The organism is Ruegeria sp. ABV3_008, assembly GCF_056161185.1.
In genome coordinates, this window is record NZ_JBSWYP010000021.1 from 1 (window position 1) to 45,582 (window position 45,582).

At 59.2% G+C, this 45,582-nt stretch carries 42 protein-coding genes and 1 tRNA gene; 28 read left to right on the top strand and 15 right to left on the bottom strand.

All coding sequences use genetic code 11. The features are described 5' to 3' along the window. Positions 1–165: 165 nt before the first annotated feature. Positions 166–1,566 carry a helix-turn-helix domain-containing protein gene (locus tag ACXAH8_RS22175; RefSeq protein WP_170378023.1) on the bottom strand — a complete coding sequence of 467 codons (1,401 nt, stop codon included), beginning with the start codon at positions 1,564–1,566 and terminating at the stop codon, positions 166–168. Between the two features lie 66 nt (positions 1,567–1,632). After that, positions 1,633–2,838: a multidrug effflux MFS transporter gene (locus ACXAH8_RS22180; RefSeq protein ID WP_475220687.1), complete on the bottom strand. Its 1,206-nt coding sequence runs from the start codon at positions 2,836–2,838 to the stop codon at positions 1,633–1,635. A 181-nt stretch (positions 2,839–3,019) separates the two neighbouring features. Here ACXAH8_RS22180 and ACXAH8_RS22185 point away from each other — a divergent pair, with 181 nt between their 5' ends. The 3 genes from ACXAH8_RS22185 to ACXAH8_RS22195 all read left to right on the top strand — a co-directional run bounded on the left by ACXAH8_RS22185 (position 3,020) and on the right by ACXAH8_RS22195 (position 5,624). Then, positions 3,020–4,552 carry an acyl-CoA carboxylase subunit beta gene (locus tag ACXAH8_RS22185; RefSeq protein WP_475220688.1) on the top strand — a complete coding sequence of 511 codons (1,533 nt, stop codon included), beginning with the start codon at positions 3,020–3,022 and terminating at the stop codon, positions 4,550–4,552. Between the two features lie 105 nt (positions 4,553–4,657). Beyond that, a complete protein-coding gene (locus tag ACXAH8_RS22190) occupies positions 4,658–5,143 on the top strand; it encodes a DUF6497 family protein (RefSeq protein WP_475220689.1) in 486 nt (161 codons plus the stop codon). Between the two features lie 130 nt (positions 5,144–5,273). Beyond that, positions 5,274–5,624 carry a hypothetical protein gene (locus ACXAH8_RS22195; protein ID WP_170471789.1) on the top strand — a complete coding sequence of 117 codons (351 nt, stop codon included), beginning with the start codon at positions 5,274–5,276 and terminating at the stop codon, positions 5,622–5,624. An 81-nt stretch (positions 5,625–5,705) separates the two neighbouring features. Here ACXAH8_RS22195 and ACXAH8_RS22200 read toward each other — a convergent pair whose 3' ends face one another. Next, the gene (locus ACXAH8_RS22200) at positions 5,706–6,878 is read right to left on the bottom strand and encodes a DcaP family trimeric outer membrane transporter (protein ID WP_475220691.1); all 1,173 of its coding nucleotides are present in this window, start codon (positions 6,876–6,878) and stop codon (positions 5,706–5,708) included. Positions 6,879–7,528: 650 nt separating this feature from the next. Between ACXAH8_RS22200 and ACXAH8_RS22205 the strand changes: the two genes are divergently transcribed. Both ACXAH8_RS22205 and ACXAH8_RS22210 read left to right on the top strand, forming a co-directional pair. Beyond that, the gene (locus tag ACXAH8_RS22205; RefSeq protein ID WP_170462027.1) at positions 7,529–7,732 is read left to right on the top strand and encodes a hypothetical protein; all 204 of its coding nucleotides are present in this window, start codon (positions 7,529–7,531) and stop codon (positions 7,730–7,732) included. A gap of 116 nt (positions 7,733–7,848) precedes the next feature. Beyond that, entirely contained in the window at positions 7,849–9,894 is a 2,046-nt protein-coding gene (locus ACXAH8_RS22210) for an acetyl-CoA carboxylase biotin carboxylase subunit (RefSeq protein ID WP_475220692.1), read from the top strand. 76 nt (positions 9,895–9,970) lie between these two features. On the opposite strand, the gene ACXAH8_RS22215 is transcribed toward ACXAH8_RS22210, so the two are convergent. After that, a complete protein-coding gene (locus ACXAH8_RS22215) occupies positions 9,971–10,417 on the bottom strand; it encodes a DUF4174 domain-containing protein (protein ID WP_170665563.1) in 447 nt (148 codons plus the stop codon). 165 nt (positions 10,418–10,582) lie between these two features. On the opposite strand from ACXAH8_RS22215, the gene scpA reads away from it, so the two are divergent. The 6 genes from scpA (at position 10,583) to ACXAH8_RS22245 (ending at position 16,068) form a co-directional block, all read left to right on the top strand. After that, positions 10,583–12,709: a methylmalonyl-CoA mutase gene (gene scpA, locus ACXAH8_RS22220; RefSeq protein WP_475220693.1), complete on the top strand. Its 2,127-nt coding sequence runs from the start codon at positions 10,583–10,585 to the stop codon at positions 12,707–12,709. A 137-nt stretch (positions 12,710–12,846) separates the two neighbouring features. Then, positions 12,847–13,449 (top strand): VOC family protein, encoded by a 603-nt coding sequence (locus ACXAH8_RS22225; RefSeq protein ID WP_170719308.1) that lies wholly within the window; start codon positions 12,847–12,849, stop codon positions 13,447–13,449. Continuing rightward, a complete protein-coding gene (locus tag ACXAH8_RS22230; RefSeq protein WP_475220694.1) occupies positions 13,446–13,934 on the top strand; it encodes an N-acetyltransferase family protein in 489 nt (162 codons plus the stop codon). The genes ACXAH8_RS22225 and ACXAH8_RS22230 overlap by 4 nt, the downstream gene beginning before the upstream one ends. Positions 13,935–13,979: 45 nt before the next feature. Continuing rightward, on the top strand, positions 13,980–14,660 hold the full coding sequence (locus ACXAH8_RS22235) for a TerB family tellurite resistance protein (protein WP_475220695.1): 681 nt from the start codon (positions 13,980–13,982) through the stop codon (positions 14,658–14,660). 3 nt (positions 14,661–14,663) lie between these two features. After that, the gene (locus tag ACXAH8_RS22240) at positions 14,664–15,656 is read left to right on the top strand and encodes an endonuclease/exonuclease/phosphatase family protein (RefSeq protein WP_475220696.1); all 993 of its coding nucleotides are present in this window, start codon (positions 14,664–14,666) and stop codon (positions 15,654–15,656) included. Between the two features lie 37 nt (positions 15,657–15,693). Beyond that, positions 15,694–16,068 carry a hypothetical protein gene (locus ACXAH8_RS22245; protein ID WP_475220697.1) on the top strand — a complete coding sequence of 125 codons (375 nt, stop codon included), beginning with the start codon at positions 15,694–15,696 and terminating at the stop codon, positions 16,066–16,068. Between the two features lie 7 nt (positions 16,069–16,075). Here ACXAH8_RS22245 and ACXAH8_RS22250 read toward each other — a convergent pair whose 3' ends face one another. The 5 genes from ACXAH8_RS22250 to ACXAH8_RS22270 all read right to left on the bottom strand — a co-directional run bounded on the left by ACXAH8_RS22250 (position 16,076) and on the right by ACXAH8_RS22270 (position 21,861). Next, complete coding sequence (locus ACXAH8_RS22250; protein ID WP_475220698.1) at positions 16,076–17,620, bottom strand: Ppx/GppA family phosphatase; 1,545 nt, start codon at positions 17,618–17,620, stop codon at positions 16,076–16,078. Positions 17,621–17,669: 49 nt separating this feature from the next. Beyond that, positions 17,670–18,359, bottom strand: coding sequence for a P-loop NTPase family protein (locus tag ACXAH8_RS22255; RefSeq protein WP_425083791.1), 690 nt, complete (start codon positions 18,357–18,359; stop codon positions 17,670–17,672). Beyond that, a complete protein-coding gene (locus ACXAH8_RS22260; protein ID WP_170378059.1) occupies positions 18,360–19,433 on the bottom strand; it encodes an AI-2E family transporter in 1,074 nt (357 codons plus the stop codon). It abuts the gene before it with no gap. 89 nt (positions 19,434–19,522) lie between these two features. Beyond that, positions 19,523–20,497 carry an isopenicillin N synthase family dioxygenase gene (locus ACXAH8_RS22265; protein ID WP_425083790.1) on the bottom strand — a complete coding sequence of 325 codons (975 nt, stop codon included), beginning with the start codon at positions 20,495–20,497 and terminating at the stop codon, positions 19,523–19,525. Beyond that, positions 20,497–21,861 (bottom strand): FAD-dependent oxidoreductase, encoded by a 1,365-nt coding sequence (locus ACXAH8_RS22270; RefSeq protein ID WP_475220699.1) that lies wholly within the window; start codon positions 21,859–21,861, stop codon positions 20,497–20,499. Before ACXAH8_RS22270 ends, ACXAH8_RS22265 begins: the two co-directional genes overlap by 1 nt. Positions 21,862–22,029: 168 nt before the next feature. Between ACXAH8_RS22270 and proS the strand changes: the two genes are divergently transcribed. Further along, positions 22,030–23,370: a proline--tRNA ligase gene (gene proS, locus ACXAH8_RS22275; protein WP_475220700.1), complete on the top strand. Its 1,341-nt coding sequence runs from the start codon at positions 22,030–22,032 to the stop codon at positions 23,368–23,370. Beyond that, positions 23,354–24,235, top strand: a complete 882-nt coding sequence (locus tag ACXAH8_RS22280; protein ID WP_475220701.1) for a glycosyltransferase family 2 protein — start codon at positions 23,354–23,356, stop codon at positions 24,233–24,235. The genes proS and ACXAH8_RS22280 overlap by 17 nt, the downstream gene beginning before the upstream one ends. Here the strand turns inward: ACXAH8_RS22280 and ACXAH8_RS22285 are convergent. Further along, complete coding sequence (locus ACXAH8_RS22285; RefSeq protein ID WP_475220702.1) at positions 24,232–24,588, bottom strand: hypothetical protein; 357 nt, start codon at positions 24,586–24,588, stop codon at positions 24,232–24,234. The genes ACXAH8_RS22280 and ACXAH8_RS22285 overlap by 4 nt on opposite strands. 331 nt (positions 24,589–24,919) lie before the next feature. Here ACXAH8_RS22285 and ACXAH8_RS22290 point away from each other — a divergent pair, with 331 nt between their 5' ends. The 3 genes from ACXAH8_RS22290 (at position 24,920) to ACXAH8_RS22300 (ending at position 27,960) form a co-directional block, all read left to right on the top strand. Then, entirely contained in the window at positions 24,920–25,906 is a 987-nt protein-coding gene (locus ACXAH8_RS22290; RefSeq protein ID WP_475220723.1) for a DUF6492 family protein, read from the top strand. A gap of 79 nt (positions 25,907–25,985) precedes the next feature. Next, on the top strand, positions 25,986–27,281 hold the full coding sequence (locus ACXAH8_RS22295; protein WP_475220703.1) for a lipoprotein-releasing ABC transporter permease subunit: 1,296 nt from the start codon (positions 25,986–25,988) through the stop codon (positions 27,279–27,281). After that, entirely contained in the window at positions 27,274–27,960 is a 687-nt protein-coding gene (locus ACXAH8_RS22300; RefSeq protein WP_475220704.1) for an ABC transporter ATP-binding protein, read from the top strand. Before ACXAH8_RS22295 ends, ACXAH8_RS22300 begins: the two co-directional genes overlap by 8 nt. Here ACXAH8_RS22300 and ACXAH8_RS22305 read toward each other — a convergent pair. Beyond that, entirely contained in the window at positions 27,944–28,381 is a 438-nt protein-coding gene (locus tag ACXAH8_RS22305; RefSeq protein WP_475220705.1) for a DMT family transporter, read from the bottom strand. The genes ACXAH8_RS22300 and ACXAH8_RS22305 overlap by 17 nt on opposite strands. Positions 28,382–28,479: 98 nt before the next feature. Here ACXAH8_RS22305 and ACXAH8_RS22310 point away from each other — a divergent pair, with 98 nt between their 5' ends. After that, on the top strand, positions 28,480–28,884 hold the full coding sequence (locus tag ACXAH8_RS22310; RefSeq protein WP_475220706.1) for a c-type cytochrome: 405 nt from the start codon (positions 28,480–28,482) through the stop codon (positions 28,882–28,884). A gap of 3 nt (positions 28,885–28,887) precedes the next feature. Here ACXAH8_RS22310 and ACXAH8_RS22315 read toward each other — a convergent pair whose 3' ends face one another. Beyond that, positions 28,888–29,553, bottom strand: coding sequence for a hypothetical protein (locus ACXAH8_RS22315; protein WP_475220707.1), 666 nt, complete (start codon positions 29,551–29,553; stop codon positions 28,888–28,890). A gap of 162 nt (positions 29,554–29,715) precedes the next feature. Between ACXAH8_RS22315 and ACXAH8_RS22320 the strand changes: the two genes are divergently transcribed. The 5 genes from ACXAH8_RS22320 (at position 29,716) to ACXAH8_RS22340 (ending at position 33,630) form a co-directional block, all read left to right on the top strand. Further along, the gene (locus ACXAH8_RS22320) at positions 29,716–30,381 is read left to right on the top strand and encodes an NnrU family protein (RefSeq protein WP_475220708.1); all 666 of its coding nucleotides are present in this window, start codon (positions 29,716–29,718) and stop codon (positions 30,379–30,381) included. A gap of 70 nt (positions 30,382–30,451) precedes the next feature. Beyond that, entirely contained in the window at positions 30,452–30,973 is a 522-nt protein-coding gene (locus ACXAH8_RS22325) for a DUF2478 domain-containing protein (protein WP_475220709.1), read from the top strand. 88 nt (positions 30,974–31,061) lie between these two features. Then, positions 31,062–32,309, top strand: a complete 1,248-nt coding sequence (locus ACXAH8_RS22330) for a D-arabinono-1,4-lactone oxidase (protein ID WP_475220710.1) — start codon at positions 31,062–31,064, stop codon at positions 32,307–32,309. Beyond that, entirely contained in the window at positions 32,306–33,424 is a 1,119-nt protein-coding gene (locus tag ACXAH8_RS22335; protein ID WP_475220712.1) for an alanine racemase, read from the top strand. The genes ACXAH8_RS22330 and ACXAH8_RS22335 overlap by 4 nt, the downstream gene beginning before the upstream one ends. A gap of 120 nt (positions 33,425–33,544) precedes the next feature. Continuing rightward, positions 33,545–33,630, top strand: a tRNA-Leu gene (locus ACXAH8_RS22340). A gap of 11 nt (positions 33,631–33,641) precedes the next feature. On the opposite strand, the gene ACXAH8_RS22345 is transcribed toward ACXAH8_RS22340, so the two are convergent. Together ACXAH8_RS22345 and ACXAH8_RS22350 are read right to left on the bottom strand one after the other, a co-directional pair. Next, on the bottom strand, positions 33,642–34,142 hold the full coding sequence (locus ACXAH8_RS22345) for a hypothetical protein (protein ID WP_475220714.1): 501 nt from the start codon (positions 34,140–34,142) through the stop codon (positions 33,642–33,644). After that, positions 34,132–34,749 carry a helix-turn-helix domain-containing protein gene (locus tag ACXAH8_RS22350; RefSeq protein WP_475220715.1) on the bottom strand — a complete coding sequence of 206 codons (618 nt, stop codon included), beginning with the start codon at positions 34,747–34,749 and terminating at the stop codon, positions 34,132–34,134. Before ACXAH8_RS22350 ends, ACXAH8_RS22345 begins: the two co-directional genes overlap by 11 nt. Positions 34,750–35,482: 733 nt before the next feature. On the opposite strand from ACXAH8_RS22350, the gene ACXAH8_RS22355 reads away from it, so the two are divergent. From ACXAH8_RS22355 to ACXAH8_RS22375, 5 genes are all read left to right on the top strand, one after another. Next, entirely contained in the window at positions 35,483–38,065 is a 2,583-nt protein-coding gene (locus ACXAH8_RS22355) for a beta strand repeat-containing protein (protein ID WP_475220716.1), read from the top strand. 207 nt (positions 38,066–38,272) lie between these two features. Further along, positions 38,273–40,129, top strand: a complete 1,857-nt coding sequence (locus ACXAH8_RS22360) for a type I secretion protein (protein ID WP_475220717.1) — start codon at positions 38,273–38,275, stop codon at positions 40,127–40,129. Between the two features lie 38 nt (positions 40,130–40,167). After that, positions 40,168–42,384, top strand: a complete 2,217-nt coding sequence (locus tag ACXAH8_RS22365) for a type I secretion system permease/ATPase (protein ID WP_475220718.1) — start codon at positions 40,168–40,170, stop codon at positions 42,382–42,384. A gap of 2 nt (positions 42,385–42,386) precedes the next feature. Further along, the gene (locus ACXAH8_RS22370) at positions 42,387–43,739 is read left to right on the top strand and encodes an HlyD family type I secretion periplasmic adaptor subunit (RefSeq protein ID WP_475220719.1); all 1,353 of its coding nucleotides are present in this window, start codon (positions 42,387–42,389) and stop codon (positions 43,737–43,739) included. A 72-nt stretch (positions 43,740–43,811) separates the two neighbouring features. Further along, positions 43,812–44,189, top strand: a complete 378-nt coding sequence (locus tag ACXAH8_RS22375) for a rhodanese-like domain-containing protein (RefSeq protein ID WP_475220720.1) — start codon at positions 43,812–43,814, stop codon at positions 44,187–44,189. 9 nt (positions 44,190–44,198) lie between these two features. On the opposite strand, the gene ACXAH8_RS22380 is transcribed toward ACXAH8_RS22375, so the two are convergent. After that, the gene (locus tag ACXAH8_RS22380) at positions 44,199–44,999 is read right to left on the bottom strand and encodes an alpha/beta fold hydrolase (protein WP_475220721.1); all 801 of its coding nucleotides are present in this window, start codon (positions 44,997–44,999) and stop codon (positions 44,199–44,201) included. Positions 45,000–45,046: 47 nt separating this feature from the next. Between ACXAH8_RS22380 and ACXAH8_RS22385 the strand changes: the two genes are divergently transcribed. Beyond that, positions 45,047–45,421: a hypothetical protein gene (locus ACXAH8_RS22385; RefSeq protein ID WP_475220722.1), complete on the top strand. Its 375-nt coding sequence runs from the start codon at positions 45,047–45,049 to the stop codon at positions 45,419–45,421. The last annotated feature ends 161 nt before the right edge of the window (positions 45,422–45,582 follow it).

The following is a 45,582-nucleotide window of genomic DNA, read 5'->3' on the forward strand; positions in this document are numbered from 1 at the left end:
GGGGGGGGGGGGGGGGGGGGGGGGGGGGGGGGGGGGGGGGGGGGGGGGGGGGGGGGGGGGGGGGGGGGGGGGGGGGGGGGGGGGGGGGGGGGTTGTGCAAGGGTCGAAACACAAATGTTGTTTCCCCCCCCCCCCCACCCCCGGGATATTTTGGCCAGATGAAGATCAAGTGACCTCATAGGGCAGTGTGCCTCGGGTATGAGTGTCGATGGCCAAGCGCCGTTCCAGTGGCGGAACCGAGCGTTGGTGGCAATTTGCGCGCTCACAGATGCGGCAGGAAATACCGATCGGTTCGTAGGCGCTGGCGTTGTTGATATCCAGATTGTCTGCATAGACCAAGGCTTCGGCGTGGCGGGTTTCACAGCCTAGCGCGATGGCATAGCGGCGCACCGGCGCACCGAATGAGCCACCGGGTTTTGAGACATCCCTTGCCAGCGAGATATAGCGGACACCATCGGGTGTTTCCGCCAGTTGCCGCAGGAAATGCCCCGGTGTTTCAAAGGCGCGGTGGACGTTCCACAACGGGCAGGCGCCGCCAAAGCGAGCAAATTGCAGCCGAGTGGCCGAGTGGCGCTTGGTAATCGTTCCGGCCTGATCCACGCGGACGAAGAAGAACGGAATGCCTTTTGCGCCTGGGCGCTGCAACGTGGACAAGCGGTGCGCGACCTGCTCGATTGAAGCGCCAAACCGGTTGCTCAGCATCTCCAGATCATGACGATCCTCTTGCGCGGCGGCCAGAAACGCGCTGTAGGGCATCAGGGACGCGCCGGCGAAGTAGTTGGCAAGGCCGATTTTGGCGATTGCGCGGGCCTCTTCACTCTGGAATTTGGCGAAATCGAGCGTGGCCTCTAACAGCTTGTCCTGACTGATGAGGGCAACCTGAAGCAGTAGCTGAAAGACCTGCGTTTGCGGTGCGGCGCGCGAGGACAGGCGCAGGGTTCTGCTTTCCTTGTCGTAGCTGCGCAACGGGTTGATGTCTGAGAAGATCACTTGAATGCCGCGCTCTTCCAAACTTTGCAAAGCGGCTTGACGGATACCGCCGGGGCCATCGGCGCGCTTGGCGAACAGCTCGGCTGCACGGTCAACCGCGTCGATATAGTTGTCGCAATAGTGGAAGAAGTCGCGAACTTCCTCCCACGGGCTGGCTTGGGTGCGGGAGTCTTCGCGGCCTAATGCTTCGTCTAGTGAGGCGAGGCGTTCGTGGGTTTGGCGATAGCTTCGGTGCAACTCTATAAAGGCACGGGCAAGAGCTGGGGCGTTTGAGGCGGTTAGGCGCAGATCAGCTAGTGGGGGGATATCGTCGGCAAAGACCGGATCGGCCAGCGCCTCACGCATATCCGAGACCAGTCGCTCGCTATCGCCCGTACTTAGCTCGGTCACGTCCATGCCGAACTCCTGCGCCAACGCCAGAACAACGGTGGTCGAGATCGGCCGGTTGTTATTTTCCATCTGGTTCAGGTAGGGCAGGGAAACACCCAGTTTTGTGGCAAATTCCTTTTGGGTTAGAGTCAGGCGCGTGCGCATTTCGCGCAATTTAGCGCCGGCATAGAGTTTCTGGGTGGCCATGGGCGTGCCTTTGCAAATTTTCTATTTTGGCACGTTAACTTTGCAAACCTCCGGGGGCAAGGCGGCTTAGAGGCCCAATTGTCGTTCGCGCCAAATAACTGAAGCAATGGCGGCGATAGCAAGGATCGCCGTGACCAACATAAGCCAGAGCAGGGGCATTGCGCCTGTTTCAACGGTTAGCAGGGCTCCTGCCAGTGCGCTCAGGCCTGCCCCTCCACCCAGCATGATTGCCCCGCTGAGTCCTGAGGCGGTGGCGGCCAGATGTGGCCGCACGGACAAAGCGCCAGATGTTGCATTTGGAATCGTCATGCCATTGCCCAGTCCGACGAACGTCATGAAACCGAAAAAGCTGAGCGCTGTTCCGAAGCCCGTCAGGAACAAAGCGGCAGACAGGGCGACGCCGGCGGCGTTCAGCCAGGTTCCCCAAAGTACCATGCGGTTGATGCCGAACCTGACCGAATACCGCCCGCTGAAGAAGTTGCCCAGAAAATAGCCCAATGCAGGCGCGCCAAAATAGATCCCGACTTCGGCGGCGCTCATCCCGAAGACTTCGGTTCCGATGAAGGGCGCTCCGCCCAGATAGGCAAAGAACGCGCCCGACGAGCAGGCCGAGGACAGCGAATAGCCCCAGAACCGGGGGGACATTAGCAGCTCGGGGTATTCGCGAAATTGCTGCAATAGGGTTTTGCCACTTTTGGCTGAGGTTTCTCCGAAGTCGACATAGGTCAGGGCTAGGGTTAAGGCGCCCAAGGCGAAGGGCAGCCAGAAGTTGGCTTTCCAGCCAAAGCTCTCTTCCAGCAACCCGCCTATGGCTGGGCCGATCATTGGTACAACGGCCATCCCCATGGTGACATAGCCGATCATTGAAGCCGCCTGATCCTGATCATACATGTCTCGAACCGCGGCCCGGCTCAGCACCATCCCGACCACAACGACCGCCTGACACATGCGAAAAAGTAGGAACACCTCGGCCGTCGGTGCGTAGATGCAGCCAAGTGTCGCCAGCAGAAAGAGTGCGAGTCCCCAAAGCAAAACCGGGCGTCGTCCCGCCTTGTCTGCAATTGGTCCGATGATGATCTGCAGGACCGCGTTTACCAGCAGGTAAAGGGCGATCGACAGTTGCATGACCTTGTAATGCGTGTCGAAATGCAGGGCCATGTTCGGCAGGCTTGGCAGGAATAGATTCATGCTCAGCGCCGATAGTCCCGAGAGAAGAACCAAAGTGCCGATTGTGGGTGGTGTGCGATAAGCCGACGACGTTCTGAACTGCATGGTTCGCTTGTATAGCTGTTGAGTAGGCAAAGGCCAGACGCTTGATGCTGTTGGTAAAAATTCGCAAATTTACAGTTTGAGCAAACGAGATTTTCAAAACTTTGCAAATTTGCCGAAAATATCTTTGGCTGAAGGGTTGCTCACTGTAGGGTCCGGTCAGATTTCACAGGGGACTATCGCCATGAAAGACATCCTTTCCGAGCTTGAAGAACGCCGCAACGCGGCCCGTCTGGGTGGTGGGCAAAAACGGATCGACGCGCAGCATGGGCGGGGTAAGCTGACCGCGCGCGAGCGAATCGAGCTGCTGCTGGACGAAGGCAGTTTTGAAGAATTCGACATGTTCGTCAGCCATCGTTGCACCGAATTCGGGATGGAAAAACAAAAGCCTGCCGGGGATGGTGTGGTCACCGGCTGGGGCACGATCAATGGCCGTATGGTCTATGTATTTAGCCAGGATTTCACTGTGTTTGGTGGCTCTCTGTCCGAGACCCATGCGCAGAAGATCTGCAAGATCATGGATATGGCCGTTCAGAACGGCGCGCCGATCATTGGGATCAACGACTCGGGTGGTGCGCGAATCCAGGAAGGCGTTGCCTCGCTTGCCGGATATGCCGAAGTGTTCCAGCGCAACATTACCGCGTCCGGCGTGGTACCTCAGATCAGCGTGATCATGGGCCCCTGTGCGGGTGGCGCGGTATACAGCCCGGCGATGACGGACTTTATCTTCATGGTGAAGGACTCATCCTACATGTTCGTTACTGGCCCTGACGTGGTGAAGACCGTGACGAATGAGGTCGTCACAGCTGAGGAACTGGGTGGAGCTTCTACGCATACCAAGAAGTCTTCGGTCGCGGATGGCGCTTTTGAAAACGATGTCGAAGCTTTGGCCGAGGTGCGCCGGCTGGTCGACTTCCTGCCGCTCAACAACCAGGAAAAACCTCCGGTTCGGCCTTTCTTTGACGATCCCAACCGTGTCGAAACCTCATTGGATACTCTGGTTCCGGACAATCCGAACACACCGTATGACATGAAGGAACTGATCACGAAAATCGCGGACGAAGGCGATTTTTACGAGATTCAGGAAGACTTCGCCAAGAACATCGTCACTGGCTTCATCCGCCTGGAAGGGCAAACCGTCGGTGTCGTGGCCAACCAGCCCATGGTCCTGGCCGGATGTCTGGATATCGACAGCTCACGCAAGGCGGCGCGTTTCGTGCGCTTCTGTGACTGTTTCGAGATTCCGATTCTGACGCTGGTGGATGTGCCCGGCTTCTTGCCCGGAACTCAGCAAGAATATAGCGGTGTGATCAAGCATGGTGCCAAGCTGCTTTATGCATACGGTGAGGCGACCGTGCCGAAAGTGACCGTGATTACCCGTAAGGCTTATGGTGGTGCTTATGTTGTGATGGCCTCGAAACATCTGCGTGGCGATTTCAACTATGCGTGGCCCACGGCCGAGATCGCGGTGATGGGTGCGAAAGGCGCGACCGAGATCATTCACCGCGCTGACCTCGCCGACGCTGAGAAGACCGCGCAGCATGTTGCCGACTATGAAGACCGTTTCGCCAACCCATTTGTGGCGGCTGAACGCGGATTTGTGGATGAGGTGATCATGCCGCAATCAACGCGCCGTCGTGTCTCGCGGGCTTTTGCCAGCCTGCGTGGCAAGCAGTTGAAAAACCCGTGGAAAAAGCACGACAACATCCCTCTCTGAGAGCGCGGGCTGGGGCGACCCACCCCAATCCGCTGAAAATTGCGGTACTCCGCCGCAGTTTGCCCGAATTCAAGGCAGAATTGACAACGAGCGAAAAATCGTCGAATGATCCGATCCATCAGACATAGAACCGCGCGGGCACATAGCACTGCGCGCGCGATCCCGGAAGGAGGAGCCTGCCATCGGCGGGTCCGGGGTCGCGCCTTGGGTCTGATGTTCAGCATCCTGTCTCTGCCAAGCATCTCAGTGGCCGAAACCTCTCTGCCCGTGCCTTCAGGCCAACCCGTGCATTTGAGCGACGTTCTGTTGGACAACAACCCGGGAGAACTGTGGGTGCGGTTCCGGTTCATCGCCCCAAAGATCGGCGCGACGGTGGGGCGGATCGGGTACGACGTAGCCTCAAACGACATGGAGCATCTGTGCCAGACGCTGGCGGTTGCCTATGTCGCCCAGCATGATTTGGACCCGGCCCTGGTGGTAATTTCACTGTCCGACCGCCCGATCCAATTCGGCGATGCCGCCCCCGATGCAACTCAGTTTTTCGAAGCCTACCGGCTGGAGCAGTCCCGGTGTATCTGGGAGGGGCTCTGACCATGATCTGTCGTCATGAAAGCAGAGCATCTCAGACAACGGATGCGGCTTTGGAGGTGCGCGCTATGACTTTTTCCCCTTTCGGGTACGAATTCTTATTCCCGATGACAGCGGTCAACGAGGTGCTAGGATGTTGAAGCATCGGGGTTTTCCGGGCCGTCTGCCGGGGACGGATTTTCAATTCACTATCCGCCGTGCCAACCCTAAGGGCGTGACGCCGATCACCCGGCGTGAGCGGTTCCGCGACCGCAAACCTGCGGACCGTCGCGCAGATGCCGCCTTTATGGAGGCGCTTTGGCAGAACTTCGGGGATCAGCCCTTTGAACGCGGCAATCTGGATGCAGGGCGGCTGAGCTGGCTGTTTGAGCGTGAGGTCGTGCCAGCCGAAGATCCCTTCGACCCGGCTAGCTATGATGCGTTGTTGGTCATTGATCTGGACGCGGCACGTGCGTCTTTTCCCGAAGTTTTCGGAGTGGGCTGAGCGGTGATCCACCCTGTGCCTCATATCCTTGCCCGCATGGGTAAAACCCTGCCCGAAGACGGGCAGGGCGGGTATGTGGCGTCAGAAGTTCAGCTGCGCGGCGACCTGAACCCGGCTGCCGTCGAAGGTGTCACCGGTTGTTGCGTCGTTGCGCTCACCATAGATGTACTCGGCGCTCAGCGTCAGGCTGTCGGTCGCCTGATAGAAGGCGTTGACGTGGATTGTCTCCAACTCGGTGAAGTTGAGGGATCCGCTGCCGTCCGAGAAGCTGTTGGTCGCCAGATCATAGTCTTCCCGACCATAGGCGATGCCGACATTCCATTTCGCACCCAGATCCTGACGGAGCTCAATCGTGTAGCCGTCGACGTCGTTGGCCTGGCCGTTGACGATGGCGTTGCCAAGGCCGATCAGGTAGGGGCCGATCGCTTGACCAGTCACGTAGTTGACCTGGAACAGACCGCCCTCCCATGGGCGAATCGATCCCGACAGGGTCACACCCCACTGGTCCACTTCGGTGGCACCATCGCTGGTTTCGGCTTTACCGTAGAGGCCCGAGATACGCGCGACGTAAGTACCGTCATTGTATTCAGCCGCCGCGGTCAAAACCGGGTCGTTCGAGTTCGAGCCGCTGACGTTTTCCTCGAGCGAAACGCTGAAATCAGTGTTCGTGCCGAAGCTGTTGGTATAGCGGATTTGCGGCTGACGGGCGAAGGCGATGCCAACCGGGCCGTTGAATTCAACCGACGTAGGGTAGGTGTCCAGCGGCTGGAAGTTTGTCCAGTACTGACCGATCAGCCAATTGTCACCAATGGTGATGTTGGCATGACGCAGACGCAGTTCGGCCGTGCCGTTGGAGGCAAACAGGTCCAGCTCCAACTGACCGCCGATGTCACCCAGGGCACTGGGCGTGCTGGTGCGCAGGCCGATGCGCGACTGGCGTACGGTGCTGCCGAAGGTTCCGCTGGTTGCGGTCGAAGGCTCGCCGATGACGTTCACGAACGCGGTGTCGCCCTGGTCGAAGTCGAAATCATAAAAGAAGTCGGCTTTGATGTAGCCGTAAAGGTCCAGGCTGGTGTTCCCAAGGCGGAAATCGCCATTCGCCGGACCGGCGCTGGAAGCCTCGAGCGCTTCGACCCGAGCCCGCAGAGCATCAAGCTCGGCCTGGGTTTGAGCGTCCTGAGCAAAGGCAAGCGTGCTGGTCACACTAAACGCAGTGGCAGCGAGCAGGATTGCCTTTTTTCTCTTTGTAAACATGTGGGTGTTTCCTTGTTTGCGAGTGTGCGTGGCCAAAGTTCCACGCGCCCAGCGATCAGGGAAATCACGAAAGAGGGACTGAAAACGCGTTTTTGCTCAAGTATTTGTGCTGAAAATAAGGTCGTGATTCACGGCAGGGTGAACAGATTGGTTAACCCACAGCATATTCGCAAAAATAATCTGCGAACGGGAGTGATCGCCCGTGATATTGCGGGTGCAGAAATCAGGCCAGCGGCAGTGGAATGTAACGAAACTGTGACGGTTTGGGCGGCTTCAGCACAGGAAAACCGCATAGCTCATGTCGGCATGAATTTGCGCGGAGTTTCGCCTGTTTGGCAGATTCTGGCCGGAATCTTGGGTGGAAACAATAACTTGTTTGCAGGCAAGATTGTGCAGTGCATCTTGATCCAGCCGTGCGACACTACTTTGCCTGCGTCGCACATGCACCTACTATTCCGTACCCCTTCCTTGCGCGGGCAGGCTTGTGTTCCCCACATCGTCCTGTCCGCGTTTTTCTTTGCACAAAAAACTGGCCTGAATGGGCATAAACCTGCGCAAAATGCGGAATTTACCCCGTTGTTATTGAATAACGGTGCCGAGTTCCTGCATCTGCCTCTAAGAGCAATACAAAAAACTACGAGGCAGACATCATGCGTATCTCAAAAGTGTTCCTTGCACTGGCAACCTGTGCGGGCCTCGCGGCCTGCGGCGATACTCTCGGCGAACAGGCCATCCTGGGCGGCGGCGCGGGCGCTGTCGGGGCAGCCGTTCTCAGTGCCGATCCGTTGGTCGGTGCGGCCGTCGGGGCCGCAGGCAACGTGCTGTACTGTAAGACGCAGAACACCTGTAACTAACGCGAATTTTCGGGGCGCAAGCCGCTCTGTCCGTCGTCACGCATTGCGCCGACGTGGGGATGCCCTCCCTGCGGCGGCTTTTTGCGTTTCCAGAACACCAAGCCAAAGGACGTTCCATGTTCAATAAGATCCTGATCGCCAACCGGGGCGAGATCGCCTGCCGGGTTATCAAGACCGCCCGCAAAATGGGTATCGGCACCGTTGCCATCTATTCGGACGCGGACAAGAACGCTCTGCACGTGTCGATGGCGGATGAGGCTGTCCATATAGGCCCACCGCCTGCCAACCAGTCGTATATCGTGATCGACAAGGTCATGGACGCCATCCGCCAGTGCGGCGCACAGGCTGTTCACCCCGGCTATGGCTTCCTGTCGGAGAATGCCAAATTCGCCGAGGCGCTCGACGCCGAAGGCGTGGCATTCGTCGGCCCCCCGGTTGGTGCGATTGAAAGCATGGGGGACAAGATCACCTCGAAAAAGATCGCGCAAGAGGCAGGTGTTTCCACCGTCCCCGGCTATATGGGCCTAATCGAAGACGCCGATGAGGCGGTCAAAATCTCGAACGACATCGGCTATCCGGTGATGATCAAAGCCAGCGCCGGCGGCGGTGGCAAGGGCATGCGGATCGCCTGGAATGACGAAGAGGCTCGCGAGGGGTTCCAGTCTTCGAAGAACGAGGCTGCGAACTCGTTTGGCGATGACCGGATCTTTATCGAGAAATTTGTGACCCAACCGCGTCACATCGAAATTCAGGTTCTCTGCGATAGCCATGGCAACGGCATCTATCTGGGCGAACGCGAATGCTCGATCCAGCGTCGAAACCAAAAAGTGGTGGAAGAGGCCCCGTCGCCCTTCCTGGATCCCGAGACCCGCAAAGCCATGGGCGAACAGGCCGTCGCACTGGCCAAGGCCGTGGGCTATTCCAGCGCGGGTACGGTGGAATTCATCGTCGATGGCGAAAAGAACTTCTACTTCCTTGAGATGAACACCCGTCTTCAGGTGGAACACCCGGTGACCGAACTGATCACCGGTGTCGATCTGGTGGAACAGATGATTCGCGTGGCGAATGGCGAAAAGCTGACCATCACGCAGGATGAAGTAACGCTGACGGGTTGGGCGATCGAGAACCGCCTCTATGCCGAAGATCCCTATCGCAACTTCCTGCCCTCGATCGGCCGTCTGACCCGCTATCGCCCGCCGCAGGAAACCGCTGCCGGTCCGATGCTGGTCAATGGTAAATGGCAAGGCGACGCGCCGGAGGGCGAGGCTGCCGTGCGCAATGATACTGGCGTCTATGAGGGCGGCGAGATCAGCATGTATTACGACCCGATGATCGCCAAGCTTTGCACATGGGCTCCGACCCGCGAAGCCGCGATTGAGGCGATGCGCGTGGCGCTGGACAGTTTCGAGGTTGAAGGGATTGGCCACAACCTGCCGTTCCTGTCGGCTGTAATGGATCACCCGAAATTCGTAAGCGGTGACATGACCACCGCCTTTATCGCCGAAGAATACCCGGACGGGTTCGAAGGCGTGACCCTGCCCGAAGAAGACCTGCGTCGGATCGCGGCCTCATGTGCGGCAATGCACCGGGTGGCAGAGATTCGCCGTACCCGTGTCTCGGGCCGGATGGACAACCACGAGCGCAAGGTCGGCAAGCGCTGGGTCGTTTCGCTGGAGGGCCACGAGCTGGCCGTTCAGGTAAACGCCGACAAGGAAGGCGCGACCGTCAAATTCGAAGACGGCTCGACCGTTCGCGTCGCATCTGAGTGGACGCCGGGCGATCAGCTGGCAGTGCTGGATGTGGATGGAAGCCCTCTGGTTCTGAAAGTTGGCAAGGTTTCGGGCGGGTTCCGCATTCGCAACCGCGGTGCGGATCTGAAGGTCCATGTGCGCCGGCCGCGTCAGGCCGAGCTGGCGAAGCTGATGCCCGAGAAGCTGCCGCCGGATACGTCGAAAATGCTGCTCTGCCCGATGCCGGGTCTGGTCGTGAAGATCGACGTGGAAGTCGGTCAGGAGGTCCAGGAAGGTCAGGCGCTGTGCACCATCGAGGCGATGAAGATGGAAAACATCCTGCGCGCCGAGAAGAAGGGCACCGTTGCCAAAATCAACGCAGGCCCGGGCGACAGCCTCGCCGTAGACGAAGTGATCATCGAGTTCGAATGATCATGACCGCGCTTTTGGAATACCCTCAGGTCTCACCGGCGTTCTGCGCCGGTGGCTTGAGGCGCGGCAAAAGCGTTCAGCCGCCCTCGCGCCGTTCGCGGATTTCGCGTTCGCGCAGAGGGGTTTTGTCGATTGAGCGGCCGATCTCGCGCACGCTCCATGGGGACGGTTTGCGCAGTTTGACCACGCCGTCCTTGTCGACAAAGACCATCTGGAACCCGCGCGGTCGCAGCTTGGACCGGATCGCGGATCGTGCGGACGGATCCGTATCCGTTAGCACCACGACATCCCGATCCCGCATCGCGTCCTCGCCTTCCAGCAACATGTCGATCTGCTGCTGGAACCGGGGATCGGCAGGAGTGTCTGCGAAGACGACAATGGGCCGGTGGGTCCACATGAAATCGCTCAACTCACTGTCGCCGACAGGGCGAACATATTCATCATCAGCAGGTGTTGTTCCGTCGGCGGCCAAGGCAGCCAGCGGGATAAGTGCCGAGAAAACAAGGGCAAGCGTTTTGTTCATGGGGCCTCCTGTCCCGTTGAATATAGCCTCTGTGCCCGCGAATGCGACCGGCGAATTGCATAACACGCTCAATTTGTCGCGCGTGGGCCATGCCCGTCATCTGCTGAACCACGATACGCACGGATTGCAGGCTGCTGCAGGCCGAACTGACGAGAGGACACCTCGATGACCGATAAGAATGACTGGCGCGCGCTGGCCGAGAAAGAATTGCGCGGACGGCCGCTGGACGATCTGACCAAGGAAACGCTAGAAGGCATCAGCGTCAAACCGCTTTACACACAGGACGACACCGCCGATTTGCCGCATATGGGCACTCTGCCGGGGTTTGGCCCGTTCACGCGCGGTGTGAAGGCGACGATGTATGCCGGGCGTCCGTGGACCATTCGCCAATATGCGGGGTTCTCGACCGCCGAGGAATCAAACGCCTTCTACCGGCGCAATCTGGCTGCAGGTCAGCAGGGTGTCTCGGTCGCCTTCGATCTGGCAACGCACCGCGGCTATGACAGCGATCATCCGCGCGTTGTCGGCGATGTCGGTAAGGCCGGTGTTGCGATTGACAGCGTTGAGGATATGAAAATCCTGTTCGACGGCATCCCGCTCGACAAGGTCTCGGTTTCGATGACCATGAACGGCGCGGTCATCCCGGTTTTGGCAAGCTTCATCGTTGCGGGCGAAGAGCAGGGGCACGACAAATCGGTCCTGTCCGGCACCATTCAGAATGACATTCTGAAAGAGTTCATGGTGCGCAACACCTACATCTACCCGCCTGAGCCGTCGATGAAGATCATCTCGGACATTATCGAGTACACGTCGAACGAGATGCCCAAGTTCAACTCGATTTCGATCTCCGGCTATCACATGCAAGAGGCCGGCGCGAACCTTGTGCAGGAGCTCGCCTATACCATCGCAGACGGACGCGAATATGTGCGGGCTGCGCTGGATGCGGGCATGGATGTCGATAAATTCGCAGGCCGTTTGTCGTTCTTCTTTGCCATAGGCATGAATTTCTTCATGGAGATTGCGAAACTGCGCGCCGCACGGACCCTGTGGCATCGCGTGATGACCGAGTTCGGGGCGAAGTCCGAACGCTCCAAGATGCTGCGGACGCACTGCCAGACCTCAGGTGTCTCGCTGCAGGAGCAGGACCCTTTTAACAACGTGATCCGCACCGCCTATGAGGCGATGAGCGCGGTTCTGGGCGGCACCCAGTCGCTGCACACCAACGCTCTGGACGAGGCGATTGCCCTGCCCACCGATTTCTCGGCCCGCATCGCGCGGAACACGCAGTTGGTCTTGCAGGAAGAGACCGGCGTGACCGATGTGGTCGATCCGCTGGCGGGCTCTTACTACGTGGAAAGCCTGACCAATGATCTGATCGAGAAAGCCTGGGCCCTTATGGAAGAGGTCGAGGAAATGGGCGGCATGACCAAAGCCGTCGCCTCGGGCATGCCCAAGCTGCGGATCGAGGAAAGCGCCGCGCGTCGTCAGGCGATGATCGACAGGGGCGATGAGGTGATTGTTGGGGTCAACAAATACCGCAAGGAACAGGAAGACCCGATCGACATTCTGGACGTCGATAACGTGGCCGTGCGCGAATCTCAGGTCGCGCGGCTGGAAGAGATCCGCGCCACCCGTGACGAGGCCGCCTGTCAGGCCGCGTTGGACGCGCTGACCAAGGCCTCTCAAGAAGGCGGAAACCTGCTGGCTGCTGCGGTCGAGGCCGCCCGCGCCCGCGCATCGGTAGGAGAGATCAGTATGGCAATGGAGAAAGAGTTCGGCCGCCACCGCGCTGAAGTGAAGACTCTGGCGGGCGTTTATGGCGCTGCGTACGAGGGTGACGAGGGCTTTGCCGCCATCCAGAAATCCATCGAAGACTTTGCCGAGGTCGAGGGGCGTCGCCCCCGTCTGTTGGTGGTCAAGATGGGGCAGGATGGTCATGACCGGGGCGCTAAGGTAATCGCAACGGCATTTGCTGATATCGGGTTTGACGTGGACGTTGGTCCTCTGTTCCAGACCCCGGCCGAGGCCGCGCAGGACGCCGTGGACAATGACGTGCATGTGGTGGGTATCTCGTCTCAGGCGGCAGGCCACAAGACGCTGGCACCGCAGCTTGTTGAGGAACTCAAGAAAGCCGGGGCTGAGGACATCATCGTGATTTGCGGTGGGGTGATCCCGCAGCAGGATTATCAATTCCTGTATGACAACGGGGTCAAGGCGATCTTTGGCCCGGGAACGAATATACCCGACGCTGCGCAGGACATCTTGCGCCTGATCCGCGACGCACGGGACTGAGGCGGGGCAGGGGGCTGTCTGCCCCCTCTTTGCTTGACGGCAAATTCACCCCCGAAGGTATTTTCAAACAGAAGAAGGGCGCGGGTTTGGCTTGCGCCCTTTTGTTGTGTGCGTAGGGTGTCATCGTGGAGGGCGCGATGGAGTTGGATCATATTGCGGTGGCGGGTGCCACTTTGGAAGAGGCCACGGCGCATGTGGAAGATGCGCTGGGTGTCAGTCTTCAGGCCGGTGGTAAGCATGAGGCATTTGGCACGCACAATCGGTTGCTTGGCCTGAAGGACGGGCTGTATCTGGAGGCGATTGCCATCGACCCGGATGCGCCTCGGCCAGACAGGACGCGGTGGTTCGATCTGGACCGGTTCGAGGGTGCGCCACGTTTGACCAACTGGATTTGCCGCGTACCCGATATCGAGGCCTCACTATCTGTGTTTCCCGATGGCGTCGGGACGCCGATTGATTTAGCCCGAGGGGCTTTGCGGTGGCGGATGGCGGTTCCGCCAAATGGGCGATTGCCCTTTGACAACTTGTTTCCGGCGTTGATCCAGTGGCAGGGGGATCTTCACCCCGCGCGTATGTTGGAGGATCATGGGTGCCGCCTGAAACGTCTGGTTGTCTATCACCCGGATGCGTTGCGCTTGGCGGAGCAGCTGGGTCCGCTTGATCCGGTCGTTTTTGACACAGGGTCGGCGTCTATGCAGGCCGAGATCGAAACGCCTCATGGGGTACGTATTTTGCGATGAGGGTCCGTCAGGCCCAACCAGCGGATGCAGCAGAGATCGCTTTGATCACCAACGCTATTATTCGCGACACAACGGTGACCTTCACTAGCGATGAACGCAGCGCAGAGTCGATTGCCAGAGATATCCAGGCGCGCGGAGCGGCGTTTCTCGTGGCTGAGGATCAGAGGCAGGTCATTGGTTTCGCAACCTATGCCCCGTTCCGATCTGGGTCGGGCTATGCCAAGTGCCGTGAGCATTCGATTCAGCTGGCAGACAATGCGCGGGGCCATGGCGCCGGGCGCGCCCTTATGGAGCAGTTGCAGCAAGTAGCCCGCAGCGAAGGGGTGCATGTTTTGGTCGCCGGGATTTCTTCGGCCAACCCGGGGGCGATCGCCTTTCATTCGGCGCTGGGGTTCGCCGAGGTGGGGCGTATGCCCGAGGTTGGGCGCAAATGGGGGCAGTATCTGGACCTTGTGCTGATGCAGAAAATTCTTTCGCCCGAATGATCTATCGCACCTGACAGTCCTGCAATGGAACGCTAGTGTACGCCCATGTCGATCTGGACCCGCATATCTGACGCGCTGAGCGCTCTTGCCCAAGGTGAGAGCCTGACGGCTGTTTTCGAAAAGCTGCGCTCACCGCCTGAACGCTCGGTCGCGTTCACCATTGCGGTGATCGCGCTGGGGGCCAAGATGGCCAAGGCCGATGGACAGGTGACACGGGATGAGGTGACGGCCTTCCGCGACGTGTTCCAGATTGCGCGCGACGATGAAGAGGGCGCGGCCCGTGTCTTCAACATGGCTCGCACCGATGTGGCGGGCTATCAGGACTATGCCCGCAAGATCGCTCGGATGTTCTCGGAAGACAACACCACCCTGTGCGACCTGATGGAGGGGCTGTTCCATATCGCCATGGCCGACGGGTTCTATCACCCGAACGAGAACGAGTTTCTGGAAGAGGTCAGCCGCATTTTCGGCCAGACAGATGCTCAATTTCTGGCCCTGCGCGCGCGGTTTGTGCCGGATGCGCCGAACGATCCTTACGTGGTTCTGGGGGTCTCGCGCGATATGCCCGTTGCCGAGATCAGGAAGGTCTGGCGCAAGCTGGTGCGCGAAACCCATCCCGACGCTATGATGTCGCGTGGTGTGCCGGAAGAGGCGATCCGCCTGGCCGAGAAGAAGATGATCGACATCAACCGTGCCTGGGACGAGATCAACGGCGCGACGGTTTAGGCGATGCGTCTGGCGACCTACAATATCGAATGGTTTGCCAACCTGTTTGATCGCAACGACAGACTGATCGTCGACGACAGTTGGTCGGGTCGACATGACGTGACAAAAGCGCAGCAGGTCGAGGCGATCGCCAAGGTTCTCACCGCGATTGACGCGGATGCGATTCTGATCGTCGAAGCGCCGAATACGGGCAAACGGCAGAACACGGTGCGCGCACTACAGGCATTTGCCGAGGTTTTTGACCTTCGCACCTCGCAGGCGACCATGGGATTTCCCAATGACACGCATCAGGAATTGGCGCTTCTCTACGACCCGGAGGTTCTGTCGGTTCGCCATGACCCAAGGGCGGCAGATGACGCCCCGCGCTTTGACGCGGAGTTTCGCATAGATCTGGACGTGGATGCGACGCAGGACGTGGTACGGTTCTCCAAGCCGCCAATGGAGCTGTCGGTCCAGACCAAAGCGGGGTTTGAGTTTCGCCTGATCGGCGCGCATCTGAAATCCAAGGCTCCGCATGGGGCGGAGTCACGGGATGAGGCGATCCGTATCTCGATCGCCAACCGCCGCAAGCAGTTGGCACAGGCGATCTGGTTGTCCCGTCGGGTCGCACATCACTTGACTGAGGATGATCCAGTGATCCTGTTGGGTGACTTAAATGACGGCCCCGGTCTGGATGAGTTCGAACATCTGTTCGGGCGCTCCTCGGTCGAGATTCTCTTGCAGGCGGGTCTGTTTGATCCCCATGCGGCTACCGCATATGGGCCGCGTCCCGGATCTGTGCCCGCTACCGCACGATTTGCGCGGCCCGAGAACGGCACGTTCCTTGAGGCGCTGCTGGACTACATCATGATCAGCGAGGATTTGCAGTCTCGGCGACCCGTCTGGCGCATATTGCATCCGTTTCGGGATGCTACCTGCTGGTTCAAACCTGAGCTGCGCGAGGCCCTTTTGACCGCGTCAGATCACTTCCCTGTCACGCTGGATTTTGAGCTGTGATCTTTCAACCGGGCGCGGAAGGGCTTATATTCAGCATATGAAAAATATTCTGATGATCGGCGCGATGGCAGCCGCTTTTGCGCTGCCTGCAACGGCCGAGGAAGAGGATGCCCCAACGCTGATGGAGCAGGGGGCCGAGTTGTTTTTCGAGGGCCTGCGACGCGAGATGGAGCCGGCTTTGGATGAGTTGCTTGGCCTAGCAGATCAATTTGGCCCCGCGATGCGATCCTTCATGCAGGAGATGGGACCTGCGTTGGCTGAGCTTGCCGCCGAGGTAAAGGATTGGAGCGTCTACGAGATGCCCGAAATCCTGCCCAATGGCGACATCATCATCCGCAAGAAACAGACCGAAGATGCGCCTGACAAACCCGAAGTTTTGCCAGAGGACCCGGACGGCGCCACGGACATCTAGGGGCAGCTTAGCCCTTGATGACCACACGCACCTCGGATTTCAGGGCATTTGCCAGTGAATTCAAGCGGGACTCGGCCACTTCGTTGAACAGGGGCTGCACGGATTTGGGCAGCACCAGATCAAGCTCACGCTTTTTGGGAAAAAAGCGCAGCTTGCCTACATGTGCGTCGCTGTCCATGCACAACATGGCCCCGAACCGCATCGCTTTACCCAGAATCTCGGCTTGTTTTTGGTCTTTTTCATCCAGCAACTCATAGAGTGGCGCAAATCGGTTGCCCTCGCGCTTGTTGCGATAGCGATGTTGCAACGCAAGGCCGATGAATACGCGTTCGGAGTGTTTCAGTCCTCCGAGATTGGCGCGGGTGACATAGTCGAAACAGACCTCGGCCCGGTAGTCGGGATGCGCGCGCCAACTAACATCGTGCAACAGGCAGGCGGCCTTGATCAGACGGACCTGCGTCGCAGGTGCAGATTTGAACAGAGGCATCACAAAATCGAACAGCGTGCGGCCCATACCGGGCAGGCGGGCGTCTTTCGCTTCGGAAAAACGACTGGCCTCGATCAGAGGGTCGCGGTCGCGCTGTTCCTGCGACATCTGCTCATACAGCAGGCCTTCGCGGATGCCATAGCTTGAGATCGCGATATCTTTGGGTTTGAACGTGCGGATCAGCCGCGCAAGCACGTCCATCGCATAAGGGATCAGCGCCATGCGCGAGCTTGAGACCCCGGCCTGACTGCGCAATTTGTCATGATCATTCGCGTCGATGAATTTGATCGTTTCGCGCACTTGTTTGGTCGTCATGCGGTATTCGTGTAGGACGTTCAGCGGATAGCCCCGCCGCAGCATGTCCAGCCGTGCAAAAGCTCGCCAGCTGCCTCCGACCAGAAAAAGTCGGTCGCGCTGCTGGCCCATCTGGCTGTGCAGTTCTTCCATGGTGGATTTGATAAGGGCCTTGCGCGCACGACGCCCGCCCTTGATATCGCGCAGCTTCAGCGGACCAAGGGCCGAGGTCACGCGGCGGCCAACATCGCCACCTCCGATCTCGGCCAATTCCATGGACGAGCCGCCTATGTCGCAGATCAAACCGTAGGCACCGGGCCAGCCCAGCATAACGCCCTGGGCCGACAGGCGTGCCTCTTCCTGACCGTCGATCACAGCCACATGCAGCCCGGTTTTTGCTTTCACGTCCTGACAGAATTCAGGCCCGTCTTTCGCCTCACGCACGGCGGCGGTGGCTACGACATGCAGCCCCGGCAGGCCGAGATCCTCTGCGATCCGCTTAAAGCGCTGCAGGGCGGCCATCGCCCTCTCACGCCCTCGGGGATTCAGGTGGCCGGTCTCGGACAGCCCCGCGCCCAGCTCGCACATAACCTTTTCGTTGTAGAAATAGGCAGGTGACCGCGCCGCGCCATCAAAGACCACCATTCGGACCGAGTTCGATCCGACATCGACCACGCCTACACGTGACAGCGCCCTTGTGCCGGGGTCGTCGAACAGAGGTCTTCCGAAAGGCCCCCAATCAGGAATGTCGGTTTCGACGGTCTGGTCCATGTCTTACCCAGAAATTTCGCTGTCAGAATGCGCAATTGGCGCGCTTGGGTCAATCATTCGGTTCGCCATCGTCAGGGTCCATTTTCAAGACTTGGATCGCCAAGGCACGCGTGATATCCCGTTTCTCGGACAGCGCGAAATCGTCCAGCTGTGCGACCACATCGGCGGCGGTTTCAAAGCGTCGATCCATATGCTTGACCAGATAGGCAATCACCTCGGGGCCGGGGTTCAGCTGCCGGTCGACAAACAGTTTCGCAAGCACCGCGCAGAGTAGCGCATCATCCGGTGGATCAAGCGCCACGTGATGCGCGCCCTCGACCCGGCTTTGTAGATCCGCCAGCGGCATTTGCCAAAATTTCGGCGCCAGACGACCCGTCATCAGCAGGGCGTGACCCTCGGCCAGAACAAGGTTGTGCAGGTGAAACAGCACTTTCTGCTGCTCGATATCACCTGCGATCATCGGAACGTCTTCAACCGCAATCGGGCTACGCGCCAGATCGGGCACGTCCTCGTAGCGCAGCCCCTGGGCTTTGATGATGCGCCCGCCGGTTTCGGCGGCCCAGACATGAGCCAGGTGGGTCTTTCCCGCGCCCGCCGGGCCGCTCAGCACCAGTTTGTTGCCGGGCCATGAGGTGGCCGAGATCATCGCAACCGCAAGCGCATTCGCCGGAGAGACAAAGAAATCTTCTCGCCCCAGCGCGGTTATGGCGGGCAAATCGAAGCTTAATTGTCGAGCCATTTACGCGTTGTCCTGATCCTGGCTTTCGAGGCCGGTATATAGGCGGCTATCCAGATAAACCGACGTCCCGAACCGCGCCAGCACACCCAAAGCTGCCGCGACTGGAACGGCGACCAGCATTCCTACAAAGCCGAAAAGTGCACCAAAGACCGACAAGGCCAGCAACAGCCAGACCGGGTGTAGGCCGACCGAGTCGCCGACTAGCTTAGGCGTAAGGAAGTTGCCCTCTGTCACCTGTCCCAGCGCAAAGATACCTGCGACTAGCCCGATATGCGCCCAATCCCCCCAGAACTGGAACAGCGCCAGCCCAATGGCCAAAGTGCCGCCGATCAACGCGCCCAGATAGGGTATGAAGGTCACCAGCCCGGCGATGAAGCCGACGATCAGGCCGAATTGTAGCCCGACAAGCATCAGGGCGACCGCGTAGTAAGTGCCAAGGATCAGACAGACTGTGCCCATGCCCCGAACGAATGAGGCCAGCACGTTGTCGATCTCACCGGCAAGACGTTTGATGGTAGGGGCGTGGTCGCGGGGCAGCAGCTCTCCAATCCGGGCGACCATGCGGTCCCAATCCAGCAGCAGGTAGACCGAGACGACAGGCACGATGACAAGCAGCACCACCACGTTGATTGCCGAGCCAAGCGAGGCCACAACGGATTCCAGCACATCCCCAGTCTTGGATTTCAGCGTCTCACCCAGCCCGACGAGGAACTGGTGCGAGCTGGATTCGCGGTCTAGAATCGACGGGAATTGCTTCTCGATGAAGGCGCGCAGCTCCTGGAACAGGCTGGGCACTATGTCGACCAGGTCGATCAACTGCGTGACCAGAGCTGGCACAACCATCAGAATCGCAAGCACAAATCCAAGGACGCCGACCACGGTGATGATCCCGGTGGCAGCCATCCGCGACAACCCCAGCTTTTCCAGCCGATCGGCGACGGGGTCGAGGAAATAGGCGATTGCGCCGCCGATCACGAAGGGCAGAAGCACGTCGCCCAAGGCCCACAGGATCACGACAAAGACAACCGTGGCGATGCCCCAGTATCTCAGCTGATCCTTAACCGGCAAAGCCATGGCGCATCCCTTTGTTGCACAGCGTTGCCATGTTCTTGGCCCATGACGCGCGGCGATGCAAGCGGTTCATGGGCCTCGGTTTCTGCGGGTCAGTCGGTCAGCGTGCCAAGTTCCGGAGTATCCCCTGTCGCGGTCTCGTCCGGCCAGTTGGTGCGCCAGATTTCAGCGGACCAATGGCCGCAATGCACGGCGGGGCGGTCAAAGCCGGGCAGGGCGGGTAGCAGAGGCTCAACAACCACATCATGACGCGGAACGGCGAAATAGGGGAACGAGTACCGCTCGCGCCCTGATCGGTTGACGACGCGGTGCGGCGTGGATTTCAATCGACCGCCCGACCAAAGTTCCAGCATGTCGCCGATATTGACGACAAAGCCGCCCGGCGGGCAGTCGGGCGTGATCCAGTCTCCGGTGCGGGTTTGTACCTCGAGCCCTCCGACGGGATCGGGGGCGATGATGGTCAGCGCGTCCGTGTCCTTGTGCGGATGAATGCCATAGCCGCCCTCATCTGGCGCCTGCGGAGGGTAGTGGAGCAGGGTCATGTTGGTCATCGGGTCGCGGAACGCGTCGCGCAATTGGCGTTCCGGCAAACCCAGTCCGGTTTCGAGCGCTGCGAGCAGAAGGTCTGCCACGTCATCCAGCATCGACCAATAGGTCAGGATGACATCGCGTGACCCCGGCACTTCGACCGGCCAGATGTTTGGGCCATACAGCCCGCAATCTTCACGGATTGCAGCATCAGCGTCGACTTCGTGATGCAGCTTGTAGCCTTCGTATTTGTCGGCTTTGCCCGAGCCGTCATTTGGCGTGAAGAACCCCATCGGGATAAACCCGCGATAGTTCTCGCGGGTGATGGCTTGTTTCCATTTTGAGGCCTCTTCGACCGCAAAGATCGCGCGCGCCGTGTCGCGCACCTCATCAACGGTTGCCTGGGGAATGCCAGTGCCGGTGATCGATAGAAATCCTATCTCCGTGCAGGCTGCCAAGATCTGTTGAACGGTTTGGTCGTGGTCAGGATGCGCGGCGTCGCGCAAAGGGCTGAGGTCGATTGTCGGAATGTAGTCCATCAGTGAATCCTGACACCTTGCCGGTCCAGTTCAGCGTGAACAGGGGCCAGGTTCATGCTGTGCAGCTCCTGATTGCTTTTCAGTGACAAGGCGGCTGCAATGCCAGCCCCTTGTCCCATGACCGCGCAACACGCCATGTTGCGCGTGGCCGCATGGGCCACTTTGTCGGCCCCGTGCGAGCGTCCGGCAACCAAAAGTCCCTTGATCCCTTTGGGAAGCATCGAGCGATAGGGCACCTGCATATAGCGGCCAGTGGTCGGCAGGATCAGGATGCCGTAGCCGTCGATGAACTCGGGATAGATACCAATCGTATCCTCAAACCGGCCCTGATGGCGCGCGTCATTTTCGGTCATGTTGTAGACCGCGTCGATCTTGCGCGTGTCGCGGATGCCGATGGTCATCCCGAAATTCCGTAGTCGGGCGTTTTCACATCCCGGCATGAAGCGACGCAGCGCCTCGATGGCGAGCATGGATTGACGCCGGCCTTCGATCTCACCCTTTGTGAGGCTGTCGGGGTCGGTGCCGTCGATTTCCGCCAGATGGATGAGGTTCATATAGGTCAGCTCACCCGTGTCGTGCATCGCACCCCAGGTACCTGCGATCGTGTTTAGATGAGGCGGGATCAACCCCTCATCAATTGCCTGTTGGAAGGGCTTGTGAACGAAGGGCGAGAACATGTCGTCCTCTTTGCCCGAGGTTTCGATGTTCCACTCGCCACCGCCACCCCAGTCTTTATAGGTCTGGGGGTCGGCCTTGACGCCTTCCATAAAGGCGCGTTTGTCGACACCGGCGAGATGGAACATGACCGAGGCGGCCATCATATCCTCACGCGCGGTCTTATAAGTGGGGGCGCCAGCGCGGTGGGCAACGTCGGCGTCTCCGGTCGCGTCGATCACGACCTTGGCCAGAATCGCCTCGCGCCCGGCTTTGGATTCGGTGATGATGCCAGTGATCCGGTCCCCCTCCATGATGGGGGCGACGAACTGACGGTGCAGCATCGGATGCACGCCCGTCTCTTCGACCAGCTTGTCGGCAACCAGCTTGAACCCTTCGCTGTCCAGCTCATAGCTGAGCGACTGACTTTCCGGCACTGCGGCGCCCATGTCTTTCGCTCGGGTCTCGAACTCCATGCCGATGCCCCCAGCCTCGACCGTTTGTTCGTGGCGGTACCAGGCGAATCCTTCGACCCCCACGGCGGTGATATTGCCGCCCATACAGCCGAACCGGTCAACCAGCGACACTTCTGCCCCTGCGCGTGCAGCAGCCAAGGCGGCGGCCAGACCAGCGGGGCCAGAGCCTACGACCAGAACATCTGTCTGGTGAACAACAGGGATTTGACGGGCGGGTTCCGAGATTGTCTGCATCGGGGCCTCATGATTTTACATTTCCGTCACATTTGAAGTTCCTGATTGGCGGGTCAATAAAAAATGCGACGGACCTGAGGTCGCAAAATCACCAATGGCCGATTGCCCCCGGCGGGGGTTTGGCATAATCACCTTGAAAAGCTCAAATCCACCTTTGAAGGTCACCCAATGCGCCTTAGCCGTTACTTTCTGCCCGTTCTCAAGGAAAACCCCTCCGAGGCCCAGATCGTCAGCCACCGGCTGATGTTGCGCGCCGGGATGATAAAGCAGGCTGCTGCCGGCATCTATTCCTGGCTGCCGTTGGGCTTCAAAGTCCTGCGCAAGCTTGAAAACATTGTACATGAGGAACAGGCGCGGGCAGGCCATATCGCGATCCAGATGCCGATCCTGCAATCGGCGGACCTGTGGCGCGAGTCTGGCCGCTATGATGACTACGGGCAAGAGATGTTGCGGATGCAGGACCGCCATGGTCGCGACATGCTGTATACGCCCACGGCCGAGGAACTGGTGACCGACATCTTCCGCGGCCATGTCAGCAGCTACAAGGACCTGCCGCTGACCCTCTACCAAATCCAGTGGAAGTTCCGCGATGAAATCCGCCCGCGTTTCGGCGTGATGCGAGGGCGTGAGTTCTACATGAAGGATGGTTATAATTTCGACCTGACCAAGGAAGACGCGCTGCACGCCTACAACCGCCATCTGGTGAGCTACCTGCGCACTTACGAACGTATGGGCCTGCAGGCGATCCCGATGCGCGCCGATTCCGGCCCCATCGGCGGCGATGACACTCACGAGTTCCTGGTTCTGGCCGACACGGGTGAATCCGAAGTATTCTATGACAGCGCCGTCACCGACCTGACCTTTGGCGACCGTCAGATCGACTATGATGACCGCGCGCAATGTCAGGCGATTTTGGAGGAGTTCACCTCAAAATACGCGCGCACGGACGAAACCCATGATGAGGCGCTGTTCAACCAGATCCCTGAGGAACGTCGCCGCGTGGCGCGTGGGATCGAAGTGGGTCAGATCTTCTACTTCGGCACCAAATATTCCGAGGCTATGGGCGCGACCGTTCAAGGCCCCGATGGCAAGCCAACCTCGGTTCACATGGGCAGCCACGGTATTGGTGTCAGCCGCCTGATCGGCGCGATCATCGAGGCCAGCCACGATGACAAAGGCATCATCTGGCCCGAGGGCGTGACGCCGTTCCACTGCGGCATCGTCAATCTGAAACAGGGCGATGAAGAGGCGGATGCGGCCTGTGACAAGCTCTATGGTGCTCTGACCGCTCTGGGCCTTGAGCCCCTCTACGACGACCGCAACGAGCGGGCAGGGGGCAAGTTCGCCACCATGGACCTGATCGGTCTGCCATGGCGCATCACCGTCGGGCCGCGTGGCCTGAAAAACGGTGTGGTCGAGTTGACCTGTCGCCGCTCAGGCGAAAGCGAAGAACTGAGCCCCGAAGCCGCCGTCACCAAAATTGCCGGGATTTATGAGCAGATCGCCTGATCCGCTCATCTCGGTCATCACTGCGACCTACAACCTGCTGTCCCAAGGGCGGCAGGACAGTTTCAAAGGCGTTGTGGATTGCATGCAGCGCCAGAATTGCGCGCGGGCTGAGCATATCATCCAGGATGGTGCCTCAACCGACGGCACTGTCGCTATGTTGCACGAGTTGACCGAAAGGATGCCGCGTACGACCGTGATAAGCGAAACGGATGGCGGCTTGTATGACGCGATGAACAAGGGCGCGCGGGCAGCGAAGGGTGAGTACCTTTTGTTCCTGAACTCTGACGACTCGCTGGCCTCGGATGCTATTCTCAACCAAGCCGCAGATCGGCTGGAGGCGACCAAGCCTGACTTCCTATATGGCTCAACGCTGCGCCGTTATGAGGATGGTGGCGAGACGATGGAAAAGCGCATGTCGCTGAAAGCCATCCTGCAGCGCATGCCGTTCTGCCATAACTCGGTTTTCATTCGTCGTGATGTGTTTCAGGCGTTGGGCGGGCACGATAGCCAGTTCCGTATTGCTGCCGACTATGACCTGATGCTGCGCTTGATCGGGTCGGGCTATCAGGGTGAGCGTATGGATGAGCCGATCTCACTATTCTGGGATCGTGGCGCGACCAGTGATCAGGACGCGACCGGCAAGGATTACGCTCGGGTCTGGATGAACTACTACACGGGATTCAAATCCGCCAAAGCCCTCAGTCTGGATGATTTCGCCGGGTTCTATCGACGTGGTCACATGCCTGCTCGTCTGATCTGGGAACTGTTACGGCGACCCGACACACCCGAGCCGATCAAGACCGCCGCGCGCCACAGTCTGGCAAAAACCCTGCGCCGGTCCGTTCAATTCTGGCGCAGTTTTTAGGCCCGTACGGCCGGCCGCGCAGTCAGAATGTCGCCGTCTGCGTCGTTCCCGCGGGCCACAACGATCGGACGCCCCATGCGGCGTACAAGTTCCCGAAGCTCAAAGCCCAGAAACCGGATCCCGCAGATGCGTGCGCCGGTGTCGCGGTCGGTTACGCAAAGACGCCCTTCGCGAAAGGCAAGGCGATAGCCTTTGTCCCTCAGGACCTCGGCCAAATTGTTCCAGCTAACTGCGCTTGCAAAGATCGGACGGATCGCAGCACGAAGCAGTGCCGCAGTTTCACAATCCAAATCTGATGAAGGTTTGTGGGCCAAAATCGGGCCCGTCCCAAGTGTTGTATTTTGAATATTCATGAGCGACCCCCGCTCTTTCAAATGTGTTCCCCCAAAGTCAGGGTGACAAAGTTTCTGATATTAAGCAAAAAGCGAAATAAAATTGCTCAATTGTTGTGGCATTTTGAGTTCAGTGCCTCACGCAATGCCGATATTGACTTCATAGCTGAAACAATAGCGGCCTGTCTGTGAAGGTCGTCACAACCTCTGGTGTAACCAATTGGCGGGCAAGACTACTTTTACCCTGCCAAAGGACCGGTAAGTGATTCGTTTCGATCTGGAGGCAGTGCAATTTGACCTCGGCAGATTTGCTGATAGACGAGGGCACGCCCCAGAGAAAGGCCGCAGGTTCGTGCTGAGTTTCACCACTATTGTCTATTCCAAGGATTATCCGCTGCTCAGGCTTCAGGCGATGTCTATGGCCAGGTTTGTTGCGCCGGATCAGGTGGCCTCGATCCATGTTATTCTGAACGATATAGATGAGGCCGGGCTAGCAGCGAAGATCGAACCGATCCTGCAGTACTATGGCCCGCTGCGTCCTAAAGTGCGGATTCTGAAGGGCGAAGAGGTGTTGCTGGGCGAGGGGCACACTGCCCGGCGGCCGCTGAAAGATCGTATCCTCATCGAAGACCGCTATCGCCTTCCCCTGATCCGCAAAAGCGGATGGAGGGGCAACAATGGCTACCGCATGCAACAGGTACTGAAACTGGGCGCGGCGCGGGTGGCAGAGGCCGAGAACATCGTCATTCTCGATACCAAGAACCTGTTCCTGCGGTCGTTCGAAGAAGGCGAGTTCTTCTCACCCCAAGGACCAGCACGTATTCAGTTCATGCCAGTTCAAAGCGACTATCACCACAATTGGTTGCTCCAGAGCCTTGAAGCTTTGGGTGTTGAACAAACGCTGACGGACGACCTGCGTACCACGACGTTTTCAACGCCCTTTCCGGTACGCCGGACGCTGATCCTTTCGCTGCTTGATGAGATCAATACACGCTACGGCTCGGTTCAGGCGCTTTTCGCGTCTAGACGGCGGCCATCAGAGTTCATGTTGATGAACGCGTTTTGCCTGAAGTCACCTGATGGCTATGCGCCGTGGTTCGAACCCGCTGACCCTGCGCATATTGGGATGTGGCCGACTTATTCCACGGATGAACTGGCTAAGCTGGTCGCGCGGCTGCAGGACGACAGATCGCTGACCCTCGGGCTGCACAACAGGGCGGTTGCAAACTTGCCAGAGGATTTGCGCGGGCAAGTCTATGCGGCCCTTGAAACGCGTGGCATATGCGATCGCCACGTGACCGAAGAGGTTCTGCAGCAAACTTCCGCGCTTTCGAGCTGACCTATAAGGACAAGCGGCTTGACCCTCGGGCGAAATGCCGAAAGGGTCGCACCAAACCAGAAAATAACCCGGAGCAGGCATGGCCAAAACACCCCCGCCTTTTGCCCCTTTTGAATGGAAGATCGCCTGGCGCTACCTACGTGCGCGTCGGGCCGAGGGTGGCGTCAGCGTGATGACCTGGATCTCGCTTATCGGGATCACATTGGCTGTTTTTGCCCTGATTGCCACTTTAGCGGTGCGCTCGGGATTTCGGGCCGAATTCGTTGGCACCATTCTAGGGGCTAACGCACATGTGACGGTCTATTCCTCGGGTGAGATCGACGCACAGGGGCGGGTTGATCGGACCATTGCAGATTTTGAGGAGCGCACGGCGCGTCTGGCGCAGGTGCCCGGGGTTGAACGGGTCGCGCCCTTGGTCAAAGGGCAGGTGCTGATCACCAACCGCGACCGCAGCAGTGGCGTTCAGGTGTTCGGGATGCGCCCCGACGATCTGCGTGATTTGCCGGGGATTGCGGAAAGCGAGGAAGCGGTTGGCGATCTGTCCGAGTTTCAGACGGGCGAAGACGTCATCGCCATCGGCTCCGGCGTAGCGCGCAGCATTGGTGCCACGGTTGGCGACACCGTTAAGCTGACTTCGCCCAACGGGGTCAAAACCGCCTTTGGAACGTCGCCACGGGTGAATGCATATCGCGTTGTCTACGTGTTCTCGGCCGGGCGCTACGATATCGACCGCACGCGGGTTTACATGCCATTCTCGCAGGCGCAGAGTTTCTTTAACCGTGAGGGCGTCGCCGACGAGATCGAGGTCATGGTTGAGCGCCCGGAAGACCTCTATCCGATCCTGATCCCCATCCTTGAGGCTGCAGGCGAGCGCAGCCAAATCTGGACGTGGCAGGATGCCTCGGGCGGGTTCCTGAGGGCACTAGAGGTCGAAGACAACGTGATGTTCATCATCTTGTCGATCCTTGTCCTCATTGCGGCGATGAACATCGTCTCAGGCCTGATCATGCTGGTCAAAAACAAGGGCCGAGACATAGGTGTCCTGCGCACCATTGGTCTCAGCGAGGGCTCGGTCCTGCGGGTGTTTTTCATCTGCGGCGCCTTCACGGGCATCATCGGCACGGTCATGGGAGTGATCCTGGGTTGCCTGTTCGCGCTCTATATCGACCCCATCTTTTCGTTTGTGAACTACGCCATGGGCGGCGGAGTTTGGGATCCGTCGATCCGTGGGATTTACGCCTTGCCCGCCGAGCTTCACCTCAGCGATGTTCTCAAGGCGATTGGCCTGTCTCTGGGCCTGTCTTTCTTTGTCACCTATTTCCCTGCCCGCCGCGCCGCGCGGCTGAACCCTGTTGAGGCGCTGCGCTATGAATGATGTAAGCTTGCGGCTGAACGGCCTGACGAAAACCTACCTAAAGGGCACCCCGGGAGAAGTGCAGGTTTTGCGCGGGATTGATCTGGAGTTGCAGGCAGGGGAGGCCGTCGCGCTTGTTGCGCCATCGGGTGCGGGCAAGTCGACCCTTTTGCATATCGCCGGGCTGCTGGACACGCCGGATAGCGGTAACGTTGAGATTGCGGGTCAGGATCTTGCAGGAAAAGGCGACCGTACGCGCACCTCTGTACGGCGTCAGGATGTTGGGTTCGTCTACCAGTTCCACCATCTGCTGCCTGAGTTCACAGCGCTCGAGAACATCACCCTGCCACAACTCGCCAACGGTGTGTCCGAGCGCGACGCGCAGGGCAGGGCGATGTCCCTGTTGGATCGCGTCGGAGTGGCCCAACGCGCCGATCACCGACCGGCGGCACTGTCCGGGGGCGAGCAGCAACGGGTTGCGTTCTGTCGCGCTCTGGCCAACGCACCGCGCGTTCTGCTGGCGGATGAACCGACAGGTAACCTTGACCCGGATACATCGGATCAAGTGTTCGAGGCTCTGATGACCCTGGTGCGCGACCAGGCCCTGTCCGCGCTGATCGCCACGCACAATCTGGACTTGGCCGCGCGGATGGACCGCATCGTCAGGTTGGAAGGTGGAGTGCTCAAGCCAGTTGAGTGATCGCCACTCCGATTGCCATCACCGCAATCCCGCCTGCGCGCATCAGGGTAAGTGGCGTGACCTGCGCGCCGAACAGGCCGAAATGGTCGATGGCGGCCGTGCTGATCAATTGTCCCAATAGGACAAAGAACACGGCATTGCCGACGCCGAAATGCGGCGCGACATGGGTGATCGACAGGACGTAGAAAGCAATCAGAACACCCGCCAGCAACAAGTGTTTTGGCGCCTGAGCCACTTTTGACAGCGCCTCAAAACCGGGAAAGACCACCATCACCAGCGCGGCAGACCCGAAGGCGATGGCAAACAGGATCACAGCTGCTGTGGTCGGCGAGCCGATAAGCTTGCCGAGCGCCGCGTTCAAAGCTGCCAGGATTGGGACTCCGATCCCGGCGGCCAACATGATGGCTGCGTATTGTGTCATAGCCCGAACCCTCTTTACCCGTATTCGTTGATCTGGATCATTGCGCCAAGCCGCGCAGCGGGCAAGCCTGTTGACAGCAATTGTGGTAGGAGGATGCGATGATCACAAAGCTTTGTTTTGCAACGGCGTCAGCTCTGTTTGCCATGTCTGTCCCCCTCTGGGCGCAGGATGCAGAGAAAGGTGCCGAGCTTTACCAGCACTATTGCGCCACCTGCCATGGGATTGACGCAACCGGCCATGGGCCGATGGCCGGAGTGCTTGTCATTCAGCCGACCAACCTGAAGACACTGGCAAATGCAGACGGTGTTTTCCCTACGGCCCGCGTGGTGGGGCGGATTGACGGGCGTGATCCGTTGGTGAGCCACGGCAGTCCGATGCCAGTTTATGGCCCGTATTTCGAAGGGCAGGACACCGCGATCAAGACGCCCGATGGGCAGCCGATCCTCACCAGCCAGCCCATCGTGGATCTGGTGGAGTATCTGAAAACCCTGCAGGACAGCTAAGCCTTAGCTGCAGATGCCTTCGATCTTTGCCTCGCTCCAAGGGATTGCGATGTCCCGCTCACGGCCGGTCTGTGGCAGCGGGGACAGATCGAAGTGCTCCCCCAGCATATCGTGCAACCTTTTGGTGCGCTGCGCCTGAGGGTCCAATGCACGACAGCAGACATATTCCTCGACAATCGCGCCCTGCTGTTCAAACCCGTAGGACAGGAAATCGGGCGAGGTTTCCAGATCGAACAAATACGGATCTTTGCGCCCGCCATGTTCCGCTGCGGCGCGCAGAGGGTGATAGCCCGTGGACTCGCGGTTCTGCCACTGCCAGATATGGGTCAGTTCGTGTGCCAGCAACATCGCGGCGATCAGGTTCATCTCTTCGGGGTAGTCGGACATATAGTCCTCAAGATACCAATCGCGCGCGAAATAGACTTTGTTGAACAGGGCAACGGCGGCCGGTTTTCCGGTGACTACCCCTGCCTCGATAGGGGGCAGGATGCGTTCCCGGCAGGCCTCACGCGGGCGCGCTTCGCGGAAATAGGTGACTGGCACGACGGGAGCCCCTTTTACCAGCCGGACGCTATCCAGATCCAAGGTCGTGCCTTGCACCGCGCTTGCAAAGCCGCGTTCCTGCTCGGTCAGGGGACGCCCGCAGGAAGACAGAAGCAAAAGGAGCATAAACAGAATGCGCAACGCCATGAGGTCAACCCTAGTGCGTCACTTGCGTTGCGCAAGGCGATTTCACGTAGACGTGGCCGGGCCGCAGCCAGTACTTGATTTGGCACAAGACCAAATCGGCACGATACCGCCACACGTGTCTAAACATCTATCGGAGAGTCCATGTCCAGTTGGGTGCCATTCATATCGGCTTTCACGGCGTTTTTCCTGAGCCACGCCATTCCCGCGCGGGCACCGGTGCGGGCCAGATTGGTAAAGGTTCTGGGGCAAAAGGGGTATCTTCTGGCGTACTCGGCATTGTCCGTCATCATCCTTGCATGGCTGATCGTGGCCGCAGCGAACGCGCCCTATGTCGAGGTGATCCCTCCGTGGCCGGTGCTGCGCTGGGTGCCTTTGGTCGTGATGCCGGTGGTGTGCTGGCTCGCGGTGGCCGGACTGACCATCAGTAACCCGTTTTCCTTTGGTGGGCTGGGAAAGGCGGGTTTTGATCCGGAGCGCCCCGGTATTCTGCGCACCACCCGCCATCCACTTTTGGCGGCGCTGACGCTGTGGGCCGGGGCGCATCTTCTGGCGAATGGCAGTTTGTCTCATGTGATCCTGTTTGGCCTATTCGCCGGTTTTGCCGCGCAGGGCATGACGCTGATCGACCGCCGCAGAGCCCGTTCATTGGGCAACGGCTGGCCTCGCCTGTCGCGCAATACGGCGCGGTTTTCGCTGCGCGCGCCCCTACCGTGGCCGCCCCTTCACGTGTGGCTTGCCGCGCTTGCCGTCTTTGCCGTTCTCATCGGCTTGCACGGCGCTGTGATCGGCGTCTCGCCACTTCCCTGACGCAAGGAGTGGTCGACCCGCGTGTCCCGTGCTATCTGATATGCCGAACTCCGACTTACGAGGTCCAAAAATGCATCTGGCCTATGTTACCACCAACGATCGCGGCGCGACCGACCGCTTGTTAAGCGCCGTCGCCGCACACCTGCTGGCGCGTGGTGCCAAACTGGCGGGGGTCGTGCAGACCAACACGGAATGCACCGATAGCAGCAAATGCGATATGGATGTGCAGGTACTACCGGATGGCGAGACCATCCGTATCTCGCAATCCCTGGGCGAGCATGCGCGCGGCTGCCGTCTGGATCCTGCGGCGCTCGAGCAGGCTGTAGGACAGGTCATGGCCACGCTTGCCAATGACCCGCAGTTGATGATCATCAACAAATTCGGCAAGCACGAGGCCGACGGGCGCGGTTTCCGCCCCGTCATCGCCGAGGCGCTGGCACAGGACATTCCTGTTCTGCTGGGCGTGAACGGGTTGAATGATGAGAAGTTTCAGGCCTTCACGGGCGGGGCGGCAGAACAGCTATCCCCGGATCTTGAGGCGATTGTCAGCTGGTTCGAAAAGGTCGCGGCCCAGCGGGCGGATGCCGCCTGAGGGCAACCTCACGTAGCGTAATGCGCTGATATCCTGACTTGTTTGGCCGTGCCTCGGCTGCAATCCTCTCTCTGGGAGGATTTTAGGCATGTGGGCAAACTGGGCAGGGAACGAAACCGCCACCGCTTCGATTGCGCGCCCTATGGGGTTGGATCAGCTGCGGACGATGGTGGCAGAACCTGAAAACCTGCGGGTTGTCGGGGCAGGGCACTCCTTTACCCCAATCGTGGGCGGTGCCGAACGGATATTGGATCTGTCACAGTTGCATTTGCCTACGGTTGGACCAGTCGAAGATGGGCAGGTTTGGGTCAATGCCAATGCACGTCTGCGTGATCTTTCGCCCGCTTTGGCCGAGCAGGGTGTGGCGTTCCGTAATCTGGGTGACATCAACACGCAGTCTCTAGCCGGGGCTGCATCCACGGCCACCCACGGCACTGGGCGCACTCTGCCCTGCCTTGCGGCCGAGATTACAGATGCCAAGTTCATCGGTGCGACCGGTGACATGCTGACCACCTCGCAAATCCCGCTGGAGATGGCGCAGGTGACGCTGGGCTTGCTGGGCATCCTGACCGAGGCGCGGATCAATGTCGTGCCGAAATACAATCTGCGTCGTCAAGTCACACTGACCGATCTGCCGGATGTCTTGGCCAACATGCATCGGAACTGGGCCGAGAACCGGAATTTTGAGTTCTTCTACATCCCCTTCACCGGCAAAGCGGTCGAGCTGCGACACGCCGTCACCGAAGACCCCGAAAGCAAGGCCCCGCGCGATCTGGATATGTTGGCGGTCAAGGTGCTGAAGCTTGCCCGCAACGCTGGACGCTTAAGTCCCAGTCTGCGCACGCTGCTGCTGAACCTGCTCACGCTGGCTCAGTCGGATGAGAATCACGTGGGCGAAAGCTGGCGGGTGCTGTGCAGCGACAGACATATTCGGTTCAAGGAGATGGAGTATCATCTACCCGCCGATATCGCTGGTGATGTCCTGGCCGAGGTTTTTCTCCGTCTGGAGCGTGACCACAAGGACATCTATTTTCCGATCGAAGTGCGCCAGACGGCGGGTGACACGGCCTGCCTGTCGCCTTTTCAGGGCGGCCCACGGATCTCGATCGCGCTGCACACGGATGCGGGTGAAGATCACAGCCGCTATTTCAACGCTCTGGAACCGTTATTTCTCGAGGCTGGAGGGCGCCCGCATTGGGGCAAGATGCACAGTCTTTCCTACAAAGACTTGTCCGGCCTGTATCCGGATTTCGACCGGTTCTGCGCCCTGCGTGAGGAATTGGACCCACAGGGCAAATTCATGACGCCCGCCTTGGCTCGGTTGTTCCGGCCATGAGCGATCCCTACCTCACCAGGTTGTCCGAGGCTTTGCGCACCCACGGGGTCGATCAGCCTGTCGTCGCAATAGACCTGGATCGGGTCGAGGCAAATTGCCGGGCAGCACGGGCCGCAGCTGACCCCGGACTGGACCGGCGCTTGGTCGCAAAATCTCTGCCTTGCCTGCCGTTGCTGGATTATATCCGCGGGCTGATCCCCAGCTCCGGTCTGATGAGCTTCTCCGAACCGATGCTAATGGAGCTACTGCAAGCGGAACAAGAAACGGACCATCTGACCGGAAAACCGTTGCCTGTTTCTTCTGCCGCGCGTGTGTTGCAGTCTTGCCCAGACGCCGAAGACCGAGTGCAATGGCTGATCGACACCCCCGAACGCCTGCGCGCGTATCTGACCTTGGCTGAAACAAGCCAAACGACTATGCGTTTGTCGCTTGAGGTGGATATCGGCCTGCATCGCGGTGGGTTGAAGGTGGATCAGGTTGCCGAACTCGCGCGAGCTATCTCGGCGCATCCAAACACGCGTTTAAGCGGGCTCATGGGGTATGAGGCGCATTTGGCGAAGCTGCCCGGTGTCCTCAAGTCGCGGGCAACGAAGGCCAGCGCCAAAGCGTTTGAACATGCCGTGGCTGCACTGCCTGAAGGCGCGGGGTATTGCCTAAACACCGGCGGCAGCCTGACATTTCAGAGCTACCGCGCACCCGGGCCAGCCACCGAGGTCGCGTTTGGTTCAGCCCTCGTGAAGCCATCCGATTTCGACCACGCAACTACCACTGGCTTTCAACCGGCTGCGTTTCTGGCCAGCCCTGTTCTCAAGGTCATGCCGTCAAACCCTCTGCCCGGATTGGAATTCCTACCCAAGCGCAAAACCCATATCGCGATCTTCGGAGGGCATTTCCCCGGCCAACCCGTTCACCCCGGCGGGTTCACTTATTCCTCGGTCTTCGGGCGATCGAGCAATCAGGAGGTTTGGACTGGCCGCGCTAGCCATGCCGTCAAACCCGGTGACATCGCGTTGATCCGCCCGAGCCGGAGCGAGGCTGTTCTGAACCTGTTCGGAACGGTTTTAGCGGTGCGAGAGGGGCAGGTGATCGCGGAGTGGCCATGCTTGCCGAATTGACTCCTATAGCACAGCGATACTTGCGCGATTTTTCAGCCGTTTTTCACCGCGAAGCGCATTGAATTCGCAAAGCTATGGGCGTAGTTCTCAACGCGTGCCGACCTCGGGTCGACACAGGTTGCCCGCGTGGTGGAATGGTAGACACAAGAGACTTAAAATCTCTGGGCCGGAAGGCCGTGCCGGTTCGAGTCCGGCCGCGGGTACCACACACAGCTCCTTAGACCGGATAGTCGAGCCTTGTGATCAGCTGCCAGATATCTCGGTTCAGGGTGGACAGGTCTTCGACAACCTGTTCAATCTCGCGCAGGGCCTCACCATCCAGAGTATCCGTGCGACCCATTTTGATGTCTGTTTTCCGATCCGCAATGCGCATCAGGATGGTCTTGGGGTTGCCGCTTTCGGGATCAAACGAATAGATGCAATGATTGAACCGGTTGCGGATGCCGGACAGTTTTCCAAGCCGTTTTGTGTGCTCCAGGATCGGGTCCCGAATGCCCTCGGAGCGGCCATCCATTTTTGCCAGCCGCTCAACCAGATCAATCCGGGCTCGGGTCGTGTTCAGGGTCAGAAAGATGATAACGGCGGCATCTTTGCTGGTGCCTGCCAGACCCGCAATTAGGTGGATCAGCAGGCTTTCGGTGTTGGTCCACATATAGTTCAACCGCCCCACCAGCAGGATCAGCCGATCAAACCGCTCTTCCACGAGATCAGCCAACACGGGGGCTTAGCGCATCAAAAGGCGCAACCTCGAAATAGAAATGAGCGGCGGCCGTGCGGTTGCTGACCCCGATTTTGCCGACCACATTGTGCATGTGAAGTTTGACGGTATGTTCCGTAATCCCTAACCCGGCGGCGATGACCTTGTTGCTCTGCCCTTGAGACACCAACCTGAGGACCTCTTTTTCCCGTTTCGTCAGCCTGTCGAAAAGCTCAACCTGCTGAGTGTTGACGGGCTTGGGCGTAACAGAGGATGCAGGTGACTTGCAGGGGGTCGCCTGAGGGCCCGCGACACAATCGGCGAGGAAACTGGGCAGATGAAGCTGCTCATGCATCAGCAACCTCAAGATTGATCGCCACACGTCAGGGGCGACGTTCATAGGTAGAAAGCCGATCTCGCCGTAGCGACTGCGATCCCAGCGTTCAAACAGATGCCGGGCTGCGGCGTCCTTGCGGTAGGAAAAGGCGAGGCACCCGAACGGAACTTGTGCCGCATATTCGCTTGGCCGTTCCAGCAGGTCCTCAAGCATGACCTGATCTACAACCAGAACGCGGCTAGCGTGTGCTTTGGCTGAGCTCAGGTCGCCCAGTGAATCGAAACGGGACACACAAACATCAAATTCGTTCTGGACGCTTCTGAGGGTTTGATTAGATAGAAAAAGCTCTCGACCAATAAAGTGAATTGAAAAGTCTTCAGTCTTGGTATTCTGGAAGGCGTAGTCACGTTCAGACGGGTCAATCATTACTGTCCCCCCACTAAAAACCGAACTGCAGTTTACAGTATTCACGCAAGTAATTCGGGCAGTTCAAAAGCCGAAATAGTCTTAAAAATATGGATTTATTCTAGATGAAATGTAGGGTGTCAGCAACTGGATATTGGGGTTTGACAATTGGTCCTAGAACTATTGATTAGGGTCGTATTGCGGGTATTTCGGGTAAGTAGAGGGAATCCAACGGCTTCTTTCGTCCACGTCCAATCCGTAGGGTTTAGGTCGCATTTATTAGTGTAAACTGCGACCCTTCCAGCAATAGCCCCGGATTTCAACAACCTAACCGTTCTAGAGCTTTTCGATAGCTTGGCAGCTTTGTTAAAGGCTGCGACGCTTCCTCTACTTCAGATTGCGAAGGTTTTTCCTTTAACGCCCGCTTTTCGCGCATTTTCGCGAATCTCTTTTCAGCGGGGACGTCGGCTTAGCCGGGAAAGGAGGTGCAGAGAGCTCGGAACCAACAGACCGCAGGGTTATGCGTTCAGGCATACCGTGCGGATTTTTGTTTCAACTGCACGAGTAACCACCTTTGAGATGAATGGTGGTCAGGTGCGCCTATAGAGTGGAAAGCAATATGTCTGACCGTAGAATTCTATCCCCAGTCACAACCGTCGAAGAAATTGATGTCGAAGACATGGACCCGGTCGTTGAAGACCCGGGTGTTGAAGATCCAGAAATGGAGATGGCTGAAAACGCGCAGCAGCAGCAACAGCAACAACAGCAGTCCGTCGACAACACAAACGGCGGTGACGACAGCAACACCAATGGTGGCAACGACAGTAACACCAATGGCGGCAATGACAGCAATACGAACGGTGGCAATGACAGCAACACCAATGGTGGCAATGACAGCAATACCGTTCGCGACAATGGCAACAGCACCAATGACAACGTGAACCGGGTCGATATCGACTTTGGTGAAGGCGAGTGGATCCCGCGCGACGATGATAAGGTCGATGTGGACATCGGCGACGATGCCTCGACCGGTGACGTGATCACGGCCGGAGACGATGTGAACTATGATCCCGGTGATGATCTGAACCTGGATATTTCGTTGAACGGCGAAGGCAATGACATGGCCTCGTTCAACAACCAGTATGCCAGCCTGGCGGACAATGACACGCTGAACGGCGCTACTGTTTCCAACTCCGGTACGTTCGAACAGAATGGCGATGCCAATGGCGGCAATGCAACCGCAGAAGAGGGTATCGACACATCGTCCGATGGTGGAGCGTCCGGCAGCGGTGGAACCAGCCATGGCGGTGATGCGTGGGGTGATACCCATGGCAGCACTTCGATGGCCCTCGGTGGCCACTCCGGAGATGCGAACGGCGCGGCAACCGGTGGAGCGGGCGCAAGCTCGGGCGAAGCGAATAACGGCAGCATCGGTCTAGGCCTGTCAGGGGCGCAGTCGGATGGTGACGGTACTGGCGCCGCTGGCGGCAACGCCAACAGCACCTCGAACGCGACGAACTCCGGAACGTCCAGTGCAAGCAGCTCTGGTGATGGTGGAGAAGGCGGCGCGGCTGGATCTCTGGGTCTTGGTGTTGGTCTTGGTCTGTCCGGCTCGAACGCGAGCGGCAATGCGGATGGCGGCGACAATACCTCCGGTTCGATGGGAACTGGCCTTGGTCTGGCGGGCACTGATGCGTCTGCACAAGGCTCGAACGCTGGCGACGGCAATGCACAATCCAGCGGTAGTGCCGACAACACAAGCTCTGGCAGCAACCAGGCCAACGGCGCGACCGCTGGCAGCAACAATGCTGCTGGGATCGCGGGTGCTGGCGCTATGGGGGCCAATGACGCAGATGGCGGCAATGGTCCGGGCGGTAGCGGCTCCGGTGGTAATGGGACCGGAGGCAATGGTCCGGGTGGTGACGGGACCGGTGGCAACGGACCGGGCGGATCCGGCACTGGTGGTGACGGACCGGGTGGTTCGGGCACCGGTGGTAACGGACCAGGCGGCACAGGTTCCGGCGGTAATGGTCCGGGTGGTGCTGGCCCAGGTGGCACAGGCTCTGGCGGAGCCTCTGGAACAGCCGAGGGCGCACTTTCTGCGCTGAACCAGCAGAATCTGGGTCTTGGCCTGAACCTTGCCGATCCTGATCCGACAACGGGCGGTGGCGGCACAGCCGGAGATGCAACTGGAACCGGTGGCGCCGGGTCTGGCGGAGCAGGCTCTGGCGGCAATGGCCCCGGCGGCGAAGGCTCGGGCGGTAACGGCCCAGGCGGCACAGGTACTGGCGGCAATGGTCCAGGTGGTGCCGGTTCGGGCGGTAATGGTCCGGGCGGTGCAGGCACCGGTGGCATGGGCATGGGCGGGAATGGTCCCGGCGGTGCAGGTGCTGGTGGTGCAGGCGGTGGCCGCGTTGACACAAGTTCGGACGCGCAAGGCGTTGGTGATCAGTCTGCGACAGGTCCTGACATCTCGCAAAGCCCGGGTGACGTGACAGGCGCAACCAACAACCTGCAAACCCCGGATGGATCGGGCGGCGGCGGTGGCAGCAATGCGACCGATGGCACGGCCGAAGCAACCGGAACTGGTGAATCGACGGCCGAAGGTACTGGCGGTGCAGGTGGCATGACCTCGCCGACATCGAGCTCGGCCGGTAGTGGCGCCGGATCTGCGGATGCGACCAACACAGCTGGCGATGGTGGTGACAACGAAGTGTTTGCAGAAGCTGACACCGATGGAACCGCTGACAGTCTGGCCGAAGCGATTGCCGGGTATGGCGGCGCGGGGTCTGCTGACAACGATGCGACCTCGACTGGAACCGGCAGCGCGACGGGATCGGCCATGTCCGGTGACGGCGGCTATGGTGGAGCGGCCACAGCGGCTGGCGGTACCAGCGGCGCGGTCATGGGAAGCTCGACCGGCGGCATGACAAACGGTGCAACCAATACCGGTGGCGAAGCCTCGGGCGCCAATTCTGGCGCAGGTGGTGCAGGCGGAAACGCCGGTACCTGGGGCTCCGACAACGGTGGCGATGGCATCGTGAACGGCGAATCCTATGCCTCGGCTGCGGCTGTTGTCGATACGGCAGCGTTCAACCAGTCGATCGTCATGGGCGCAAACGTCCTTGGTAACTCGGTCGATACGACCATGGTGGGCGGCTCGATGACGTCGTCCTACGCCAGCGACGATACCGAGGTCTAAGACCCGTTTCGGGCTCTGCCATTTTCAGAGCCCGAGCTTTCTTCAAAACCGCCGGGGGCGCGCCACGTGGCCCCGGCTTAGCAAACCCAAAGCGGAAATTTTCGGCCGTAGCGGGTGACAAGGAACCTTAATATGTCCCTCGACAGTATTACTGAAACGATTGCACATTTTGTTGGAACTTTTGAGCTGACAATCGAACAAGGACGATTGAGAGACCAGTATGAAGAGTTCACCGCGCTTAGGCGGAAAGTCGAACTTGAAGATCTGTTAGATCCCACGAGAATTGAGGTCAAGGCCACGTTGAAGGCCGATCCGGGCGACTATGCCCCGATCCCTTTCAAATTCAACACACCTCCGGCCGAGCTGCCGCCGCCACCCCCGGCAAACGGCCCGAACTATGAGACAAACATTTTTCTCGACCCACCAGAGGGTCCTTCTGAGGCGGTACGCGAGGCGGCATTGGGTCCGTCCGAAGCACCGCCTTTGATGCTGTTCCAGTTTCAGAACGAACTGATTGGGTCAGCAGTCACCTACACGTTCCAGACACTGTTCCTGCGCGACAATGACGTCGTCGGAGAAGGGGAGTTCCGCGATGTCGACGCCCTGATCACTGCTGGGCAGGACATGCTTGAGGCCGCGCTGACATTCCATGCGGTGGCGGCGCCGTCCTTTGCGTTGGCCGATTATGCGTCGCTTGAACTGCTCTCTGAGATTGCCGAGCAGATTGTGAACCCGATGAACTCCGAGATCGAAGGTGTCACGGTTCACCAGTTCCACGGCGAAGACGCCGTTGGTGTGATCATAAACGGCGAAAAGGTTGAAGAGGCCGTAGAATGGGACGACCTGCTTCCCGCCTATCACCAACCAGATGAGGAAGCCGAAACGCCGGATATGCTTCCCGCAGAATGGGACCGCTCGGATGATGAAGAATTTGCTGACGGCCATATGGTCATCGCGGGCGGCAACCTTGCGGTCAACGAAGTGGCGGCAACGATTGCCTGGATTGATGCGCCCTATATAGCCGTGGGCGGAAAGGCGATGGATCTGACTGTGATCAGTCAGGTCGCCGTAGTTTCCGACTGGGACCAGATCGAACAAGGCGGGAGCAGCGGAACCAAGGTGGTGCAGTCAGCCTCGGTCGGCGTTGAAGCGAAAGCCGCCTATTGGCTGAACCAGGCTGAGGGGGCCGAAGGGCAACCCGCCTTTGCCTCGGTCGATTGGATCAGTGGCGATCTGGTCGTTGCGAATTTCATCAAGCAAGAGATCGACGCCACGGATATCGACCACATACAGGCCGAAATCTCGGCAAGCACGACGCTTTATGCGATGGGCGACAACCAGATGGTCAACGTCACCGAGATTGTCCAGCTGGGCAGCTACTATGATGTGATCATGATCGGCGGCAACATGATATCCGTCGATATGCTGTTCCAGACCAACGTGTTAGTGGATGACGATATCGTAACGGGCGGCTCGACCTCGGCGCAGGGTGATGAAAACCTTGTCATGAACGAGGCCTCCGTGTCGAAGACGGGCGAGGACAGCCACAAGGTGCTGCACCAGGATATGGCCAATGCCATGGCGCTTGGTGAAGCGGATATGGACGCGCTTGAAGACGCACTGCTCAACGATCCCATGTTCGCTGGGATGGAGCAGATCCGTGCCCTGAAAATTGAGGGCGATCTACTGCAGGTCAACATCATGGAACAGGTCACCATGCTGCTGGATCAGGACGATGTGCACGTGTCTGGGCCCAAGGCGGCCGAGACGGAAATCATCGCGGGCAGCAATGCCCTGTTGAATGCGGCAAATGTTGCCAAGGCTGGGATCGACTCGGTGGTGATGGCGGCTGAGGAGACCTATTCAGATCTGCTCCTGCATCAGGCCAGCTTGTATGATGTGCCGGATCAGGAGGGCGTCTCTGAGCTGACAAATGATGCCATCGCCGTGTTGATGGAAGAGGCCAATAGCGAGCTGGCCAAGATCCATGAAACCGTCGCCAAACAAACAGCCCCGACCGAGATGGCGGGCGCTGACGACGGCCTGCAGTCCATGCTGGCCTGATTTCCTGTAATTATAGCGAGTGACCGGAAGGTTAGTTTATGTCGATTGTGTTTTCGTCGCGCCGCTCCATCTGTTCCAGCCCTTTGGATCGAAATGGCGGCGTTGCCGTGTCCGAGGCGCCGCGTACCGAAAAGGGATCGAATACGCCGCAAGAACCCAAAGATTCAGCCCTGCTTCTGCTACATGATGCGCTGCGCGTCGATACGCCTGACGCGTCGCGGGGCAAGGAGCAAATGGCAGCTAAGCCTAGTCCTGCAGAACCGAAGAACACTCACCGCGCCGATTCTCCCCTTCGGCGCGAACAGCCGCAACCTTCGCAAGATACGACCTCGGAAGGTAGCGGCGCTGGGGTGGCCGAAGCCGAGGCCTCTGATCCTGTTGACACCAACATACCCAAAGCGCGTAAGACCCCCTCTGCGCGCACAGATGGTGGGGATCGCATAGGCACTACGATTGAGGCCAAGGCAAACGAGCCGTTGCCGCCGACCAAATCTGGCGGTGGTGACGGCAATGGGCCACCCCACACCTTTCACAAGCGAACCCCGCCCGAGGATTTTCGGCGTACGTTGCGGGTCTCGATGCGCGCGATCTACCGCAATCTGGTGTTCGTTCTCGTGCTGACCTGCGCCACCAATATTCTGATCCTCGCCATTCCTATCTACCTGTTTCAGATCAGCGACCGAGTCCTGACCAGCCGATCATTGGATACGCTGATCATGCTGACCACGATCGTTGCCGGAGCGGTGATTTTTCAGGCGGCCTTTGATGCGGTCCGTCGGTTCATGCTGATGCGCACGGCGGTCGAAGTGGCCGCGCGGCTGGGCGCCCCTGTGCTGAGTGCTGCGGCCCATGCCTCATTGCACGGCAATGGTCGCGAGTATCAGACCCTTGGGGATCTGCAGCAGGTGCGCGGGTTTTTGGTCTCGGGCACGCTGATCTCATTTCTGGATGTGCCCTTTGCGCCGCTTTTCATTCTGATGATCTTTCTGGTGCATCCGCAGCTTGGCATGATCGTTGTCGTAACGGCCCTGCTGTTGATGACGATTGCCCTGATCAACCAGAAAACGACCGCGAAACCGTTTGCCGAGGCGAACAAAGCCCAGTCCATGGCGAACCAGCATCTGGATTCGATGTCGCGCAACAGCCAGATCATCAACGCGCTGGCGATGATCCCCGAGGCAGTTCGGATCTGGGGCCGCGATACCGCGCAATCTCTGACATGGCAGGTGCGCGCGCAGGATCGCAATGTGATCTTCGCGGCTATTTCGCGGGCCGTGCGTCTGCTGACCCAGATCGCCATCCTGGGGTGGGGGGCGTTTCTGGCCCTGCAAGGTGAGATTACCGGCGGCATGGTCATTGCAGCCTCGATCATCGCCGGGCGTGCCTTTGCACCGATTGAAGGCTCGATTGAGGGATGGAACGGCTTCTTGCTGACCCGCGGGGCCTATGGTCGGATCAACGCGCTCCTGTCCAATTCCGCGCTTCAGTTCGAAAAACTGCGCTTGCCGCGTCCCGAAGGGCGGTTGGATGTCGAACGCCTGCTATATGTGCCCGGCGGAACCAAACGCGTCGTACTGAACGGGATCACCTTTGCGCTCAATCCCGGTGAGACGCTGGCGATCATCGGCAATTCCGGCGCGGGCAAGACGACGCTGGGCAAGACGCTTGTGGGCTCGATCCTGCCGACTTCGGGCAGTGTGCGGCTGGACCTGATGGATATCCGCAACTGGGACCCGCGCCAGTTTGGTGAAAGCATCGGCTACCTGCCGCAGGACGTTCAGCTGTTCCCGGGCACCATCAAGGACAATATCGGCCGGATGCGAGAGGACGCGACGGACGAACAAATCCACGACGCTGCCGTTCTGGCCGATGTCCACAACATGATCGCAACCCTACCGCAAGGGTATGAAACCGTTGTCGCCGCTGATGGATCGCCCCTGTCGGGGGGGCAGAAACAACGCATTGCTCTGGCGCGCGCCTTCTTTGGCAACCCGCGTCTGGTGGTGTTGGATGAGCCGAACTCGAACCTCGATGTGGCGGGAGATCAGGCGCTGGCACGGGCGATTGCGCAGGCCAAGGACAGCAAGATTACAGTCGTTGTGATTACGCAAAAGCCAACGCTTCTGAATGTGGTGGACAAGATCATGCTGCTGACCGACGGGCGCGTCGCCTTGTTCGGCCAGCGTGAACAGGTGCTGCAGCAACTGAATGCGCCACGAAAACAACCCGGCATTGAAGGCCAGAAGGGGGGCTGATCATGAACGATATCGTACCCGTCAACCCGTCTCCGTCCGAGCCGACCGTTTGGTATGCCGAGGTTCCGCGCTCGATCAACCGTCTGATCGTGGTGGGGTTCGTGATGCTGGTCGTGTGTTTCGGCGGCTTCGGTGTCTGGGCATTCAGCGCGCCACTGGCGGCAGCCGTCATCGCGCAGGGCAGCTTTGTTGCCACCGGCCGTAACAAGATCGTCCAGCACCTTGAGGGGGGGATTATCGAGGATATCAAGGTCTCGGAAGGTGAGGCCGTGCAGGCCGGTCAGGTACTGATGACGCTTGATCAGACCTCGGCTGAGGCTAATGAGAGAGAACTGTTTATCCGCAAAATCCGCCTGCAAGCCATGACCGAGCGGTTGCTGGCTGAGTATGGCGAGCGCGAAAAGCTCAACTTTTCCCCCGACCTGATAGAGGCGTCAAATGATGTCGAGGTGATGACGATCCTCGATGGCCAACGGCTCAGCTTTGATGTCTCGCGCAAAACACTGCTGAACGATGTCGCGCTTCTGGCGCGCAATATGGAGGCCTTAAGGATCCGCGCCAGCGGGTTTGAGGCTCAGTTGAAAAGCATGCAGAGACGCTCGGAGATCCTGCAAGAAGAGTTCGAAACAAAGGAAGCCTTGTTCGAAAAAGGATTGGTGCGCAAAGGCGATCTCAACACGATCCGCCGCGTTCAGGCCGAGGCCGATGGCCAGCAGGCGCGCTTGCAGGCCGAAGCCGCCGAAATTAACCAGATGCTGTTGAAATACGAAGAACAGATCTCCCGCACCCGTTCCGCCTATCGCGAGGCCGCGCTGGATGAATTGGGTGTGATCGAAGCCGACCTCGAAAGTGTGCGCGAGAAATCCCGTCAGGCCCGCAGCGTTCTGGCTCGCGCGGTCGTGCGTGCGCCCGTCACCGGAACCGTCGTGCGCCTGCACTACCACACACCCGGCGGTGTGATCGAAACCGGCGAGCCCATCGCCGAGATCCTGCCCGCCGACGCCCCGCTGATCATCGAGGCTCAGATTCCCCGCACCGAGATTGACAGCGTCGTCACTGGTCAGGACGCGACGGTGCGCCTGATCGCGCTCAATCAGCGCACAACCCCGGTTCTGAGCGGTCAGGTCTTCTATGTCTCAGCCGACGCGCTGGTCGAGGATTCCCAAGGCGTCCCGCAAGAGGTCTATCTGGCGCGCATCTCCCTGACGCCCGAGGAATTGAAACGCGTCCGGGGATTCGTGCCCACTCCGGGTATGCCGGCCGAAATCATGATCCAGACCGAAGAACGCACCTTCGCCGCCTATATCGCCAAACCTGTCTCAGACAGCATGTCTCGGGCGTTTCGTGAGCAATAAGGTGATTTGGCTACACCAACCCGTCGTCGCATGCTAACCCTTGCATGTGTAGGCAAAAAGGGGGCGGTGCAAATGCCACTAACAGTGAAGGACATGATGGAGACGGCCAATGCGGTGGTCGCGCGCATCGAAGTGGATCAAGCCAAGGTGATGATCGAGGGCGGAGCGCTTCTGCTGGATGTCCGCGACATGGTCGAGCTTCAGCAGTCGGGACGCGCAACCGGCGCGCATCACATCCCACGCGGCATGCTTGAGTTCCGTGCCGATGACACGCTGAAATCCCATGACCCCGAGCTGCGCAAAGACCGGGCTGTGATCCTCTACTGCGCCGCCGGAGGGCGCGCGGCGCTGGCAGGGAAGCTCCTTAGGGATATGGGCTATGACGAGGTCTATAACCTTGGCGGCCTGGCGGATTGGGTCAATGGCGGCGGCGACACCGAGTCCGCCTGAAGGCGCAGGTTATGCGTTCAGGAACGCCCGGACGGCGGCCTCAAATTCACGGGGCTTTTCGGCATGCAGCCAATGCCCGGCCCCGGGGATTTTGGCAAAACGCGCGGCGGGAAACAGAGTTTTGATCTTGTCGCGGTGTTCGGGCAGAACATAATCGGAATTGGCCCCGGCCAGAAACAGCGCTGGGCCACCCCAATGGGCGTCTATTTCTGGGAACCCCATGATCTTGGGCATCTCGGATGCCAGAGCATCAAGGTTCAGAAGCCAGCGTTTCCCCTCAATATCCAGCGATTGGGTGAAGAAGCTCTGCAAAGCCGGATCAACCCCTTGCTCTGCCAGCTGTTCCGCCGCGTCCGACCGGCGCGTGACCCGCGAGAAGTCGACCGCGCGCATCGCCTCGATGAACTGGATCTGGCTATGGCTGTAGGTCACCGGCGCAATATCAGCGACCACCAGTTTGCGGACCATATCCCCATGCTGCAAAGCCAGCATCATGGCGGCCTTGCCCCCCATCGAATGCCCCACCACATCGGCTGATCCGCCAAGGCTTTCGATCACTTCCGCCAGATCGGACGCGAGATCGGGATAGTCGTGCTGGTCGCTCCACAGGCTCTGCGAGTGGTTGCGCATGTCGACGGCAATCACCTGCCGCTCGTCGGAAAGACGCCGCGCGATGACGCCCCAGTTGCGGGCCGAGCCATAAAGCCCGTGCGCAATCAAAAAGGGAGGGGTGTCCGTCGGGTCGCCATGGATGATCGTATTCAGCATAGTCTTGTGATACGCGCGACCGGACCGAACAACCAGCCCCATTGTAGCCCCAGTGCAGGGCGGTTAAGTTGTCCTGTCAGGAGGCGCAGATGACGCAGGAAACAGATATCCAGACCCAGATCGCGCAGACCATTCAATTGCTGCGCAAGAAACTGGGGGTCAAGGACAAGACGCTGATCGCCTCGGTGCGCCGCGCCAAGCGACGTTTGCCGCGCAATGTTTACAAGCAGGCCATGGTGTTGGCGCAAGCCGAACCGATGGCAGAACATCCGAAACTGCGTCTGGTTCTGGACGGGCCGAAGCTTGAGAAAGCCTCGGATGAGGTGCAGAGCCATCTGAATGCCATCAATTTGGCGGACCGTCGATTGGGATGGTTTCTTAGTTTTCTTGGGTCGGTCGCGTTGGGCCTGATCGCTTTAGCGGCAGTTACGATGATTGTGCTGCGCTGGCGCGGGTTCATCTGACTCAAACTTTATTGCAACGAAAAACGACGCCGTGGGTGGCGCCGTTTTCTTTTAGTGTACCCGAGAAGAATTACAGGTTCGGATAGATAGGGAAGCGGGCGCAGAGGTCAGCGACTTCTGCTTTGACCTTGGCCTCGACGTCGGCGTTGCCGTCTTCGCCA

Coding starts and splice junctions, on each gene's coding strand:
- ACXAH8_RS22180 (WP_475220687.1), bottom strand. CDS start 2,838: ATGCAGTTCAGAACGTCGTCGGCTTATCGCACACCACCCACAATCGGC.
- ACXAH8_RS22280 (WP_475220701.1), top strand. CDS start 23,354: ATGAGCAGATCGCCTGATCCGCTCATCTCGGTCATCACTGCGACCTAC.
- ACXAH8_RS22175 (WP_170378023.1), bottom strand. CDS start 1,566: ATGGCCACCCAGAAACTCTATGCCGGCGCTAAATTGCGCGAAATGCGC.
- ACXAH8_RS22370 (WP_475220719.1), top strand. CDS start 42,387: ATGAACGATATCGTACCCGTCAACCCGTCTCCGTCCGAGCCGACCGTT.
- ACXAH8_RS22380 (WP_475220721.1), bottom strand. CDS start 44,999: ATGGGGCTGGTTGTTCGGTCCGGTCGCGCGTATCACAAGACTATGCTG.
- ACXAH8_RS22240 (WP_475220696.1), top strand. CDS start 14,664: ATGCGTCTGGCGACCTACAATATCGAATGGTTTGCCAACCTGTTTGAT.
- ACXAH8_RS22365 (WP_475220718.1), top strand. CDS start 40,168: ATGTCGATTGTGTTTTCGTCGCGCCGCTCCATCTGTTCCAGCCCTTTG.
- scpA (WP_475220693.1), top strand. CDS start 10,583: ATGACCGATAAGAATGACTGGCGCGCGCTGGCCGAGAAAGAATTGCGC.
- ACXAH8_RS22355 (WP_475220716.1), top strand. CDS start 35,483: ATGTCTGACCGTAGAATTCTATCCCCAGTCACAACCGTCGAAGAAATT.
- ACXAH8_RS22225 (WP_170719308.1), top strand. CDS start 12,847: ATGGAGTTGGATCATATTGCGGTGGCGGGTGCCACTTTGGAAGAGGCC.
- ACXAH8_RS22330 (WP_475220710.1), top strand. CDS start 31,062: ATGTGGGCAAACTGGGCAGGGAACGAAACCGCCACCGCTTCGATTGCG.
- ACXAH8_RS22190 (WP_475220689.1), top strand. CDS start 4,658: ATGATCCGATCCATCAGACATAGAACCGCGCGGGCACATAGCACTGCG.
- proS (WP_475220700.1), top strand. CDS start 22,030: ATGCGCCTTAGCCGTTACTTTCTGCCCGTTCTCAAGGAAAACCCCTCC.
- ACXAH8_RS22185 (WP_475220688.1), top strand. CDS start 3,020: ATGAAAGACATCCTTTCCGAGCTTGAAGAACGCCGCAACGCGGCCCGT.
- ACXAH8_RS22250 (WP_475220698.1), bottom strand. CDS start 17,620: ATGGACCAGACCGTCGAAACCGACATTCCTGATTGGGGGCCTTTCGGA.
- ACXAH8_RS22375 (WP_475220720.1), top strand. CDS start 43,812: ATGCCACTAACAGTGAAGGACATGATGGAGACGGCCAATGCGGTGGTC.
- ACXAH8_RS22200 (WP_475220691.1), bottom strand. CDS start 6,878: ATGTTTACAAAGAGAAAAAAGGCAATCCTGCTCGCTGCCACTGCGTTT.
- ACXAH8_RS22195 (WP_170471789.1), top strand. CDS start 5,274: ATGTTGAAGCATCGGGGTTTTCCGGGCCGTCTGCCGGGGACGGATTTT.
- ACXAH8_RS22210 (WP_475220692.1), top strand. CDS start 7,849: ATGTTCAATAAGATCCTGATCGCCAACCGGGGCGAGATCGCCTGCCGG.
- ACXAH8_RS22285 (WP_475220702.1), bottom strand. CDS start 24,588: ATGAATATTCAAAATACAACACTTGGGACGGGCCCGATTTTGGCCCAC.
- ACXAH8_RS22305 (WP_475220705.1), bottom strand. CDS start 28,381: ATGACACAATACGCAGCCATCATGTTGGCCGCCGGGATCGGAGTCCCA.
- ACXAH8_RS22230 (WP_475220694.1), top strand. CDS start 13,446: ATGAGGGTCCGTCAGGCCCAACCAGCGGATGCAGCAGAGATCGCTTTG.
- ACXAH8_RS22235 (WP_475220695.1), top strand. CDS start 13,980: ATGTCGATCTGGACCCGCATATCTGACGCGCTGAGCGCTCTTGCCCAA.
- ACXAH8_RS22255 (WP_425083791.1), bottom strand. CDS start 18,359: ATGGCTCGACAATTAAGCTTCGATTTGCCCGCCATAACCGCGCTGGGG.
- ACXAH8_RS22265 (WP_425083790.1), bottom strand. CDS start 20,497: ATGGACTACATTCCGACAATCGACCTCAGCCCTTTGCGCGACGCCGCG.
- ACXAH8_RS22295 (WP_475220703.1), top strand. CDS start 25,986: ATGGCCAAAACACCCCCGCCTTTTGCCCCTTTTGAATGGAAGATCGCC.
- ACXAH8_RS22335 (WP_475220712.1), top strand. CDS start 32,306: ATGAGCGATCCCTACCTCACCAGGTTGTCCGAGGCTTTGCGCACCCAC.
- ACXAH8_RS22315 (WP_475220707.1), bottom strand. CDS start 29,553: ATGCTCCTTTTGCTTCTGTCTTCCTGCGGGCGTCCCCTGACCGAGCAG.
- ACXAH8_RS22320 (WP_475220708.1), top strand. CDS start 29,716: ATGTCCAGTTGGGTGCCATTCATATCGGCTTTCACGGCGTTTTTCCTG.
- ACXAH8_RS22300 (WP_475220704.1), top strand. CDS start 27,274: ATGAATGATGTAAGCTTGCGGCTGAACGGCCTGACGAAAACCTACCTA.
- ACXAH8_RS22215 (WP_170665563.1), bottom strand. CDS start 10,417: ATGAACAAAACGCTTGCCCTTGTTTTCTCGGCACTTATCCCGCTGGCT.
- ACXAH8_RS22245 (WP_475220697.1), top strand. CDS start 15,694: ATGAAAAATATTCTGATGATCGGCGCGATGGCAGCCGCTTTTGCGCTG.
- ACXAH8_RS22270 (WP_475220699.1), bottom strand. CDS start 21,861: ATGCAGACAATCTCGGAACCCGCCCGTCAAATCCCTGTTGTTCACCAG.
- ACXAH8_RS22385 (WP_475220722.1), top strand. CDS start 45,047: ATGACGCAGGAAACAGATATCCAGACCCAGATCGCGCAGACCATTCAA.
- ACXAH8_RS22325 (WP_475220709.1), top strand. CDS start 30,452: ATGCATCTGGCCTATGTTACCACCAACGATCGCGGCGCGACCGACCGC.
- ACXAH8_RS22310 (WP_475220706.1), top strand. CDS start 28,480: ATGATCACAAAGCTTTGTTTTGCAACGGCGTCAGCTCTGTTTGCCATG.
- ACXAH8_RS22260 (WP_170378059.1), bottom strand. CDS start 19,433: ATGGCTTTGCCGGTTAAGGATCAGCTGAGATACTGGGGCATCGCCACG.
- ACXAH8_RS22205 (WP_170462027.1), top strand. CDS start 7,529: ATGCGTATCTCAAAAGTGTTCCTTGCACTGGCAACCTGTGCGGGCCTC.